Consider the following 57,671-nt stretch of genomic DNA (forward strand, 5'->3'; position numbering starts at 1 on the left):
TTAAAAGGAATTTTAGGATACACCGAAGATGCAGTAGTTTCTCAGGATTTCGTGGGCGAAAAAAGAACTTCAGTATTCGACAAAGACGCTGGAATCATGTTATCTCCACAATTCGTGAAGATCGTTTCCTGGTATGACAACGAAATGGGATACTCTAACAAATTAGCTGATTTGTTGGTACATTCTGCTTCTCTATAGGACATAAGCAATTGATAATAAGCAATTAGCAATAAACCTCTCGAATTTCGGGAGGTTTTTTTGAACGATGATTTGGGCAATCCCCTCGCCTGTCTTTTCCAGCCGCTCGGGTCGGGCTATCCGTTATAATCTTTTTCCTCACCCCAACCCTCTCCAGAGGAGAGGGCGCCAACGCAAAAAAAGGATTTCCACTACTATCCCTATTGCAAGGCAGTTATAACAACAAAATTGGTTTAAAAATTGATAAAAGAAATGCGTATCTTAATAAAGTCAAAAATTCATTTAATTGATAAAAAAAATTTCTACTTTGCTAAGCGAAGCGCCTTTGCCTCAACCTTAAAAAAATCTTTGCGACTTTGCGTGAAAATAACCCACCGTTAAACATGAAACCAACATTCCAGAACTCACCGCACTTCATCAACTATTGGGAAAAAGGAAACGGCAAAGAACTTCTGGATTGGTCAGGTGTAAAACCAAACCCCGAAACCTTTCAAAAATTTGCGCCACTTTACAATAAGGTCGACGATACTGGAGATGAAGTGGTAAAAGAAACTTATCTTAAACTCCCTTATAAGGACGCCAGTTCTTTAATTCAAAAATATTCTACCCAAAAAATATCGGTTGACGAAAACGCACCGGAAAGCATAAAAAGGTTATTTTTCCAGATGCAGGCAATCCCCGATTGGTTCGATGAAAATTTAGCGAATGCTGGCGCACGATTCTGCATGCGAACCGGTGCGAACGGTTTAATTATTCTTCGGGATTTCACTTTAATGGGCGGTTACGATTTCGCGTACATCAGCAAGCCCTTAATTTTTACCGGCGTTCTAAAAAAAGGAGCGGTGAAAAGACTTAAAGATACTTTAGAGTTCTGGGTGAATGTCACCAGAGAAAATGCCTTAAAACCGAATTCAGAGGCTTACCAACTCATCGTGCGAACCCGATTAATGCATTCTTACGCGCGTTTAAAGATCAATGAAAAAACAGAAACCTGGGATTATCAGAATTGGGGCAAACCCATTAATCACTGGGATATGATCGCAACGTACACCGGATTTTCCCTTGTCTTTATGCAGGGTTTAAAGAAATTAGGAATTGAGATCTCCCCTGAAGAGGAAAAAGGCGTTTTTCACCTTTGGAAATATATTGGATATTTATTAGGAATCCCAGCAGAATATTTACCCGAAAATCCACAGGAAGCGGTAGAACAATTTTACTGGTGGACGACTATTCAGGATGAAGGCGACACGGATTCTGCACAGTTATCGAAGGCTTTGTTGCAGGAAAATTTAGACAACACCATTTATAAACGTCCCTTTCAGCGAAAAATGCTTTTGCGGCTCCATCAAAGTATGAACTGGTATTTGCTGGATGAAGAAATTAATATTCGACTGCAGATTCCTAAACCTAAAAAGGCTTTTTCCATCTTTCCGAAAATAGTAAAAAAAGCAAACTTGATCTCCCAAAAAATTTATCTTCGTAATAATAAGCAATATCAAAAACTTGTAGAAATGGGAAGCGAGGTTCAAAAAGAAGTGCTCAGCGATTACATTAAACACACGCCGAAAGACTTTCATTACTAAACAAAAAACGGTTCGCAAGATTTGCGAACCGTTTCAATATAATAATTTAAAAGAATTATTTTACAATCATCTTTGTTACGGCAACTCCTTTTTCAGATTTCAACTGTATGAGATACATTCCGGTTTTTAAACCATTGATTGAAATGGTTTCGTCACCATTATCTTTCGCAACATTTACTGTTTTAATAAGCGTTCCCGCTAAATCGTAAATCGCAACTGTTCCATTTTTCCCATTCGTGTAGCGGATTGTCGCTGTTTCGTTTGAAACTGGATTTTTCGTCAGCATTAGAGAAACTGCATTCTTATTTTGGCCAACCTCATCGGTTCCTAAAGCGGAAGCATTTCCGAAAATTCTAAATCCGCCTGGTTCAATCGCAATTGGCGAAGTTGTACTGGAAACCGTAAAAGAAGCGTTGTCCATTAAATTGTACCAACTTCCAACGTAAGGAAAATCTGGAACGATATTTTGAGTTGTTAAAGTAAAGTTCGCTAAAACTACTACGTTTTTCAAGGCACTTGCGGTAGTTGCATTGCTGATATAAATTCTAGGCATCAAATTTCCAGATTCTACGGTGAAGGTTTTGGTGTTGAAAACATCACTTGATAATCTCAATTCTAAAATTTTTGCCCAAGTATCTTTCACTGATTTTCTGGCAGCATTTGTATCATAATTAAGCCCAAAAGCTGATTGTTTAGGATCTAATTTACAGTCTCCCGGAATTGAATCGTCACCGGTATTAACGGTACCATTCTCACACGTGAAGATACTTTTGTCATATCCTAATTCTGCGAACTGCCAGATCATTTTCGGTCCTGGAACAGTAAGAAAAACTGCAGCATACGCTTTTTGTCTTTCCAAAGAAGTTGCCAGATCTTTCACATTATAACTACCATTCGAAGCTCCCGAAGTCAAATTTTTATACATCAATCTTTCTTCATCATGACTTTCGCCATAGCTCAAAGCTCTTCTGTCAGAAAAACCGTGTGCAGAATATTTTACTCTGTTGAAACTGCTGTTTGGCGCAAATCCCATCGTATTTTGGTTGTAAGGCGAGGTTTCTTTGTCCCACATCATTACTCCTTTTCCTTCACTTATTCTGTAATTCGCCCATTGCCCTTCTTCAGAATCAGTTCCTAAATGTTCGAAAATAATATAAGAAGTTGGGTCGTAACTCCACTGATTATCGGCATAAGCTTTCAAAATATTTACGCGGTCTTGTTGATAAGCATTGGTACAGGCATCATCTCCTGCGGTACAATTTTGCGTAAAACCTTTGGTAAGATCCCAGCGGAAACCATCTACTTTATATTCTTTGATCCACTGTTCTAAAACACGGTTAACGTAATATTTCGTTTCCGGTTTTGAATGGTTGAAGTCATTAAACACACTATATGAATGTTTTGCTACCTGATTAAAATAAGGATTATCTGCAGCCGGATCGCCGAAGCCATCGCCATCCGGATCAATCATCCACATTCTTTCGATCGGGCTTCTTCCGGTTGCGTGATTTAAAGCAATATCTAAAATTACTGCAATCCCATTTTGATGACACAGGTCGATAAATTCTTTAAATTTTTCCGGAGTTCCGTAGGCTTTATCTAAAGCGTAATGGAAGGCCGTGTTGTAACCCCAGGAATTATTTCCGTCAAATTCCATTACGGGCATTAATTCAATAGCGTTGATCTTTAATGATTTTAAATACTCAATTTTATCAATTAAAGACTGCCATGTTTTTTGGGTCGTAAAGTCTCTTACCAATAATTCATAAACGATCAAATTTTCTTTAGCGGGTTTTGTAAAGTTCGTAACCGTCCAGTTGTAGGCAGGTTTTGCAGTTTGAACTACAGAAACCTCGAAGTCCTGACCTGCAGGATAAACCGGAAGGTTGGGATAAACCATTGCATCCTGATTGATATACTGATCATCGTATGGCGAAAGAACCAGAGACGAATAAGGATCAGCGACTTTAATTCCGTCGGCTGTTCTGTATTGGAAAGTGTAGATCTGTTGCGGAGTTAATCCGGTGATTTCTGTCCAGAATAAATTGGGATTTGTCGTGTCTTTCTTCATCAGATAAGTCGCACTTACCGTCCAGTTGTTGAAACTTCCGATCACGTGTGCGTAAGCTTTTCCAGGCGCATATAACGCCAAACCAACTTTCGTCGGATCTGCCGGATCATAACTGATCCCCTGTTTCATATAAGCCGGAATTGCAGCTGTTTGAACCGGAATCGCCAGCGAAACGGTAAATGTTTTAGTTACCGAAGTTCCATCTCCCGGATTTGTAGCAACAACATCAATCGTGGCATCTTGCGTTACTGTGTAGGGGAAATTTAAGGTTGTAGAAGAAGTTGAACTTGTATAAACAGGAGTTCCATTTTGTTTAACCACGTAATTTGCAGCAATCGAAGAAGTTCCTGTAATATTGATAACCGATCCAGAACTTAAGACATTTGTACTGCCGGGAACTGGATTCGTTAAATTAAATTGAAATTTACCAACATTGATCAAAATGTCCTGAGACTGAACAGATCCGCTTACCGTTTTAACAAGCATTCCAATTTTTGAAAGTGGATTTGCCCGGTTCCCGTAAAAAGATTTTACGGTATTCATGGTATACGTGTAAGTTCCTGTAGCACCAGCACTCGACACATACGTTAATTTGTTAACGGGATTTGAAGCTGTCCACGCTCCATTGGTCGGACAATCTACCTGAGAATTGTTTGAATCTACAGACCAGGCCCAAAGATAAAGCGCATGCGAAGATGCAACACCAAAAGCGGTTTCGTTCACTGTAAAAGTTAACATGATCGCCTCGGTTTCATTAAAAGTGGGTGGATTTACAGAATACGAAATAGTCTGCTGGGCAATTGCCAGATAAGGCAAAAAAATCGCCAAAAATAAGGTGTAAAAATATTTCATTTTAAAAAATTTTAAGGTGGTAAAAATAACAAAAGTTATCTAAGAACCAACTAATTACTAAAATTTTTTATCAAAATGATCACATTTTTCTACTATCTATTATCGTCTCAAAATGAGACTTAATTACTTCGGATTCTCGGTGTCTAAATTCATCGGATTGTAGGTGATCTGATTTTTGCTTTCCATTATTTTGGAAGTATTTTCTAAGAGAAAATTTTTGCCGTTCAAAAGCTCGGTCAGTAACATTTGCATCTGTTCCGCTGCAACTTCCGGAAGATGTGATTTCTTCGCCGCTTCAATAACCTGTTTTTTACCGTTTTGCTGAATTTTGGCCAGATCATCTTTGCTGAAAAGGTTGAAGAATTGTTCTTCAATATTGTAATATTTGTAATCGGTTTCAGTTGAAAGGATCTCTGGTGCTGGAAAATGAAGCAGTTTTACTTTTCTGTTCTGCTCATCAACTTCCCATTTAAACTTTTCAAAATCATAACCGATCAAAACTTTCGCCTGTATAATGACCAATGCTTTTTTTGTGGAAGGTATAAATTTTAAGAGTTTTTTCGTTTCCTCATAATTATAGATCTCATTAAAATGACCTTCAGCTGCAACAACTTTAAAAACTTTCCGCATGCTTTCGGCAATCGTGTGAGAGCTTTCTGTAATTACCGGCGCTTGCGATCCCATTTTTTTTGAGGCTAAAAAAGCAATTACTCCGCCTAAAATAAGTCCCAGAATAAGCATCAAAATCGTCATCATCGAATTAACATTTTGACTTTGTGTCATTTGATAAAAGAAAAATCCTAAAAAAACAAGCATTAGGATTCCTACAGCCCAAAGAAATATTTTAATTTTATTAAGGTTCATTTGTTATAATTTAAAGTAAAGATAAGGATTTTGAAAAAGTATTTATTTCTTCGCCAAAAATTTTGGCGGGAGAATTAACTCTTCGAATTTTCCTTTGACTTCCAGTTTTTTGAAGTAAAGGTTTCTTGCCATGATCTTCAGCATTAGATCTTTATCGAAAAATTTCCAGAAAGGATCATCATGAACTTTCTTCGGTTTCCGTATCTCGAAAAAGTTGGTTTCCCAGGAATCAGGATTATGATCGAACTCGATGATTCCGCAGTTTTCCGGGATCAGGTCAACCTCCAGCATTCCTTGTGGAACTAAGAAACTGAAATAATTACAGGGATAATCGCCACAGGAAATTTTATCATGTTTCAGAAATTTTTCTTTCGTCTGCTGATTCTGATATTTCTTTTTGAAATCATTCTTAAAATCTGCTTTCGAAAATTTGATCTCAATTTCGTGACTGAGTCCTGATTCATTAATAATTAAAATATCAGCTTCCCAGTCGGAATGAAAATGATTCGTTAAAACCAGATCCTTCTCAAAATCGCAGAATTTAGAAATATAATTATAGGTAAGTTCTTCTACTTTTAGCATGTTGAATTAAATTAAGACACGAGCAAACTGCAGCCGCGAATATCGGAATGATCGATTCTCCCCAAAACCTGAAATTGTTTCATAATCATTTCTTTGTCATTTTGAGCAGAAAGAAGAAACTCAGAATTCTCTATAATTTTGCCTAAATCCTGTGTCGCAATAAAACTACAGGAATGTCGGTTTGCCAGATCAATAATGTTGATCGCGCCGTTTCGTCCATCTTCCACATAAGAAAAAGGATCTTCTGTATTTCTAATGAGAATACGCATCCAGTTTGGACTTGTATAAATGTTTTGACCTAAAGAATACGCCTGAGAAAGCAATTCCGTCATTGAATATTCGGAGTAAATTTTATCTGTTCCGAAACCTTTATGAAAAATATTTAAGAGTTCATCCTTCGTCATTTCTTCTTTTCTTCCTTTCATGCCACCAGTTTCAATGATGATAAGTTGATTGGATGATGTGATGATGTGATGATTTGTTTCTGCAAAATCCAGAAAATCTAAAAGCGCAAAAGAAACTCCGAATAGGATTACTTTTTTATTTTCTGTCGAAAGTTTTTGTAGCAATTCAAAAAGATCCTGATGATTATAAAGGAAATAACCGTTCTCTGGTTTCCCGGATTTTTTCATCAGAAAATCCACCATATAAATTAAAGAGGAATTTTGCTTCTCCAGATAACTCGGCAATAAACCGAGAAAAATATAATCTTCCGGCTTTCCAATAAACTGTTCGAAACTTTTTGCAATGCTATCTTCATAAAGATTTTCATCTGCGATCCAGTGTTTAGAAAGATTCATTTGAGTCGTTCCCGAACTTTGAAAGAATAAATCGGTCGTTTTATTTCTATCTAAAAGCGTGTGATTTTTAAACATTTCAATAGGCAAAAAGGGAATTTTTTCTACTTGCTGAATTTGATTCGGATCTATGTTTAGATAATCGACAAACTTTCTGTAAACCTCAACATTTTGATATTGATATTGAAAAGTTTCCAAACATTTTTGCTGGAAATCGGCTTCGGTTTTTATGTTGAAAATCTCGTTCATTTTTAGTTTTGCAAAAGTCCCAAAAGAAAAGCGGAATTCAAAATTTATTTTTGAATTCCGCTGAAAAAATTTTATTTGAAGAAAAAACTGTTCCTAGTTTCCTCTGTAAGTTGAATATCCGTATGCTGAAAGCGTGATCGGCACGTGATAATGTTCACTGTCTTTTAATTCAAAAACCACTTCAACCCAAGGATAAAAACTTTCCTCCTTCATTTTTTTGAAATAATCGCTGGTCATGTACGTCAGTTTATAAATTCCTAAGTTCGATTTATCATTCGGTAAAAAATCAGGAACACGACCACTTTTATCGGTTACTTTTTCTTGAACGAAAGACCAAACTTTGGTTTTCTCATTGTATTTTTCAAGTTTAATGGTAACTCCTGGAGCAGGCATTCCTTTCGACACATCTAAAATGTGACTTGAAAGTTGGTAGGTCATTTCTTTTTTCTGTCCGAACGCTACGGAAGAGATCATTGCAAAAAAGAAAGCAAAAATTAAATTTTTCATAAAAATGATTATAAATAATAAGATAAAAGCGATAAACCTTTTATCGCTAAACCGCATTTAAACGGGTCGAAACCACTTTGGCAAAATCAATGCCGCAAAAATTTATTTAGCGAAGGTTTTTAATTCAAAATTACCATCAAATTCACCATAAGTAAAATAAGAAATCCAGTCGCCTAGGTTGATGTAAGTGGCTTTACCGTTTTCTAAAGGCAGGACCATCGGCAAATGTCTATGACCGTAAATGAAATAATCTATCTTTTCGGTCTTCAATTTTTCGTTGGAATAAATGATGAGAAATTCTTTGTCTTCGCCTAGAAAAGCTTTGTCCTCTTCGCCTGAGATCATCTTATTTTTAGTAGATGCGTAAATGGCAATTTTCATCGCAATATCGGGATGCAACCATTTGAAAGCCCATTGTGCAAACGGATTAGTAAAAAGTTTTTTCATTCTTTTATATCCTTTATCGCCAGGTCCTAAACCGTCGCCATGCGCGAGAAGAAAATTTTTGCCGTTGATCTCGAAATACTGTTTTTCAAAGTAAACTTTGCAACCAATTTCTTCTTCAAAATAAGTTTTCATCCAGAGATCGTGGTTTCCAACAAACATGTAAAGATCAATTCCCGAATCTTTCAACTCTGCCAGTTTACCTAAAACGCGGACATATCCTTTCGGGATTACGTGATTCCATTCATGCCAGAAATCAAATAGATCGCCCATTAAAAATAAAACCTGAGCGTCGCTTTTTATTTCATCTAACCACCGGATAAATTTCTCTTCGCGAATCTTACTTTCTTTCGGAGTTGGCGCACCAAAATGCTGATCGGAAGCGAAATAAATTTTTTTGTTAGTTTCAAGAGTGATTTTCATAGCAATTCATCAATATCTCCGCAAATATAAGCGTATTGAGAAAGAAACCAAAATTGATCTCAGACCGGAAAGTCAATCATATAGGTAGAGCCATTTCTTTCGTAAGTTCCCCGGAGCTGTTCAACCATTCCGGAGATAATATACATTCCTAAAGCTTCCTCATCCTTATTATTATTGAAAAAAGTGCCATTATCCTTGTAAATCATTTTAATCCGATCTCCGTTCTTTTTCAGAGCAAGGTCAATTTTTAGATTTTCTGTTTTAGGAAACTGCGCATGTTTTTCGGAATTGCTGATGAGTTCATTCAACATTAAACCAATTGATAAAATAGTATCGACCTTCAAAAGAATTTCTTCGGTTTCATTAATAAATTCGAGAGGAAGCGCGGTGGAAGCTTTTTTATTTTCTAAGATCTGATTGGTGTAGATCTTTATATCGATCAAGGCAGAATCTGTGTGACTTACACTGTAAGAATATAAATGATGACCTATGGAAATGGTCCGGATCCGCTCATGAAGTTTTTTAAAATCATCTTTATGCTTTTCTACATCGGTTTCATCAGTTTGAAGCTGGATCAAAGTCATGATCGCGAGCAGATTATTTTTTACGCGGTGATTTAATTCCTGCACCAAAAATTCTTTCTGTTTAACGAGCTGATTAAGACGGTCATTTTTCGTTTTGATCCGCTCTTTTTGATGCAGGATTTCTTTTCGCCGTTTGTTTAAAAGATAGGTGCCGAAAATTAACGCAGCTAAGAAAATGCCTAAAACCAAAGTCAATAAAATGAGTTGATTATTAAACTTTTCTGTCGTTGTAAGGATTTTTTCGATTCCTTCCTTTTCTTCCACTTCTTTTTCCAGCATACTTCGTCGGTCGAGTTCTGTAATTTTTATTTTTTGACCGGTCTCATTAAGCTTATAGCGCGCGCTGTCGAATTTTTTAAAATAGAAGAGCGATGAATCGAACTTTTTTTTCTTCTCGAAAATGTCGCTTTTATTTTTATAAACGATCGACTGGCTGAAATAATCGCCATTTTTATTAATAAGAGCATCTGCAGAATCGGTGTATCGAATTGCATTATCAAACTCACTATTTTTTAATAAGTGCGAGCTTATATTTAAATAAATGGCGATCAACAATCCATTGGTATGAATTCGCTTCGCAGAACTGAGCGACTGATTGTAGTAATCCAGCAATACTGGGGAGTTGGGATCTTTTTCGCGGTAGTAAAAAGCCAACAACATTTTCGCTTCTGCCCGACGCTGATAATCGCCGACACTATCTGCGAAAATCTTTGCTTTTTCTGCAAAATTTAAAAACTGAACGTCATTTCCTTTCATTCGATTAAGAGAGGAACTTCTAATTAAAAATTCAGCAAAATATTTAGATCGGTAAGAAGGATATTTTTCCAGAAGAAGTTCTGCCTGTCGAAGTTCGAAAGTTGATCTGTCGAGCAACGATAAGATTTCGTAGACCAAAGAACGTTGTATGCGTAATTTTAAAACCATTTCGGGCGGTCTGTTCGGAAGGTTCAGTAATTTTTCTGAAAGATAGATGGCTTCTTCATATTCCTGTGCCTGAACAAGAGCGGCTACTTTATAACTTTCAAGAAAATAGATCTCTCTGTCTGCCGAATATTTTTTATGATCTAAAATTTGATTAATAAAATTGATATTCCATTCAAAATTATTTTCCAGATGCTGTTTTTCAATTCTAGATAAATCCACACCAAAGGCATTCCCCGACTGTGCAAAAAAGAATGTAGAAAAGAAAATAAAAAAATATTTCACTCTTAACGAATTTTAAGATTGCTAAAATTGCAGTAAAATTATTTCCCTGAAGAACAGATGTAAAGATAGTGAAATGCGAAATATAAATCAAAGATATTCTACTGATCTTCAGCCAACCATTCTCCGTAAGAGTTTTCGGTTTCGTGGAGTTTAAGGTAAGCCAAAGTCACGGTGTTCGGAAGCTGGCTTTTAATTTTCTCTGCAATATCGTACAACATATTTTCGCAGGTCGGCTGATAATTGCAGTAAATAACTTTATGACCTTTCTCTTCCAGATCTTCACCCAGTTGTTTGTGTGGCGAAATCCCGTTTAACATTACAGCATGATCCCAAACATCGATGATCTCTGAATTTACAATTTTTTTAATGTCCCCAAAATCTACAACCATTCCGTTTTTTGGATGATCCAGATCATTGATCGGACTGCCTTTTACGGTAACAAAAAGTTTGTAGGAATGCCCGTGCATGTTTTTGCATTTTCCATCGTAATTATAAAGAACGTGGGCAGTTTCGAAAGTGAAAATTTTGGTGATGCGTATCATGGGACAAAGATAACGAAATTGGATATTTAACCCTGTAGAAAAATATAATTTCTACCTTCCCAAATAGAATTTTATTAGAAGCTATAAAAAATTAAGGCGATCAAAACTACAGGTCCAATAATAATTAAAAGGGGCAATAGAAGATTCAGGATAGCTTTCCAAATGGAGAGTTTCTGAACTTCGGAAACTCCCACGATCGTAAAAACAATGGTGAAGATCCACAAAATTAATTTTATCGAGAATGAACTCCAAAATATAATATTACCGGAAATCCCCGCCACCACCAGATCGCCATCATTCGTAAAAAGATCGATGCCGTAAACTGCAATTTGAGGAACTAAAAAAATTAAGGATATCGCTGAAGGGATCATGGCGTATGCCAAAATTTTGATAATTGAGTCGGTAGAACCTTTTCCGTTCAGCCATTTCCCCGTCCAACTAAGAAGCGCGGCGTAAATATAATAACTGAGCCATCCGAATAATCCACCAAATATAACGCAGGTAAATACAAGTCCCACCAAAGACGAATTATCGCCCAAACCTTTATTCGAAGCCCGATCGAATGCTGCGGAGATTCCGGCCAAAATTAATAAGACGTAAAAATACTTCTCGTACTTCGTTTCATTAATATACTTAAAGATCCTTCTTGGTTCCGTCCAGATTTTTGTAAAAATTTCCAGATCTGTTAACGAGTCGTATTTTTCAAATTCTTCAAAGTCACTCTGAACGTTTTGGATCTCCATAATTGTTAGTCTTTAGTTTTCGAAAATACCAGATTTCTACCAGTTTTAAATATTTTTAAAGTTTAAAGTTTCCGGTTAAAAAAAATCCTCTCCAAAACGGAAAGGACTTCTCAACAATTAAAAAAATAGATGCTTTTGCTGATCAATGAAACTGCTCTGCTTCCGTAGAACCAGCCAATGCTGTCGTAGAAGACTTTCCAGCAGTTACGACAGTTTGAACTTCATCGAAATAAGAAGTTCCTACAAAATTCTGGTGTTTCACCGCGCGGAAACCCTCTTTTTGTAAAGCAAATTCTCTTTCCTGAAGTTCGCTGTAACCTGCCATTCCGCGTTTTTTGTAAGCTAAAGCCAATTCGAACATGGAAGTATTTAAGGCATGGAATCCAGCCAAAGTGATGAACTGAAATTTGTAACCCATCGCGGCTAATTCTTCACGGAAGGTTTCCATTTCGGCAACGGATAATTTTGCAGCCCAGTTGAAAGAAGGTGAACAATTGTAAGCCAGCATTTTCCCCGGAAATTTTGCGTGGATTCCTTCTGCAAATTTTCTCGCATAATCCAAATCAGGATTTGACGTTTCCATCCAAATTAAATCGGCATAAGGTGCATAAGCTAAACCTCTGTCGATACCTTGCTCTACTCCATTATTTACTTGGTAAAATCCTTCAGACGTTCTTTTTCCCGTCACAAATTTATGATCTCTTTCGTCAATATCTGAAGTTAATAAATCAGCCGCATCTGCATCGGTTCTCGCCACCAAAATAGTTGGAACGCCGCAAACATCTGCTGCTAAACGTGCAGCTACTAATTTATTGATCGCTTCTTGCGTTGGAACTAAAACTTTTCCACCTAAATGTCCACATTTTTTTGCCGAAGAGAGTTGATCTTCGAAATGAACTCCGGCTGCACCGGCTTCAATCATTTGTTTCATCAATTCGAAAGCGTTTAAGTTTCCACCAAAACCTGCTTCTGCATCTGCCACGATCGGAACCAAATAATCTTTACAGTTCGCTTCATCCACATTATTTACAGTCTGAATTTGATCTGCTCTCAACAATGCATTGTTAATTCTTTTCACCACTGAAGGAACTGAATTCGCAGGATACAAACTTTGATCAGGATACATTTCGCCGCTCAAATTCGCATCGGCAGCAACTTGCCATCCGGAAAGATAGATGGCTTCTAAGCCGGCGTCAACTTCCTGCACGGCTTGATTCCCGGTTAAAGCTCCTAATCCTGCGACGAAATCCTGGGTGTTTAATTGCTCCCATAATTTCTCTGACATTAATTTGGCAATCGTGTAATCGAGTTTATAAGTTCCCCGAAGTTTTAATACTTTTTCGGCGGAATACGGTCTTTTGATTCCGTTCCATCTTGGACTTTCTAACCATTCTTTTTCCAGTTGCTGGATCTGTTCTTGCTTTTTCATATCGATTTTGTTTTTAGATTTTATTTTGTGAACTAATTATTTTAACGCAAAGACGCGAAGGTCAAATCACTATTACTTTTTAAATTACGGTCGCAAAGGCGTTTCACTCAGCAATGGCTTTGATATTATTTCTTTTTCATTTAAAGAAAGTGGAAATTCACCATTCACTATTGACCATTCACCGTACTTGGCTCTTTTTACTTTTTACTTGTCTCTTTTCCCTTGGTTCTTAAATAAACTGATACGCTTTCAAAGTCAGAAATTCTTCGAAATTATCGTTGAGGATTAAGTCATCGAAAAGTTCGGTTGCCAATTGGAATTTTCCATTGTTGTAGCGTTCTTCACCGACGTAATCTTTAATTTTCTCCAGTTCTTCTTCCTGCCAGTGCAAAATCATTTCGGGCATTAAGGTTCGGCCGTCATCGAGTTTTGCTTCGTTTTTCAGCCATTGCCAAATTTGAGTTCTGGAGATTTCTGCGGTTGCGGCGTCTTCCATCAAATTGTATAAAGCTGCTGCACCAACTCCCATTAACCACGATTCCAGATAAAGAATTCCGACGTTGATATTTTTACGAACGCCCTTTTCGGTGATCGTTCCTTCTGGAATTTCGAGCAAATCTTCTTCTGAGATATGATATTCTTCAAATTTTTTATCGATTTGATTTGGAGTCGGCATCAATTCATCAAAGATTTTTTTAGCTACAGAAACCAATCCCGGATGAGCGACCCAAGTTCCGTCGTGTCCGTTTTTCACTTCCCGTTCTTTATCGGCGCGAACCTTTGCATAAGCGATCTCGTTTTCTGCTTCGTTATTTTTTACAGGTATTTGTGCAGCCATTCCGCCCATCGCGTGGACATTTCTTTTGTGACAAACCTGAATTACTCTTTTGGAGTAAGCACTCATAAACGGAGAAGTCATGGTGACCTGATCTCTGTCGGGAACTAAAAACTCAGGTAGATTTCTAAACTTTTTGATGTAAGAAAAAATATAATCCCAACGACCGCAATTTAATCCGGCGCTGTGTTCTTTCAGTTCAAATAAAATTTCGTCGAGTTGAAAAGCAGCGGTGATCGTTTCAATAAGAACGGTGGCTTTAATTGTTCCCTGTGGAATACCAACATAATCCTGGGAAAATTTAAATACTTCATTCCACCATTTCGCTTCTTTATAATGTTCCAGTTTTGGCAAATAAAAATAAGGTCCGGTTCCGTTCTCAATTAATTTTTTAGCATTTCTAAAAAAGTAAATACCGAAATCGATCAAGGAAGCTGAAGCTGCTTCTCCATTAATTTCTATATTTTTCTCCGGTAAATGCAAACCTCGTGGACGAACTAAAAGGGTTGCAAGATTTTCACCCAACTCATATTTCTTGCCTTTTTCATTTTCAAAACTGATGGTTTTATTGATGGCGTCAGAAAGATTTTTTTGCCCTTCCATGCAGTTTTCCCACGTGGGCGAATTGCTGTCTTCAAAATCTGCCATAAATGTGGAAGCTCCAGAATTTAAAGCATTGATCACCATTTTTCTTTCCACCGGTCCCGTAATTTCTACACGGCGATCCAGCAGATCTTTAGGCAGTGGATTACAAACCCAGTTATCTTTTCTTACGTTTTCGGTTTCAAGCAAAAACTTTGGGAGTTGGCGGTGATCAAACTCGATCTGTTTCATGGTTCGCGAATGGAGCAGCTGCTTTCTATCTGAATTAAATTTTTCATGAAGTTCGGTTAAGAACTCCATTAATTCTGAAGTAAAAATATCGCTGTATTGCTCTTTTGGAAGAATCTGAAATTGAGTTGCCGTTTCCATTTTTTATAATATTTAATGATTTGGTGAAACAAATATATGTAAAATACTTTCACTTACAGCGAACGTTCGCTAAATATATTTAAAATTAATTATGCGAACACCCGCTTTATTTTATTTAACTTTGTAACCATCGGAATTCCCGACCTATTTAGAAAGATTATAAATTTTGAAAGAGCAATGAGAGGCGACAGTGATTTTATTAAAACCGTTTTAGGCTTGAAGATGAAGCAGTTGAGACAAAAAAGCAATTTATCTCTTCAGGATTTAGCAAACATTTCAGGACTTTCAAAATCTTATCTGAACGAAATCGAAAACGGAAAAAAATATCCGAAACATGACAAGATCGCACAACTTGCAGTGGCTTTAAATTCTACTTATGACGAATTAGTTTCGACAAAGCTGGATAAAAGTTTACTACCGATCGCGGAAATTCTACAGTCCGAATTTTTTAAGGAAATTCCGCTGGATCTTTTCGGCATCAATAAAAATACACTGATCAGCATTATTGGTGACGCGCCAAAAAAAGTTACCGCTTTTATTAATACCTTAATCGAAATTTCGAAGAATTACAATCTGGGGAAAGAACGCTTCTATTTTGCGGTGATCAGAAGTTTTCAGGAACTGCACGACAATTACTTTCTTTTTATCGAACAAAAAGCCGAAGCTTATCTCCAGGAAAATTCACTTTCAACCAAACCAAATTCAGTTGATTTACAGAAAATTTTGGTGGAAGAGTTCGATTATGAAGTAAAGTTGCTCAATCTGGAACAATACGGCGCTTCGGGAAAACTGCGGTCCTTATTTATTCCTGAAAAGAAACTTCTGTTGATGAATGAACTTTTAGATGAAGATCAAAAAACATTTATTCTTGCGAAGGAAATTGGATTCACGATCCTCAATCTAAATCCACGTCCGAACACTTATTCCTGGCTGGATTTCACGAGTTTTGATGAGTTATTGAATAACTATTACGCATCTTATTTTGCAGGTTCTCTATTGATCCGAAAAGTAACTTTGACCCAAAAATTAACCGAATTTTTTCAGAATCCCGAATGGAACGCCCATCTTTTTGAAAATTTAATTGAAGAGTTTACAAATTCTCCTGAAACTTTTTATTACCGGTTAACCAATATTTTACCACAGGAATTAGGTATAAAAGATTTATTTTATCTCTGCTTTACGAAGAAAAAGAATTCAGATAAAATTCAGATCTTAAAAGAACTGCACTTGAATCAACAACAGGCGCCCCACGCAAATTCTACAAATGAACATTACTGCAGAAGATGGATCGCGGTAAAAACGCTCGTCGAAATCAAGGAAAATGAAAAGGTTACTGCCGCACAGATTTCTCATTACAAAGACAGTGGATTGTCTTATCTCGTCCTTTCGACTTCACAGAAAAATCCTTTTTCCGATGGTACGAACCGCAGTTACTGTCTCGGTATTTTACTGAATACAAATTCCCTGAAGAAAATAAAATTCGCGAAAAGCGAAAGCGTAAAGACGATCAATGTAGGCGTGACATGCGAAACGTGCAGCATTTTGGATTGCGAAGTTCGGCAAGCTCCACCGGTTCGGTTGGAAAAAGAAAATTTCAATGAAAATATGAAGAAGTCGATTCAGAATATTCGGAGGGAAATGCTGTAAAACTCTCAAATATTGCACAATTTTTTTAATAACAAAGTCATCACAGATTTCCTGGAAAAATTAGGTTAATGCAAGTTCTGAAATTTGCAATTTTCTTTTGCAAACTTCCCGACTATTCGCAGGTACCATTTAGTTTTGAATACAGGTCTGAATTTTTAGGGAATTAATATATCTTTCGTTCAAAACGAAATTGTAACTTTCACTAAATAAATGAAGTATGTTTTTAGTCGACTTACTTTTTCCAAACCGTTGTCTGGATTGCAATCGAATCATTCATTCTGATGAAGTGGCTTGTGAATTGTGTTTTGATCAAATTCATTTTACGCACCATGATTTCACGGAAAGTAATTTACTTAAGGAACGATGTAAACTCTTGTTTCCTGTAGAAAATGCAGTGGCTTTGATGCAATTTGAAGAAGAAAGTCTAAGCCGGAAAATTATTCATCAGTTAAAATACGGCAGTCGGGAGAAAGTTGGAAAAATTTTAGCACGATGGACGCTGGAAAAAACAAATTTAAAAGATTTGAAACCTGATCTGCTGATAACTGTTCCGCTTCATCCGAAAAAACTAAAAGAGCGCGGTTACAATCAGCTTCATTTATATGCAAATTCTCTTTCAGATCAATTACAGATCCCGTGCGATCATACTTTAATAAAAAGAAATTTTTACAAGAAAGCGCAGGCAAAAAAGAACAAAGCACAAAGAACAACAACCGAAAATTTATTTAGCATAACAAAAGAAATTTCGGAAAAGCAGGTGTTGATCATCGATGATGTTTTTACGACGGGAAATACGATGAGCGCTGTTGCGTGGGAGGTTTTGAAAAATCCGGGAAACAAAGTTTCTGTTTTGGTGATGGCGCTGGATTGATCCTCACCCTAAATCCCTCTCGAAAGAAGAGGGACTTTTAGATATTTTATAAAAATTTTTTTAGCGCTGTAATTTTTCGCCGTAAGATAAATCGCCGGCGTCGCCTAAACCAGGCGTAATATAACCTTTGGATGTTAAATTCTCGTCGATTACGCCGACCCAGATCTTTGCTTCTGGATAAGCTTTTTGAATAGTGTCGACGCCTTGTTGAGAGGCGATCGCGGCAACGATGTGGAGTTGCGTCGGCCTTCCGTGGTTTAAGAGATCTTTGATGGCTTCGATCAAACTTGCGCCAGTTGCCAACATGGGATCTGCAACGATCAAAGGTCTACCATCAATACTTGGACAGGTTAAATAATCCTGCTTAATGGAGAAATAATCGTTGGCATCATGTTTACGATACGCGGCTACAAATCCACAATCTGCTTTATCCAGATAATTTAAAATCCCTTGAAACAAAGGAACTCCAGCTCTTAAAATCGTGGTAATAACGGGCTGAACGGCTACTTCCTGCGCTTTAATTTTATCTAAAGGCGTGGTGATCTCAATTTCCTTTTGGTCTAAATGTTTGCTAATCTCGAAGGCTGCGATCTCGCCGATCCTTTCCATATTTCTGCGGAATCTTAAACGGTCGGTTTGAATTTCAACATTTCGAAGTTCGTTGATCCAGGTATTAACAAGGGAAAAGTTATCTGAGAGTACGGTAATCATAATATTGATTTGATGATTTTTGATGTGGTGATGTGATAATTAAAATACAATGCTTATTAATTAATTATCCTTTTTTTGAAGTTGAAATTATTTTTGACAATAATTTTTGAATACTAAGTAATTTCAATTTAAGTTCTTCATTAAAAGGATAACTTGGTGATTTCTCACAAAGCAAAAGCCAATACTCAGATTCCTTCGCTTCTTTATCTGCAATTTTCAGTTTATGAATATAATCCGCTCTACTTTCGGCACTTTGAGATTCGAAAATATTTGCACCGACAGACGTACCGGATTTTAAGAGTTGATTAGCAATTACAAATTTTCTTTTACTTTCAAGAATCTCAGTAAATTCGATGATGTCCAATGCAAACTGGATACTTAGTTCCAAAATTTCATTTCTCTTTTCCATGTGTATATGTTTAATAATTAAATCAACGAATTCACAAATCGACACATCATCGAATCAACTTATTTTTGACGGAAATAAACTTCGATAGGAACTCCGGTGAAGCCGAAGTGTTTACGAAGCTGATTTTCTGTAAATCTTTTGTAGGCTTCTTTCACATACTGTGGCAAGTTGCAGAAAAATACAAACTGTGGACTTGGTGTTGGAAGTTGTACGCAATATTTAATTTTTACATATTTTCCTTTCAATGCTGGTGGCGGCGTTTTCTCAAACACAGGAAGCATAATTTCATTCAGTTTTGAAGTTTTAATTTTCTTACCTCTGTTTTCGTAAACTTCCATCGCTAATTCTACCGATTTTAGAATCCTCTGTTTCGTTAATGCTGAAATAAAGAGAATTGGAATGTCGGTGAACTGACCAATTTTAGCTTTGATTTGCGCTTCGAAATCCCGTGTGGTATTGGTTTCTTTTTCAACCAGATCCCATTTGTTCACAACGATCACGATTCCTTTTCTATTTTTTTGAGCCAGTCCGAAAATATTCATATCCTGAGATTCCCAACCTAAAGTGGCATCGACCATGATAATAACAACATCTGAATATTCGATAGATCGGATCGACCGCATGACGGAATAAAACTCCAGATCTTCTTTTACTTTGGCTTTACGACGCATTCCAGCGGTATCAACCAGCACAAATTCATGTCCGAACTTGTTATATAAAGTTTGAATGGAATCCCGCGTAGTTCCTGCAATATCGGTAACAATGTTTCTTTCAACATCGAGTAAAGCGTTTGTAAGCGTTGATTTACCAACGTTTGGACGGCCGGCAATTGTAATTTTAGGCAAACCTTCGAAAGGATCTTTGTAATCGGTTGTAGGGAAATCTTTTACGATAGCATCCAGCAATTCTCCGGTTCCGGAACCTGTTGCAGAAGACATGGTGTAATATTTTTCGATCCCAAACTGATAGAATTCGGTAGCTGCCAGTTCTTCTTTAGAGGAATCCGCTTTGTTAACCGTTACATAAACAGGTTTCCCAGATTTACGCAGCAATTCAAAAATATCCTGATCGGTGTCTGTTAAACCTTCTTCTACATTTACCATAAAGATAATAGAAGTGGCTTCGTCAACCGCTAACTGAACCTGTTTTGCAATTTCTTCCTGAAAAACATCCTCGGTATTTATTTCGTAACCTCCGGTATCAATTACGGTGAATTCTACTCCATTCCAGTCAGATTTTCCGTGGTGACGGTCTCTGGTAACTCCGGCGGTGGAATCTACGATAGCTTCTCTTCTCTCGAGCAAGCGGTTAAAAAGGGTGGATTTCCCAACGTTGGGACGTCCTACTATGGCGACGATATTCGACATAAAATTTTGTTTAATAATTTTATTATTAATGGGTTACTCGAACTATTCGAGCCCAAAAATTTTTGCAAAGATAGTTTTTTTGAGGGAGAATTTTATATGCAGGAATATTTTGTAACTTCTCGACCCAAATCCTTACTCATATAGGATGATTTGAAATCACAAAAACTATAAAATAAAAAAAATAAAATTATGATTGCTATTTTGATAATTGTTGCACTTGTTGTAATATTCTTAATGTACGGAGTTTCCATCTACAACCGACTGGTAAAGTTAAGAACCATGGTTCAGGAAGCCTGGAGCAGTATTGATGTGATGCTGAAAAAACGTCACGATCTAATTCCAAACCTGGTAGAAACAGTAAAAGGTTACGCGACTCACGAAAAGGAAACTTTCGAAAGCGTTACGCGAGCCAGAAATGCTGCTATGTCTGCAAATACGGTAGGAGAAAAGGAATTCGCGGAGAAAAATTTGAATCAGGCGATGATGAATTTGAATGCTGTTGCTGAGCAATATCCGGATTTAAAAGCCAATACCAATTTCCTTCAACTTCAGGGAGAAATTTCTGCTTTGGAAGGCGACATCGAAAAATCCAGAAGATATTATAATGGTACGGTTCGCGAAAACAATATTTTGGTGGATACGTTCCCAAGTAATATTATTGCGAATATGTACAAATTCACGAAATCTACTTTCTTCGAATTAGACAATATTGCAGAAAGAGCGGTTCCGGCTGTTAAATTCTAAAAACATGAAACGTTTCATTTTTCTTTTTCTCCTGCTGATTTTCGGTTTCGGATCTGCACAGGATCCCGTTGTCGATTCCGCTACAGATAATAACTACGAACACATTCTTTCGTTTCACTCGGATATTGCCATTTCTAAAGATGCGCAGGTTACAATCACCGAAAAGATCAAGGTTTACGCGGCGGGAGTTAACATTCGGCGCGGCATCTTTCGGTCCCTGCCTTTATGGAGAAATATTAATGGAAAGAAGGTCCGAATTAAGTACGACATTATCTCTGTTCAAAAAGATGGAGCAAAAGAAGAATATCACACCGAAAGTTCGGGCTCAGATTATGCCATTTATTTCGGAAGTAAGGATATTATTTTAAGTCCGGGAGTTTACGATTATGAATTGAAATACGTTACCTCGGACCAGATCGGATTCTTCAAAACTTACGACGAATTTTACTGGAATGTGAACGGTGCTTTGTGGGATTATAAAGCAGATCAAGTTTCTGCCAAGGTAACTTTACCGGAAGGTGCTGAAATTACGCAGAACTCCTGCTACACAGGAGAATACGGTTCTAACACTTCTAATTGTGTGGGAGAAAAACTTTCGTCCAACACGATAGAATGGTCTGCAAAAGATCTTCAGCAAAATGAAGGATTAACCATTGCTGTTGGTTTCAAAAAGGGAATTTTTACGCCTCCGCCTCCACCGGGATTTTTAGAAAAGTATGGGATTTTGGCGCTGTTGCTTATCGCGACATTAGGTCTACTCGCCTATTTTTATACGAGTTGGCAAAAGTATGGCATCGACCCGCAGAAACCTGTGGTTTACCCACAGTTTAATTCCCCTCAAAATTTATCGCCCGCTTCTCTGGGTTATCTGGAAAATGAATATTATTCGGGGCACATGATCACGGCAGCGATCGTAAGTCTTGGTGTTAAAGGTTTTATTAAAATTATTGAGGACGACAAACGGGTTTTAGGAATTTTTGGTGGCAAAGAATATACTTTAGAAAAAATAAAGGAACCGGATCAAACTTTACCTAAAGAGGAGATTAACCTCATGAATAAATTTTTCTCCGGCGAATCTACAACACTTTCTTTTGACGGACAATACAGTTCTAAAATTGAAAATGCGGTGGATGATTTTAAGGCAAGTCTGCAATATCAACACGATCCCTTTTTGAAAAAAGGAAATAATTCTACAAAATTGATCCTTCCCATCTTGCTGATCATTTTTCTGTACGCAGTTGGATTATACTTTAGTTACAAGTTTACGTACAACGATTCTTATCTGGGAGCCGGAATATTCCTGGGAGTTGTTTGCTTTGTCCTGTCAATCGGATTTTCTGTATTCTTTGAACGGTATAAAGTGACCAGATGGTTGTTCGGATTAGTTTCGATTGGATTCATCTTAATTTTCGCAACTGAAGTTTTCGCCGGCGGAAATGAAGCAGGAGATTTAAGTTTCTACGCTTGTTTTGGATTTTTGATCTTCGGCTTTATATCAATTGTATTGTTCCAGTATCTTATCAAACAGCCGAGTCCGGAAAAATTAGAAACCCAGTCGCTTATCGAAGGTTTTAAAATGTATTTGGGAACAGCCGAAGAAAAGACAATGCAATTTCACAATCCACCCGAAATGACGCCTGCGGTTTTCGAAACCATGCTGCCTTTTGCAATGGTTTTGGGTGTAGATAAAATTTGGGGTGATAAATTCCAGAGTATGCTGAAGAAATCTGCAATTGGCGGAAATCAACAATATCATTCTAACTGGTTTATTGGAGCATCTTTAATGAATATGAATTTCGCCAGTTCTTTAAACTCCTCTCTTTCACAATCGATCGCGAGTTCATCTACACAACCTTCAAGTTCGGGAAGCGGTTCCGGTGGTGGCGGATTCTCCGGCGGCGGCGGCGGCGGCGGCGGTGGCGGCGGCTGGTAAAAATCCATAAGGTTTTGAATAAAAACTTTTTTTTAAAAATACTAATTCCGATTCAAGCTAATGAATCGGAATTTTTTTATCTGATGAATGGCGATGGTCGGCACTCATTGTCAACAAAGACTTTTTACAAATCGTTTTTTAAGCTAATAAAGTGAAATATGATTAAAATCTTGATGACAGGAATTTCCGACCCGCTAATAAAAATTTCTTCTTGTGCCCGGTTTTCTTATTTTTTCTTAAAAATTTTTTTAATTTCGTTAGCAAAAATGTCGCAATTTCGTTTTGTGTTTTGTCATTTTATCTTCAAGAGACCGCAATGATTTTTCAAATGCAAACTTGAACTCAAACCAGCCATCGGTCAAACCGTTAACGTTTTGTCTTGCATCCGTAAAGTCAGAAATTATTTGTTTTTCACCTTTACTCTCCAGCAGTTTCAACATTTCGTCAAATATTTGCCAATAATCATCCCAGTTTTTCACTCTATAATCTTTCATCCTTATCGTCCGTAAAAGTATTATTTACATTTAATCTTTAAAAATTTTAATTTATGCGCTTAACTTTCTGGAATTGGAAAATTGAGCATAATGGTTGAATAATTTTAGCGGCGGAAACTTTTTATAGCACGTGTTTGTAAATATAACAAATCGAACAATTAGCGAAAATCTTTATGATAGGAATTTCGACACGCTAATAGAAATACTTCGTCAGCTTATTTTTTTTTATTTAAATTCAGTTTTATAATATTTAAACTTTTTTATCCATTTTTCATTTTCATAGATTTCTTGATAACCTTTTACATAAAAACAATTGTCAGTTTTCCATACAATTTTTTCAATCGCAAAGTCATCTGAAGTGTAGCTTGCATATTCGCTTAAATATTTTTTGGGGTTTGATTTGTCATTAATTTTTAAAATTCCTATATCACAATTTTTATGCTCATATACCGAATTGTCGTAATAAACAAAATATTTATTGTTAATTGATGGTATTGGTAATTCAACACTTGCATCTCCAAACGAAATGATGTTGTATTTATAATCGTTCTCGCTATCCAACAAAAATAAATCTCCAAATCCTAAACTTTCAGAAGTAGAATTTTCTGTAACTGCAAATAACTTAAGATTGGGATAATATCCCAAATACTCAAAACCACTCCAACTTTCTATTCCTCCATAATCTTTATATTTCTTAAACTTAAGCCTTCCTATAGATGTTTGAATAAAAAAGAAGTTTTCATTTTGTTCAGGTTCTAAAGTTTCAATGTATTTTTGAGGTTGAACAGATAAAAATTCTTTTTCACTGATTGTTTCAAAATTCAATTTTGGTAATTTTTCATAGGTTTCATAATAACCAATATCAACCTTTTTATTGCTGTCAATTTTCACATCTTTTTTTTCTAATTTCAAATCTATTTTAGAAAGTATGTCCACTTTTTTAGTCGACTTGCTGTCATTACAAGATAAAATCAAGGTTGACAATGTTAAAAATAATATTTTTCTCATTATTAAGATCTGTCTTTTTAAATTACATTTAACTGTCGTCGGCGTGGCGGTGTGACGGATAAATTAGCTGAAACTTTCTATTATTATTGAACTTCTAAAAAAAAGAAAATATTCGATTTGGCACGAAGCACGCCATATTGCCAAACAAATGTTGTGAGCAGGAATATCTATTTACTCATATTCGTTTCCACAAACGTCATTTTCTTTTTTATATTTTTTTTGATTTAATAATTTACCGGTTTCAGCATTATATATCAATAAAATTCTACTCCTACTATCTTTGGGATTATCGTAGGTAACTTCCCAACTTGGAATAGTAAAATATTGATCTTCATTCATTTGATTTTGTCTTGAAACATTTATTGTATAAGTCCGCCAAAAATAAGCATCAATCAATTTACTTTTATTCAGGTCAATATTCTTTTCCTTCAATAATTTTTGTTTTAGCATTTCAAATGTAAATGAATACTGTATGTCAATATTCAAAGAATCAACTTTCCCATTCTCTTTAAAAGAATAGGTGTTTCCAATAGAAAATCCTAAATCATTATGTAGGGATTTCTCTTTTATTTTTCCATTTTTATAATAAGTTTTATAAATTGATAATTTGCGCAATGTATCAATACTTACATATTGCTTAATTTCAAAATCATCACTAAAAATCGCCATTTTTAATGTGCCATTTGGATAAAATTCTTTGTATGAACGAACTTTAAAAGTTTTATTTAAAGTATCTAAATGAGATTTCTTTTCAAAATTATTGACATTTAAATATTCAGCATTATCTGAAAATATTTCTTTTTCTGAAATTTTGTTATCCTTGTTTGGATTATTTTCACAACTAACTAGAAAAGCAATTTGTGCAAAAATTAAAGCAAATTTATTCGTTATGCAAATCATCTTAAAGTTTCTATTATATAAGTCCTATACTTTAATTTCATAAAATCATTTTTTAAATGATTGTCCACAACGGTTGGGTATTTCTGTTATGTGTTGTTTTTTTTTCTAATTTTATTTTGATGTTTTCAGAGAATTTTTTCTATAAATAATAACACTTAAAAGTCCACCAACAAATAATCCTGATATTATATAAACTTCCAGATGCATATCTTCAAAACGAATTCTAGGAATGTCAACTTCTGTTGCAAACTCTGCTCTTCGCAAAAGGTCATTAATTTGAGCAGATTTATATTTCAAAAACATAACTCTCGATATATAAAATAGTAATCCCGTTGTGATTATAATAATTGTCGATATTATCTTTTTTTTTAATGAAGTGAATTGACAGATTCTTTTGACAAGTAAATATATAAAAGGAATTATTCCGAAAGAAAAAATAAATATGATTGTAGGTAATATTTGGTAAGGTAATTTCCAACTATCTTCAAAAAATATATTCTCATCTGTGGTTACAGTTATGGAAAAATTCAAGAACCAATCTCTGATTAGAAAAGCAATAAAAGATAGCAACAACGAAAGTACAACTACAGTTCCTTTTTCTCTCATTTTTGGCGTATCATTAAAAAATTACAGATAACGTTTGGGTATTTATGCAGACGGAATAAAAACACGGAAACTTCATACTTGCTGAAAACTTAATTAATCGCTAAAATCTTCAATAAAAACTTCAGACCCGCTCGTATAAATACTCTGTTAGCAGAAGTTTTTATAACTTTTTTATTTCAGTTTTTAGAGCCCGGAAGATTCGCTCATTTAATAAACGATTCATACTTTCTTCAATATTTGGATAAATAGGCGGATTTAAAATCCCTTTTTTTGTAATATTTTTAATGTTTTGAACTCTGAAATTTTTGATTATAGAATTGTCTTCTGTGTTTACCAATGAATTATTTATATAAACATTTGTCCTTTTGTCACCAGCAATAATTCCTGCACTTTCGAATTCAAAACCATAATCGCATTCAACTACTAATATTTTTTTCAAGTCATAATCGTTTTTAATGTTATGCAAGTTGAATATGAAAAACTTTCTATTTCCATCAAATTTTGGAAAATTATCTTCATTAAGAGTTTTGTCAATAATAATGTAGTCAATCTGCTTTTCTTCCAGCGCATTTAAATAAAAGTCAATAATTCTTTTTTTAGGATTTATATTTTCATTTTCCATTGCGTTTACGGCATCATAATATTTGCTTTTTTCATCGCTATTATTATAATTTCGAGGAACGTTTTCAATCGCATCACGTCGAATAATTAGAGGTCCATTAAATTTAAAAATTACACCAATCTTTTCATTTACAGTCTGACATTTAAAGACTGAAAAAAATATGATAAGGAAAAAACTTAAAATTTTTGTGAATCTCATTTGTTTACATATTTGATATAAAATTACCGCTAACGGTTGGGTATTTCTGTTGGCGGGTACTTATATAACAAGTCTTTGTAAATATAACAAATTGATCAATTAGCGAAAATCTTCATGGTAGGAACTTCCACCCCGCTAATAGAAATACCTTGTTGTGCGACGTATTTTTAAAAACCTCGCCTTAAAAACATCAAATCTTCCACATTTAATTCAGTCAATATTTTATACATTTTAGAAAGTTGAAAAAACTGTTTTGACTTTTCAAATTTGGTAATATTCAAAGATGATGGAAGTTCATTTGAAAAATAAATTTGATTATCAATTAAAAGTCGAAATCTTATTTTAGTCTTAAAATTTCCAGAATATTTATCTGTAGTCAAATGCAAAATAGTATTTGGTTCAAAGTTAATTTTGTTATCATAACTATTGCCACAAGTTGAATAACTCCAAAATTCAACCGGCTTCCATTGATTTTTTTTGTCAAGTGCTTCTTGAATTAGATAAAGACTATTATCTTGAGGAACCAATTTGACGATGCTTTCTTGATTGTTTTTAATGAAAATTGAAAATATTGAATCGTTTGCGACTTCGGCAACTATCTGTATTTTATCTTTTGATTTTGGTCCAAATAAATGCCCAGTTTTATTGTCTGGTTTAAAATTGTTATCAATTGTGTTTCTGTTAAAAAACATTTCGTTTTTTAAATTTTGAGAATACAAGATTGATTGAAAGCAAATCAATAAAAAAATAAAAATATGTAAACTTCTTTTCAATTTATAAATAACTTTGGTTAATATGACGCACAACTCTCAAATATACGCAAGTTTTTGAAAAGAAGAAATTCGTCATTGCATGTATCCATTTAGTTTTGAGAGGCTTAAAACTTTTTGCTAATCTCCTGTTTGTTATTTGAGATATTTAAATACGCAACTAAATCCAGCTGAAAATCCTTCCGAAAACAAAATCGCAAGAACTTCTAGTCCCGATTGCAACGGCATCCTTTTGCGAAATCTTTCGACAGGCTTAAGACAGGCCAAGATGAAGCAAAAGATAAAGTGGAAAGCGGGTACAATTTTCAACCAAAGCGAAACCCTTATTGCTCCTTAAAGAAAAACCACCTCAAATAATGAAATGGCTTTTTATAAGTTTAGCGTTTGGAGCAAATTATATCTTCGCAATATCTGCAATAAACGTCAATGAGCTTTGTTCAAAGAATTACTACAACGACTTTCTAACCTCAATAATCACCGATTTACTTGTGGGCGTATTGCTTTCGTCGGCAACGGAATTGATAGGCACCAAAACATTGGTTTCAGGAAAATAGGTGGCGCAACATTCTTCCGGAATTGAGTAGGGAATTACCAAAAATTTTCTAGCAACACGTTCTACGTTACCGTAAAAATTAAAGAGATCGACAACGTCCAGTTTTTTTAGACCGCGTTTTGCCATGTCGTTTTCATTCATAAAAATAACGCGTCTTTCGTCTTTAATTCCTCTATAACGGTCGTTCATGCCGTAAATCGTGGTGTTAAATTGATCGTGACTTCGAATGGTGATCATGATCAACTCGTTTTCTTTTATTTCTATGGATTGCGCCACAGAAACGCTAAAATTGGCTTTTGAATTATCCGTATTAAATTTGCCGTCACGTGCTGCGTTCGGTAAGTAAAATCCAGCTTTTAGCCGCACTCTTTCGTTATAATCATCGAAGCCGGGAATAACCTTTTCAATATCGTCGCGAATTAAGTCGTAATTTTCATAATAGGACTTCCAATCTACCTTTGTTCTGTCGCCTAAAACTGCAAGTGCCATGTGACAAACTATTGAAACTTCACTCAGCAACTGTTTACTGACCGGCTCAAGATTTCCTTTGCTGTTTTGCACCACACCAGTAGAATTTTCGGTGGATACAAATTGAGCAACGCCATTTTGAATATCAATATCACTTCGGCCGTAAGTTGGTAAAATAAGCGCTTCTTTACCGGTTACTAAGTGGCTTCGATTTAGTTTTGTGGAAACATGTACGGTTAGTTCACATTTCTGCAGCGCTTCCGCAGTGTATTTGGTATCTGAGGTGGCGCTCAAAAAATTGCCACCCAATCCAAAAAATACTTTTCCATCGCCTTTGTGCATGGCTGTAATACAATCAACAGCGTCGTAACCATTTTTTTTAGGTGGCACAAAACCGTACACTTTTTCTATATTTTCTAAGAGCCAATCTTCAGTTTTTTCATTGATACCCATCGTTGTATTCCCTTGTACATTGCTGTGACCGCGAACAGGAAAAGTTCCCGCACCGGGTTTCCCGATGCTGCCTTTCATTAAAAGTAAGTTAACCGCTTCTTTGATGGTGTTCACCGAATTTTTATGCTGTGTTAAACCCATCGCCCAGCAGATAACAATTTTATTTTTAAATTTTAATTGATCTGCTATTTCTTTTATTCTTTCTAAAGGAATATCACACTTTTTAGATAGAACTGCAAAATCCTGCTCTAAAATATGTTTTTTAAAGGCTTCGTATCCGGCTGTTTCTTCGGTAATGAATTTTTGATCTAAGACTTTTCCGAGATTTTGATCTTCAAACTGAAACCAAAATTTTGCAATAGCCTGCATCAAAGCCATATCACCATTAACTCTGATCTGGAGATAGTAATTAGAGATCGTAATTTCCCGACCTAAAATTCCCGCTATTGATTGGGGATCGGTGAAGTTTTGCAAACCCGCTTCTTTTAAAGGATTTACCGCAATAATTAAAGCATCATTTTCCCGCGCTTTTTTAAGGGCAGAAAGCATTCTGGGATGATTGGTACCAGGATTTTGTCCCACAATAATAATGGCTTCGGCTTCGTAAAGATCTTGTAGGGTTGTAGAGCCTTTACCAATCCCGACTGTATCTTCAAGTGCAATAGCACTACTTCTGTGGCACAAGTTATTACAGTCTGCCATATTATTAGTCCCGAATTCTCTTATAAAAAGTTGATAAAGAAAGGCTGCTTCATTACTCGTACGTCCGCTGTTGTAAAAGATGGCTTCGTCTGGCGATTGTAAACCGTTCAATTTTTCCGCAATTTTCTTGAAAGCATTTTCCCAGGAAATGGGTTCATAATGGGTTGCATTTTCTGCAAGATACATGGGCCGACCTACTCTGCCGCTTTTACCGATATGATAATCATCCAATTTAGACAATTGTTCTACAGAATGCAGCGCAAAAAAATCTTCCCAAATTACTTTGGTAGTCGCTTCTTCTGAAATTGCTTTCGCGCCGTTTTCGCAATATTCTGCAATAGCACTTCTATCGTCGTCTGGATCTGGCCACGCACAACTCGGACAGTCGAAACCATCGTACTGGTTCAACTGGTTCAGCGCCTTAAAACCACGGACTGGATTCATGGCTTTTAAAACGTGCTCAAGTGAAACTAAAACGGCTTCTTTTCCGGCAGCGTAAGTTTCAGGATTTGACAGTTTTATATCCACTAATTCTTCGGGATTTTCTGCGCTTGGGTTGTTATGGCTATTTTCTGACATGATGTTAAATTTTATTGAAGGTACTCATTTATTAGCAGTGCGTTTTTGTATTTTCGTACATATCGGTCTGATCTTCATGCGTAATGTCCAGACATTGCAGATCTTTTTCTACCAATAGAAACAATCCTTTTTCCCCGCCATTATTTTGAGTTCCCTCGACAGTAATTTCATCAGATTCCGTCAGGATGTCTGCATCTTTTTTAGATATAAAAACGGTGATTTTACTGGCTTGAAATTCTGCGAAAATTGCGGAGACCTTTTCATCAACAACCAGAGAATATTTGAAAATTTCTTCGGTTCCTATGATGGTTTTTTCTTCTACAATTCCTTTCTCTTTGAGATTTTGAACATCAGTTTTAGTCAGTCGTAATCTAATGCTGTTTCCTTTTATTCTAATTTTCATTGCTTGTATTTTTAAAGTCAATTTTTTCTGCGCCACAATAAATATTGGCATTTCCATTTTTTAAAAAGCCTATTAACGTGATGCCGAAATTTTCTGCAGTTTCGACGGCCAAAGAACTCGGTGCACCAATTGCACAAATGATGGGAACTCCGGCCATTGCACATTTCTGTATGAGTTCAAAACTTGCTCTTCCACTTAAAAGAACGATTCTGTTTTGTAGGGAAAAGTCGCTTTCTGTGCTTTTCAAAAGTTCTGCGCCAATTAATTTATCGAGGGCGTTATGTCGGCCGACGTCTTCGCGAAGATCGAGTAAATTTCCATCCAGATCAAATAAAGCGGAAGCGTGAATTCCACCCGTTGATTCGAAAGTTTTTTGTTGATCCCGCAATTTTTCCGGCAGGGAGAATATCGTGTTTATTTTTACCGGTTCTGCTAAATTTTCGATTGGAATTCGGCAAACCTGTTTGATGGCTTCTATACTTTCTTTTCCGCAGACGCCACAACTGCTTGTGGTGTAAAAATTTCTCTTCAGCTTTTGAAGATCCGGATTAAAATCGGGAGCGAAGTTGATGGTGATTTTATTGTCTTCCATTTGGGAAGAAACCGGATTGTTTAAATTTTTCTTTGAATGAATAATTCCTTCTGTAAACAGAAAACCAACGGCCAGTTCTTCATCATTTTCCGGAGTTCGCATGGTTACTGAGACGGAATTTTTTTCTCCGGAATTACCCAGTTTGACGGCAATTTCCAAAGGCTCCTCAATCGCTAAACTGTCGGGTTTTTGAAATTCCTTTGCGCCAAAATCACCTATTTTATGGATTTGAAATTCTTTAATCATTGCGTAATTTTAAATAATTTTCTTCCGTGTTAATGTTGTTCAAAAAGTTTTCTTTTACTACCGTAATTTCCTTCGTATTGATTTCTCCCAAAAATTTCCGCAAAGAATCATTTCCTTCTTCGAAAAATTTCCGGAGTTTTACGACTGCTTCTTTTTCTATGATCGAAACCAAAGGTTGTAGAAAACCGTCTTTTTCAAAACAAACCGCTTCATAAGATTGACTTCTTTCATTATTCAACTGAATGAGGTGCTCCATTTTTAAGAAGGGAAAATCGGTTCCTACAATCATTAATCCTTGATCAGGATATTTTTCAATAACGCTTAAAATCCCGGAAAGTGGACCATGATCCTGAAATTTTTGATCGTCGATAATGAATTGACCGCTTTCTTTTTCTGCCCAACTTTGCCATTGACTTTCATTAATTGAAATTACAACTTCTTCGCAGAAAGGCTTTAACAATTCTGATACGTTTTTCCACTGAGCGTTATTGCCGTAATTTAAAAGGGCTTTATCAGTTTTCATTCTTTTGCTTTCGCCGCCGCAAAGCGTAATTCCCAATAAATTTGGTTTCGTATCGAAGCTGATAAAAAAGTTTTTAGCTAAAATTTTCGGATTTTGGAAATTGTATTTTTCAATAAATTCTGCCACCATGAAATCACGAACGACAAATACGATTTTACAAGAATTAGAAAATGTATTATTTAAAATTTTTAAAATAATATCATGGAAACCTTTTTCTTTCCTGATTTCTAAAGGTCCGGTTTCGTCGATGATCAACCATTCTTTCTTCGACTTGAGTTGCTTTAATAATTCTGATTCGGCCCAGGAAAAAACTTCAGGATCAAAGGAATATTTGCCGATTTGCAGAGAAGAATTTTCAACTTCCAAAAGACGTTGTTCGCAGGTTTCGAGATTTTCGAAAACTCTTTTACCATTAACTTTTGGAGAAAGAAATCCGGAGATGCTTTCGTTGTTTTCGCACCAGTGTTTGAGCAAGGTCGTTTTACCGGAACCAATATTATCTGAAAATATATAAATCTTATTGTTCAATTCCTTCTTCATAATATAAAGATAAGGACATCCAGACAATAATGAACTGCCGAAGTTTTCTAAAATTCGAAGTTTCGGTTTCTGCCAGTTTGAAAGCTATTTTCGCGTGATTTCGATATTGAGGCAGAAATTCTAAAACTTCATTCAATGGTTTGTTGCTTGATGAATTATTTTTAGATTTCCATTTATTTAGAAAATATTGAAAAAGTGGTGCTACCACGAAATACAGAATTCCAAGCGCGGCGAATGTTCGTAAAATACTATAAAGTGCTTTGTTCAAGGAGCCGGAAAATATAAATACGGAGACGATGAACAGCAGAATTACACAGAAAGTGATCCATCTCGTTTTATTTTTCTGCTTTTTAGAAAGGGTGAATTCTTCGGGATTTGGAAGATTTTTAAGATCTATTTTATGAAATTCAGATTGTAATATTCCGGGGAGTTTCAGGGCAATTAATCCTGCAAATATTCCGACGATGAAATAAATAAAAACATACAATCCAACTAGTAAAATCGGGATTTCTTCTAAAGATTTTAGATGAAACTGCTTTGCGATTCCGACGAAAAATTCCTGAAAAGCTTCCCAAATATTATTTCCAAAAACGAGGACCATCATCAGTAATTTCTGAAGGGCAGATTCCAGCAAAGCGATTACCCCAAAAATGACGGCTGAAAATTTATTGACATTAAATATTTGATAAATGAGCGCGCCAACAAATCCTTGAAACAAAACTGCGACATAAGCCGTTACCGGAGAATGCGGACTTGCAATTGCTTTTATTAAAATCACCAGAAGCGTTGCCTGAAGTATCGTTTCAAATCTTTTGGTAGAATTTAAGGCAATAAAAGTGACGATAATTACGGCGAAACTTCCTAAGAGTAAACCGCTGAAAGGAATTTTTAGTGCATGTAAAAATCCACCCAATCCACTTTCACTTACGCCCCAAAGTGCGGTGAGTTTTGCGATATTAATTGCGGAATCTTTTCGAAGGTTGAGTTGGTTCAAAGGAGATAAGTTTTGGAGGAGAATGGTGGAAATGAGAAATAAAAATTTTTAACGATTGGGGATTTTTTTTGTGTGACTTTTTATAACAAGTCTTTGTATACATAATAAATTGAACAATTAATGGAAATCTTTATGAGAGGAATTTTCGACCCGCTAATAGATGTACTTTTTTAGACGACGTAATTATTTGAAATCCTTTTCTGATATTTTCTTATTATAATATAATTCAACGATTTTTGATTCTTGATTTCCATCTTCCGAAATGAAAATTTGTTTTGTCTCGTATGTTAAATCTCCAAATTTTTTGTAATCTTCGTATAAAACAGTTGAATAAGAGTTTTTTTCTGGATTTTTGACAACTTCAGATTTGACCAGTAAATTGGAAGATTTCTCAAAGTAAAGAAACTTGACCTTTCCATTGATTAAAGTAGCCTTTATTTTGTCACAATCTTTGTCATTTGTTCTTTCCTCTCCAATAAACTCCAATGTGTAAAGAGAAGAATCGATGTAATCCAATGAATTTATAATGTTTTTACGATAATTTTTATCTTTAAATTCCTCTTGGTCAGCTATACTTTTTTGTCCATTATTAACATCGTATCCAATTTTTCCATCATAAAAAGATTTATAAACAACTCTTCCTTGATAAATAATTTCGAAGCTGCCTTTGTTTGGCGCCATTTCTTTAGTTACCCAATTAACATTTCTACCATCCATAATTGTTTCAGAGTTGGTATACAATGTTTTAATATTCTTTAAAAAATCTTTTCCACCTTGAGCTTTAATGGATTTTTCAATAATTTGAATTGATCTGTTAGTTTCCATATTTTGAGAAAATAGGAAGCTTGTAGAAAATAATAAAGTGCAAATAGTAGTAGTAATCTTCATATAATATCGAATTTTATTTTTATTTTTGGTAACGGTTGGGTATTTCTGTTGGCGGGGACTTTTATAACAAGTCTTTGTAAATATAACAAATTCGTCAATTAGCGAAAATCTTGATGATAAGAACTTTCGCCCCGCTAATAGAAATACCTTGTTACCTACAGTTATTTTTTCTTTGAAATATTTTGTATTTTTAAATCATTACTTTTTTTATGATTTTTCACAACCACAGCTTGCGGTTGTTTAATCTCCTTGGGAACAGGAACAGGTTTTGTTTCGGTTCTAGGTGTCATTTTTTTAGTCATATTATTGAAAATAGGTATAATATTGAAGTAAGCATCGTTAAGATAATACAAACAAATAAAAAATTTTTCGCATCAGCTAATTGTTCAGTTCTTTCTTTGTTAATGATAAAATTGTATTCTGCTATCTCACACAGTAATTTTTTCATATAAGGCTCAAATTCGTCAATTCTATTTTCAGAAGATAAATCCTTTTCATAAAGATAGATTTCAGTGGTGACAGGAAGTTCTTTGTATTTATGGTTTTTGAATAAATTATTATAAGATTTTAGTAAGTAGTAAAGACAAACAAATAAAAAAATTAAACTTAAGGCAAATAATATTATAAGAATTTTTAGTAAATATTCATCATAAATTTGTTTTGCACAAAAAATATTTACACTTATTAAAGTTGTCAAAATCAGAATAGGGAATTGGAAAGAATTATTCAATGTATGCTTGCGCTCAATTTCCTTAAAGTGAATTTCCTTATAAAAATTTACTGTGTCCATATAATTGTAGGTAACTCTCAAATATACACAACTTTAATAAAAACTCAACTTGCGATTTTTAAAATCCTCTTTTTAATTATTCAAAATACGCAACTTGTTTTTGAAAACCCCTCCAAAATAAAAACCCCCTAAACTTTTAGTCCCGATTGCAACGGCATCCTTTTGCGAAACGAAGTGTAGCAAAAGATATAGTGGAAAGCGGGACCGGTTTTCAAAAGAAGCGACAATCTTCTGGCTCCTAAAAAATAAAGCCATTTCAAATAATGAAATGGCTCTTTATAGGTTTACAATATCCTAACTTTGAATCCGCTCGATATCCGCTCCGATCGCTTTTAATCTGCCATCAATATTTTCGTAACCACGATCAATTTGTTCTATGTTGTGAATTGTAGAAGTTCCTTCCGCCGAAAGTGCCGCGATCAACATGGCGTTTCCTGCACGAATATCAGGAGAAATCATGGTCGTTCCGCGCAACGGATATTCGTGATTTAAACCAACGATCGTCGCCCTGTGTGGATCACATAAAATAATTTGCGCGCCCATATCGATGAGTTTATCTACGAAGAATAATCGGGATTCAAACATTTTCTGGTGAACCAGGACCGTACCTTTGGCCTGCGTCGCCACCACCAGAATAATGGAAAGCAGATCAGGCGTAAATCCCGGCCAGGGCGCATCGGAAACCGTTAAAATAGAACCGTCGATAAATTTCTGAATTTTATAATTTTCCTGAGCCGGAATATAAATATCGTCACCTCTTCTTTCCAGTTGAATTCCGAGTTTTTTAAAAGTATTTGGAATGACGCCGAGTTCGTCCCACTTTACATTTTTAATGGTGATCTCCGATTTCGTCATTGCAGCAAGACCAATCCAGGAGCCGATCTCTACCATATCCGGAAGCATCGTATGCTCCGTTCCACCGAGATGAACAACGCCCTCGATCGTTAATAAATTAGAACCGATGCCGGAAATATTGGCGCCCATTCTGTTCAGCATTTTACACAACTGTTGCAGATAAGGTTCGCACGCCGCATTGTAAATACTGGTTTTTCCTTTGGCTAAAACTGCAGCCATCACAATGTTTGCAGTTCCGGTGACGGATGCTTCTTCCAACAAAATAAATTTGCCGTTCAGTTCCTTTGCCTTCAGTGTATAAAAGAATTCTTTTTCATCGTAATGAAATTCTGCGCCTAATTCTACTAATCCCTGAAAATGGGTATCCAAACGTCGTCGCCCAATTTTATCACCGCCCGGAGTTGGCATATAAGCTTCTCCGAATCTCGCTAACATTGGTCCCAGAAGCATAATAGAACCGCGCAGCTTAGCGCCGTCCTTTTTAAATTCGGTGGATTTTATATAGTCGAAATTAATCGCATCTGCCTTGAAAGTAAAATCGCCGTGACCATTCTTCTTAATTTTCACGCCGAAATCTCCTAAAATTTCGATCAGTCGGTTTACATCATGAATATCTGGAATATTTTTAACACGAACTTCCTCGTCTGTCAATAATACCGCGCATAAAATTTGTAGAGCTTCATTTTTCGCACCTTGCGGAGTAATTTCTCCGTGCAGTTGCTTTCCGCCTCTAATTTTAAAAGATCCGCTCATTCTTAATTTCGGTTTTTGTTATTTTGGAAATTTCTTCGCTTGTTTTGGTTGTTTGGGTTATTTTGGTGCTGCTGATTTCTACCCGTATTTTTATTGTTGCGGTTGGTCGCATAATAAATCTTGCTTTTTTCCAGCGAATCAAGAATGGTAAGATCCAGACGGTTTTCCGAAAGATCTTTTAAATGACGAAAAATAACTTCATCCTGCACATGTTCTTTGTTATAAACGTTGTAGGATTTTTTCATGTTGTTCGCAATCACCTGTATCAGCGCATCTTTTTCGTCGCCGGCTTCCAGTTCAATTGCTTTATCGATGAGTTGTAGAATACTTTTTCCATAAAATTTAAAATCACCCTGTAATTTAGGATAATCCATTCTTTTTGGTTTTTCCTGCAACTCTTCCTCCGTCGGGAAAGGATAGGGCGAATCAACGTCTAAATCGTAACTCGCTAAAATATATAAATGATCCCAAAGTTTATGCTTATAATTATCTTCGTCCCGAAGCTGCGGATTTCTCTGACCCATAAAATCAACGATCGCTACGGCCATTTCATTACGTTCTTCCTTTGTAGCCAACTCTTTGCAGCGTTCAACCAGCTGCTGTATAATTCTGCCGTATTCCGGCATATGTAAATGTGTTCTTTCGGTGTTGTATTCCATAATTGCAAATATAAGGATTTGTTTCAGGTTTAAAGTTCAAGATTTTTCTATTTTTTTGGGCGTGACCCTTCCCTTTCTTTCCCATTTCCCGGGTCGGTCTCCGGCTCCCAATCTCGTGTGCCGAACTCTCGGCAAACGAGGATTTCCGCCTGCAACCTCACGCAGATTCCGCTTCTCATGATCGCTTGTTTTAATTGAGAAAGAAAGTTTTATAAAAAAGCGGTCTCTATTAACCTTGTCAAGGTTTCGAACCTTGACAAGATTCATCTTTTAAGCAGTTTTTGTTAAACGCTTATTTAGAATAATTTAATATTAAGAAGTAAATTAGCTAAGAAACTTGGCTTTCTCCTTTTCATTCGGTAGAAAACATTTCTGAGACGCCAGTTTCAGTCTGTTTTTGGCAATTTGATCATAAACAAAATCCGAAATGAAATTAGGGAAGAAATTTAGATTTCCCACGATCGCATACTTTCCGCCCAAAATTCGCGCGATCGCTAAAGCTGCCTGGGATTTTGTGAGGTAAAAAGATGTAGGTTTCCAAAGATAGATCGTGCTTAATTCTTTATTCTCCAAACCACGTTCCTTCAAAAATTCCTGTCCAAAATCCGACTGTAAAGAAGAAAATAAAAACTGGTCTTTGCGATCATTTTTCAGAATCCACTGAATCCAGAAATTACAGAAACCGCAATCGCCATCGTAAAAAACGTAATATTTTGTAGAATCGATCATTTTATTTTGCACTGAAATTTATAATTGTGAAATGAAATTCAGAGAACTAGAATTAAAAATATTAATAACACTCTATTTTTTGACTTCCGGTGGCAAATTATGTTCCCGACGAATATCACCTTCAACCAGTTTAAAATATTTAATCACTTCCTGTTTTTGAGCTTCAGAAAATCTCGAGTCATTATGAATCAACACATAAGAATCTAACGGCATTCCATCGCTTTCAACCTCGCCGATCGCCTCCGCTAATTTATGAGCCTGTCTTTTGGGTTCGTAAGTAGCAAAAGTTGAAAAATTAAGTTCTTTTCTTGCATCCGTAATATGACTTTCTAAAAACCAGGCAATAGGCTGAACATTTGAATACCATGGATATCTTGCTTCGTTACTGTGGCAGTCGTAGCATCCATTTCTGATCAAAGTAGCCGTACTTTCGGGCGTATTTTTAATTTTTAAAAAATCCATTTGTGGTGTTGGTGCAGGATTATTTTTATCGATAGGGAAAAACTGAATCAATACAAAAGCAACAAGAAGTATAACAAGGATCTTTTTCATAGCGAACTAATTTAAGCACGTGAATTTAGTGATAAAATTTGTAAAATGAGGCTTAATTGTGATGCAATGATCCATCGTGACTTATGTCATTTTGGTGGAATTGCGGTGTATTTTCTTTAATTTTACTAAAGCAAAAGTAAGATTACTTCTATTAAATCGCTCCATGTTATAGATTTTATAAATCGAAAACGGTTTTTTAATTGATGAAAACATTGTACTTTTGCACTATCAAATTTTAAAAACAACATATTATGTCATTAGTAGGTAAAAAATTTCCAAATATTGCAATCGACGCTATGAGCGAAATGGGCGACGATTTAAAAATCAACATCTTTGAAGAAACAACTCAAAACGAACAAAAAGTGATCTTATTCTGGTATCCAAAAGATTTCACATTCGTTTGTCCGACAGAACTTCATGCTTTTCAGGATGCTTTAGGGGAATTTGAAAAAAGAAATACGAAAGTAATTGGAGCATCGTGCGATACGAACGAAGTACATTTTGCCTGGTTACATACAGCAAAAGATAACGGCGGAATCGAAGGCGTAACTTACCCGATCCTTGCAGATACGCACAGACAGCTAGCCAATTTATTAGGAATTGTAGATCAGGATTTCGATTACGATGAAGAAGGTAACGAATCTTTCACAGGATCAAACGTTACTTACAGAGCGACTTATTTAATAGATGAAACGGGGAAGATCTTCCACGAATCAGTTAACGATATGCCTTTGGGAAGAAACGTAAAAGAATTTTTAAGATTGATCGATGCTTATACGCACGTTCAAAAACATGGCGAAGTTTGCCCGGCAAACTGGGAAGAAGGAAAAGAGGCAATGAAAGCAGATAGAAAATCGACAGCAGAATACTTAGCAAGTCAAAATAACTAAGAAATTATGTACACTGAATTAGCGGAAGATACGTTGCAGCAAATTGTTGCAGACAATGATAAAGTAGTCGTACAATACGGCGCAACATGGTGTGGAAACTGCAGAATTATGAAGCCGAAGTTTAAGAAATTAGCTGCGGAAAATGATGCAATTCCATTCTTATACGTTGATGCTGAAAAATTGCCGGAAAGTAGAAAGTTAGCGAAAGTTGATAATTTGCCAACATTTGCGATTTTCAAAAATGGAGAATTGGTAAACCAGGTTCAATCCAATCAGGCAGAAAGTCTTATTAATCTTTTTAATGAACTGAACTAATGAAGTTACCAGTAATCAGACAGTTTTATCAAACACAAACTGTTGAGAATTTAGAAAAAACTTTGGAGGTTTTAGAGTCATTTACAGAGTTCCGCGGCACTACAGATGAAGATCTGAATGTTGCCGGAGAACTGATCACAAACATTTGTGGTGCCTTAGAAGTTCATTCGAACGTTGCGACAGGAATGGCAGAGAAAGATGCTTTGAATAGTTTTGCACAAAAGGTTTTAGGTTCAATTGACCGATAACTTTAAATTTATAGTACGAAAAAAGCGGGAAATTAATTTCCCGCTTTTTTGTTTGATTAGTCGTTATCTTTTTGCTTTCTGAAACCGTCTTGCTTTCCTTTTCCTTTTCTGTTCTCGAATTTTCGATCATCGTTCTTTTTATAGTTTCTCTGGTCGTCGTTTCGATTGTTATCATTTCTAAAGCCACCGTTGTACGCATTATCGTTTGCTTTTGATCTTTTCTTAGCATGTCCAGGCGCGTAATCTCTCGCATTTCCGCCGTATATTTTTTTAGCTTGTCCGGGTGGAAGTCGTCTTTGGTTGTTATTCGGATAATAAACATTGTTTGTATTCCCGTTTTTTACAATAACTCCAGGTCTGCCGTAAACATCACCTGATCTGATTATTCTTCCGTTCTGATAAATGTTTCCGCTTCGGTCTCTGTAAACATCGCCTTGTCTGTAAACATTTCCATCAGATGTTCTGTAAACACCGCCGTTGTTATTCGGATAATTCGGATAGTTGTTTGAATTATTTGTTCCGTACGCATCGTTCATCGAACCGCAAGAAGCCAGAATAAATGCTAAAGAAGATAATGCTGCTATTTTAAGTAAATTTTTCATTGTAGTAAATTTAAAAGTTATTTGCTACATTTCCATTTTAGTGCCAAACTGCAAATTTCAAATTTTTAACAATTTTTTATTATTCTGATGCAGCAAGATAATTTAACTTCTGATCTTCTATATTCCTTTAAACTTTATTGAATTTGATTTCTTCAAAAATATAAACTTTACTTTTCCTAAATATTTCGAATTTAAGAAAGTTAGCAGGATTTCTACTAAATAACTAAGAATTTATTTTAAACTTTCGGCAACTTTCACCGCACATTTTTCTCCGTCGATAGCCGCAGAAATAATTCCACCCGCGTAACCTGCTCCTTCACCACACGGATATAAACCTTTGATCTGAAGATGTTCCAATGAAAAATCGTCTCTTGGAATTCGAACTGGAGAAGAAGTACGGCTTTCCGGCGCGTGTAAAACCGCGTCATTCGTGAGGTAACCTTTCATCGAATTTTCGAACTGTAAAAAACCTTCGCGCATGATCTGTGTCAAAAATCCGGGGAAAACCTGTCCCATCTCAACCGAAGTCGTTCCAGGAACATAAGATGTTTTTGGAATATCCCGCGAAACTTTGTTTTGTGTGAAATCCACCATTCTTTGCGCCGGAGCTTTTTGAGTTTCGCCCGCTAAATGCCAGGCTTTCTGCTCAATCGCTTTCTGAAATTCCATTCCTGCCAAAGGTCCAAATTTTTGATAAGGTTTAAAATCTTCTAATTTCAATTCGACCACAATTCCAGAATTTGCGGTAGACTGATCTCTTTTAGAAGGCGACCAACCGTTCGTTACAACTTCGCCCGGACTGGTTGCACAAGGCGCGATGACTCCACCAGGACACATACAAAAGGAATACATCCCGCGACCGTTGACTTGTTTCACAACCGCATAAGGAGCCGGCGGTAAAAATTCCCCACGATAATCGCAGGAATACTGAATTTTATCGATTAATGATTGTGGATGTTCAGCGCGAACGCCTAAAGCAAAAGGTTTCGCTTCGATCAAAATATTTTTTTTATGAAGTAATTCAAAAATATCCCGCGCGGAATGACCCGTTGCTAAAATTACTTTCTGAGCTGAAATCGTATTTCCATTTTGAAGAACGACCCCTTCGATCTGATTACTTTTAATAACAAGATCGGTAACGCGGGTTTCAAATAAAACCTGTCCGCCACATTCGATGATTTTCTCTCGAATATCCTGAATAATTTGAGGTAATTTGTTGGTTCCAATGTGTGGATGCGCTTCTACCATAATATCCGGAGTTGCGCCAAATCCAACCAGAAGTTCTAAGATCCGATCGATATCGCCACGCTTTTTCGACCGCGTATATAATTTCCCATCAGAATATGTTCCGGCGCCACCTTCACCATAGCAGTAATTGGAATCTTCGTTAACGATGCCATCAACATTTATCGCTTTTAAATCCCGGCGGCGACCGCGAACTTCTTTTCCACGTTCCAAAACGATAGGTTTCAAACCTAGCTCAATTAATTGCAATGCAGCAAATAAACCGGCTGGACCAGCTCCGATAACGATGACTTCCTGTTTATTTTCAACATTGGGATATTCGGGTAATTCGATCGTGGAAGGCGTATAATTTTCGCCCACTAAAAAAGCCTTCCCTTTCAGATTGACTTTAATTGATTTTTGCCGTGCATCAATGGAACGTTTTAAAACCACGACTTTTTGAATTTCTGCCGTATTGATCTTACAGAATTTCGCAACCTGTTTTACTAACAGCTCTTCATTTGCAGCTGCTTCCGGCGATACTTGAAATTGAAATTCTTTTGGCATGGCGCAAAAATAAGGGAAAAATAGAATATATTTTTTTTCAATCAATTTAATTGGCAAAAAAATGTCATTTGAGGCTTAATGTCGTAAATAAGATTAAATAACCAATTCAAAGTTTTTTTTCAAATCATTACAATCATTACTAAAAAAAGGATTCTTCATTACTTATCTAAATACACCATTTGTAACATTGCCATCGTCTCTATTTGTTCTAAGCCGTGATTATTTATATTTTGATCAAAATTTACTGGTGCCACAAATCCTTCGTTCAGGTAAAATATTTTGTGCCCATTCTGCGATATAATAACGCACCGATCAAGTACGGAATCCGTTCCTATCACTTTTCCAGTTTTGTAAAAAACTCCAGGTCCATCTCTATACACAGCTCCTGACCAATAAAACGGACCGTCTGCTGCTTTATTTTAATAATTATCCATCGAACCGCCATTCCCTGTTATTGCGGGAACATTGTAACTTTTATTTTCTTCTTCTGATGTCGAGATAGAAAAGCAAGCGTTTAATGTTAACTAAAATTCTGAGATCAAGAATATTCTAAATAGATATTTCGACATACGGGTATCGTTATTTTGTGCTTTTTTTCAAAGTTACTTCTAAATCAATATTATTAATTAAATCCCAACAATTTTACTTCGTCTTTCCAGCAAAACAATGTCCCGCCAAACGCCGTTCATCTGACCAATTTTTTCCCGTTTTCCCACCAGTCGGAAACCCCATCTTTCGTGCACAATAATGCTGGCTTCATTCTCGGGAAAAATACCGGCCTGCAACGTCCAGAAGTCATGCTCTTCGCTATCGAGAATTAATTTTTTCAATAACATAGAACCCAGCCCTTTTCCCTGCGCTGCCTTTGATAAATAAATACTCACTTCTGCAACACCTTTAAAACAATCCCGGCTGCTAATGGGTTGCAAGGCGGCCCAACCTACGATTTCTTCGCTTTCGTTCTCTAAAACAAAACGGCAAATATTAAAATGTTTCTGATCCCAACTTTCCCAAGTCGGCGCTGTTGGGTCAAAAGTGGCGTTTCCACCCTCAATTCCTTCTTGAAAAATTTCTAAAACTTTCTCCCCGTCTGCGGGTAACATTTCTCTTATTTCGTAGTTCATAATAGATCCTGGTGGTGTTTTATTTATTATTTTAGCAATACTATTGGGCTTCTTTCCTAAACTCATCCCGCTTTCCATTGCAATCTTTTTTTTCAAAAAAGGATTTTCATTTCAATCGGGGCTAGAATTACATAAGTTTTTCTTTTCAAAATTTTTTCGTTTTGTTACAAACAAGGCAGACCTAAAAGATCGAGTTCGTTTGCACAGACAACTTCAAATTTATCTTTATCAATTTTAGCAATCAATCTTTCCGGAAACTGTTTTCCGCCCTCATATTTTTTGCTGAACCATTTAAAATCATCGTCATAACTGAAATAATAATCGTCAATCCTGGCAAATGTTTTTGGTTCATACTTCTCCGCTCCGTACAGATTTTCTGTCGCTTCTTTTCCGCCGATATCCTTGATCATTTTATCTGCAGCAGCATCTTTCCCAAATTGAATATTAAAACCTTTCTCCGAAGCAATTACCGGATTTTTCAGTTGGTCTTTATTCAAATTTAAAATCAAAGCAATATAATCATTTCCACATTCACTGGATTGAAAAACGATCTTTTTGATACCACAATTCATTTTTCCTTCAATGCCGAAAATAGTGAACGATTTTTTAAAACGCTTTCGAATCTGGCTCTCAAAATCTTCATTGTAAATTAATTGATTCACGTGCACAGTATCGTAGTAGGAATATTTTCCCATATCCCGCCTGTAGATCCAGGGAATCGAATCTTTTAAAATAAAATTTTCATAAACGATGGATAAGGAATCGACCTCACTTTGATCGCCGCCTCCCATCTGTACAGGAATACAAATTGCAAAATCATTTTCATTCAGCTGATAAACGCCGTAAAATTTCTGCTCCTTAAATTTGAAAGATTCAGTCACTGGTTTTACGACAGTTTCTTTTTCGCTTTTAATCTCTTCTTTACATTGAAAAATTAAAAATAACGCTAAAAATAAAAGATAATAATGATTCTTCATTCTTTTAGAATTTATGGCTTTTACGCGGGAATCTTCTGCGGTGCCGCGTGTAATTTGTAGAATTATTTTCCTTATCAAGTGAGACTACACTTATGTTCCCATCAACTTCTAAAACTGCCAGTTTTACTTCTCCAATATTTTCTATCCCATGCTCTCTTACGACTTCTTCCAGTTCATCAAAACTCACCTGTTGTTTTTTCATCATGATATTATCCACAACGCCGTCTTTGATCAAAATCTCCGGATCAGATTCCAGGAGACTTCTTATTTTATCATTTTTAAAGATCACTTTTTTTACAATAAAATTAGCACCAAAGAGGACCAAAGCTGCGACTAAACCACCTTCTAAACTAACATTAGACCCGACCATTGCATTTTGCACAGCATTCGAAATTAAGAGAAGCAACACAATATCGCCCGCGTTGAGCTGTGACAGTTGGTTCTTCCCAAAAATCCGGATCGCCGCAAACATAAAAAGATAAACAGCGAGACTTCGCAAAGCAACATCAACAAAGGGATTCATAAATTTTCTGGATTATGATACAAAGTAAAATAAAAAAACCGAACATTAAGTCCGGTTTAAATCTTTTTGAAGTGAATATTTTAGTTCTCAACTCTCACCTGCACAGGCATTACATAGGTGGCTGCGATCATATTTTTATTCAACTTATTCACATCAACTTTGTATAAAAGCTGATTCATCACATTTTCGAGTTCCGCAGAAACATATTTGCAATCTCCGTTTGCATGAACATTCGTGATCTTCCCGTTTTCGGATACGTTGAAGGCGATCTGTGAACTCACCAATCCTTCGGACAAATTAGGCATCGTAAAATCAAAGTTATTGATCACAAGATTTCTAAGCTCACTGAAACCATCGTTAGCATTCAGTTTTACTTCTTCGATTTTGTTGTTCTGTGCTTTCGTGGTACTAAGAAAAGACATTCCGAAGACCAGAAATAAAGTCGCTGCAGTTTTTAATACTATTTTTTTCATGTTGATTGATCTTTAGTGCGTTATATGCTGTAATTAATAATATCAAATGTATATTAATTTTTTAACATTAAATTCACATGCTGTTAACATTGCGTTCACATTGGGCGTTTTATATGGTATAACGAACTGATTTACAATACAAAAACTCCAATGTTAAATTTTCAAAAAATGTAACATTAGAGCAGTTATGATAAAAAAAAGAATTGATTTATTGAAGTTCCCGCTTCAAATATTTCGCCGTCAAACTTTTTCTGGATTTTATAATTTCTTCCGGAGTTCCTTTTGCGATGATCTCACCACCATTTTTTCCACCTTCAGGTCCAATATCAATAATGTAGTCTGCGAGCTTAATGACATCTAAATTATGCTCGATGATGATGAACGAGTTTCCTAGATCCACGAGTTTATTTATGGCATCCATCAGGATTTTTACGTCTTCAAAATGCAAACCTGTTGTTGGTTCATCCAGAATGTATAAAGTATTTCCCGTTTGTCTTTTCGATAATTCTGTAGCCAGTTTAATGCGTTGTGCCTCGCCACCACTCAAAGTTGTGGATTGCTGACCCATCGTAATGTAACCTAAACCTACATCCTGCATGGTTTTTACTCTGGCAAAAATTTTCGGAATGGGCTGGAAAAATTCTGTCGCTTCATCAATGGTCATTTCTAAAACATCAGAAATTGATTTCCCTTTGTAGCGAACTTCCAGTGTTTCCCGGTTGAATCGTTTTCCGTTGCAGGTTTCACAATGCACATAAACATCGGGAAGGAAATTCATTTCAATCACCTTTAAACCTCCACCCTGACAAGTTTCGCATCTTCCGCCTTTTACATTGAAGGAGAATCGTCCCGCTTTATAACCCCGAATTTTAGATTCCGGAAGTTCCGCGAAAAGATTTCTAATATCGGTAAACATTCCAGTGTATGTTGCGGGATTTGAGCGCGGTGTTCTACCGATCGGAGTTTGATCAACATCTACAATTTTGTCGATATTATCAATTCCCTCAATTTTTTTGTAGGGTAAAGGTTCCTGAACACTTCGGTAAAAGTGTCGGTTCAGAATCGGATATAAAGTTCCGTTGATCAAAGATGATTTTCCACTTCCTGATATTCCGGTTAAAACGACCAACTTGCCTAAGGGAACTTCGAGGTTGACATTTTTAAGGTTATTTCCTGTGGCACCTTTTAGTATGATTGATTTCCCGTTGCCTTCTCTTCTGGTTTCAGGAATTTCGATTTTGCGTTTTCCGGTGATATAATCTGCGGTGATGGTGTCGGCTTTTAACAGATCTTTCGGTTTTCCCTGCCAAAGAATTTCCCCACCAAATTTTCCGGCTCTCGGTCCAATATCTAAAACCTCATCGGCTTCCATGATCATGTCTTTATCGTGCTCTACAACGATCACCGAGTTCCCGATGTCGCGCAGGTTTTTTAAAGAAGCGATCAATCTTTCATTATCTCTTTGATGCAGACCGATAGATGGTTCATCTAAAATATAAAGCACATTCACCAATTGCGACCCGATTTGAGTTGCCAATCGAATTCGCTGAGATTCTCCACCTGAAAGGGTTCTGGAGGTTCTGCTCAAACTTAAATATTCTAAACCGACGTCTAAAAGAAACTGCAATCTTGTTTTAATTTCTTTCAGGATTTCATGAGCGATGATCTTATTTTTAGGACTGAAGGTTTCTTCAACATCATTTAACCAGACTTTTAGATCAGAAAGAGAAAGTGCATTAATCTCTGCGATATTGCTGCCATCGATCTTAAAACTTAAACTTGAAGGTTGAAGTCTTGTTCCTTTACATTCCGGACAGGTTTCCTCTGTAGTGAAATGACGTTCGAGCAGAATTGCATCGTAACTCTCTTTGTCCTCGATCATTTCATTAATGATGGGAACTAGACCGTCGAAACTAACTTTAATTTTTTTCTGAATTCCGGCGTATTTTAAATCCTTATTAAATTCTTTATGACAACCGTGAAACATATAATCCAGTGCTTCTTCCGGTATATCTTTGAACGGCGTTCCCAGACCAAGACCAAATATTTCTAAAATATTTTTGATCTGACCCAAAATCCATTTGTTAGATTTCATATCTTCCAATGGCAGCAAACCACCTTGGTTGATAGACAGTTTAGGATTTTCGACAAAATAATCGGTGTTTACTTTTTTCACGGTTCCTAAACCTTTGCAATACGGACAACTTCCTTTCGGAGAGTTGAAAGAAAAAGTGTTGGGTTCCGGCAAAGCTAAGGAATGACCAGAGTCATCGTCCATTAGATTTTTAGAGAAATAATCGATTTCTGTGCTGCCCAGTCTTTGGATCCCGATCACGCCTTCGCCCATTTGCAAAGCGGTTTTTAGAGATTGCTCCATGCGGTTTTCAGAAGCGTTTTCACCCATGATCCAGCGGTCGATCACAATATCAATGTCGTGGGTTTTGTATCGGTCGAGTTTTAGATCATATTCAATATCCAGCAAATCACCATCGATCCGGGCTTGTCCGTAGCCTTTCTTTGCCATTTGAACAAAGAGTTCGTGGTAATGTCCTTTTCGGGAACGAACGACAGGCGCCATTAACATTACTTTTTCGCCTTTGTAATTTTTGTTGATTGCATCCAGAATCTGATCTTCCGTATAACTTACCAGTCTTTTCCCGGAGTTCAGGGAATAAGCATCGGAAACACGGGCGAAAAGCAAACGCAGATAATCGTATAATTCGGTTACGGTCCCAACGGTGGAACGCGGATTTTTATTCGTAGTTTTTTGTTCAATGGCGATCACGGGAGAAAGTCCGTCGATCTTGTCAACATCTGGTCGTTCTAATCCACCTAAAAACTGTCTTGCGTAGGCAGAAAATGTTTCGATATATCTTCTTTGACCTTCTGCAAAAATCGTATCGAAAGCCAGAGATGATTTTCCACTGCCGGAAAGTCCGGTTATTACAACGAGTTCGTTGCGGGGAATTTTAACGTTAATATTTTTTAAATTGTGTTCACGGGCGCCGTAAACCTCTATATATTCTTTGGAATCCTTCATTTTTAAAAACACCGAAATTTGAACTTTCGGAATTGTGCAAAAATACGGAATTTTTACGGCATACTAAATTGAGTCTGATAATTTTAATTAATCGGAATCATGTTTTTGTTGACAGGTTACCTTTTTTATTTTGAAGTTGAAAGTCCGCGAATAAAAGCAAAGATAATCCCCGATTATAGATCAAGATTTGTAGACTAGCGGAGTTGCGCCCCGGATTGCAACGGAAATCCCGTAGCAAGCGTTGGGAAAGAAAAGGCGTGAGGAATTGCAGTGGAAAGCCGGAAATGTGCGCCCAAAAAACGATGAAAACTCTGTCTAAAAAACATTTTTCTGTATTAAAAATATGCATCAATACACTTATTTTTTTCAATTCTGTGAAATGAACATTGGATGCCAACAATTAAACATTTTCCAGCGCCTTTCTTTAGAGTACATTTGTAATTGGTAATTGACAGATCACTAGTTCATTACGCTAAAATATGTTTAGATTAAATTACGATCAATAAAAATACTTCTGAAAAGATATTGTATCAATTCAGAAAGAATGCTGAATTTTTCAGCAAAAAAAAACAGATATGGAAGATAAGAAAGTAGTCATCATCGGTGGCGGTTTTGCGGGAATTAATTTGGCCAGAAAAATGGGCGGCAAAAAATGCGTTCAGGTAACTTTGGTCGACCGAAATAATTATAATTTTTTTCCACCATTACTCTATCAGGTTGCAACAGGAATGCTGGATGTTTCAAGTATTTCAATTCCGTTCCGAACTTTGTTACGAGGTGGGAAGAATTTGAATTTTCGCTTGGGAGAACTGGAAGAGATTTTTCCTGCTGAAAATAAAGTCAAGCTTTCTACGGGCGAACTGCATTATGATTATTTAGTATTGGCAACCGGAACGAAGTCAAACTATTTTGGAATGGAAAACATAGAAAAGAATTCTCTTCCCATGAAAACCATTGATGATGCGGTGAAGTTGCGCAACTATCTAATTCTGCAAGCCGAAAAATATACCTATTCTACAGATGAGGAGGAAAAACGCAAGATTAGAAATATTGTAATTTCTGGTGCAGGTCCATCTGGCGTTGAAGTCTCAGGAATGATCGCGGAAATGCGCTCCAAAGTTTTAGATGATATTTATCCGGAACTTGTAAAAGAGCCACTGCATATTTATTTGGTAGATGGTGCGCCAACGGTTCTCCCGCCAATGAGTGAGAAATCCCAGAAATACACCAAGAAAAGTTTGGAAGAAATGGGTGTGACGGTGCAACTGAATAAACTAGTTTCTGATTATAAAGATGATAAAGTTTATTTTAAAGACGGTGAATTTATCGAAACGAAAACACTGATCTGGACCGCAGGTGTAACAGCCTCAAAATTTAAAGGTCTGTCGGATGATCTCTTCGGAAGAGGCGGTCGCCTGAATGTTGACGCTTACAATAAGGTTGAAAATACGCAGAACATATTTGCAATTGGAGACACTTGCATTCAATTAACGGATCCTGATTTTCCGAAAGGTCATCCACAATTAGGAAGTGTGGCACAACAGCAGGGAAAAAATCTGGCAAAAAATTTAGTTGCAATTGCCAATAATGAAATCAACGATTTAAAAGCCTTTAAATATTTAGATAAAGGAAGTATGGCGATCATAGGAAAAAGTAAAGCAGTTGCTGATCTTACTTTTCCGAAAGCGACGCTTACCGGTTTTTTCGCCTGGTTTGCGTGGTTGTTTGTGCATTTATTTCTTTTAATCGATTATCGAAATCGTTTAAGAACGATGATGAACTGGACAGGCGCTTATTTTGGAAGCGGACAATCACAGGGTTTAATGGTTGGTGAGAACGCGGACAGCACAGAGAAAGAAATTATTGAGGAATAAACTAATTGCGACTATAATATACTTTCATTTTAGTAAAATATCATTTCAATTTTCCAGTTAGAACTTTCATGAAAAGTAGGTTCTAACTTTTTTAAATTTTAGAAATTGAACGTAATCTTTACAATAATAAATTAAGCGATTGATGAAAAAGCAGATTATAAAAACTGTTCTGAATTGACCACTGCAATTCCACCAATTTTGAAGCGGAAGGTCTAATTTCAAAAACTAAATTTGATCTTTAATCCTACTCCGTTTAACCTAATGCTTCAAAAATATCGAATGCACGGAAACTAAATGATCTCATTCAATTTTCACTTATGTGGTTTTAAATAGCAATTTAATTTAAACTTAACGTTAAGGTCAAAAAATTTGATTTAACGAACAAAAGCAGGGATTCTCCTGCTTTCGTTTTTTAATAAGTTTAAATTAAAATATTACATTGCCGGTTTAAACCTCATTATAACGACATCTCCCATTAACAGAGCCAGTTTTCCGTCAGCTTCAATTTTATAATTGTCAACTTTCTGCATTGCAGTTCGGAAGACCCCTTCGCCATCGCCACAAAATGCCATGGTTGAAGTTTCAGGTTGCTTAAAGGAAACCCTTTTCCCTTCCATCGTGAATGTTGGATTATAAACGTTGCAACCACTGTTTCCGGTGATCATCATACTTCCCTGCGTAAAACGGATCGTTGGTTTTGTATCCGGATATAAACCGTCAAAAGTAATTCGGGGTCCGGTGATATATTCCAACTCCCAACCAGTATTATACAGTTTATTTTGGTCTGCAGACATTGCTGTGGAGCATGATACGATAAGCATGGATAAAATTGCGATTAAAAATAGTGTTTGTTTTTTCATAATGATTTTTTTATTTGTTTTGTGATTAATTTTAATTTTTACTGTCTCCGGCATATTGCAAAGATTGTGCAGAAAAAAAAATTTAAGAAAACTTACGGCTTTGTTAGTTTGCCGATCTTTTTTCTTCTCGTTACTATTTTGTTCTAAATTTCTTTCTCTTTTAAGCGAATTTTCCTGCTAATTCTTTGTGCCGCCATTCCGATTGCTTCAGTAAATGTTGGGAATGCCAGTTCTAATTCCGCGATTGCATGAATATCCATGTTTGCAACAATGCAAGTCGCCGCAACTTGAATGACCTCTGCTGAATAGGAACCTAAAACGTGTGCGCCCAGAAGCAGTTTAGTTTTTCGATCAACGATCAATTTACAAAACCCGTCTGTTTTACCGTCCATAATCGCTCTTGGCAAGCCAGTGTAATCTACCGTTTCGATCAAACAATCATGATTTTTTAGCGCCTGATCTTCTGTCATTCCTACAGAGCCATATTCCGGTTCGGTAAAACTTCCTGTTGCAATGGCTTGTGGATTGTATACTTTTTCAGCACCTAAAACGGCATTTTCTGCAGCGACTCTAGCCTGATGCGCCGCACTTTGTACGAACATACTTACTCCATTTGCATCTCCGGCGACCAAGATTTCGGGGACGTTTGTTTGCAAATAATCATCCACTTTAATATAAGGTCCATTCATTTCTACTCCAGCGGCTTCCAGTTTTAATCCTGAAACATTTGCCGGCCAACCAACCATTAAGAATACTGCATCAGTTTCTATAAAATCTTTTTTCTCATCTGTAGTAAATGAAACTTTCAATCTTCCATTTACTTTTTCGATGGAATCACATCCGGTTCCGGTCAAGATATTCATTCCTCGGTTTTTGAATGCGGTTTCTAATCTTCGGGAAATATCTTTATCACTTGGCGGAGTTAATCGGTCCGCAAATTCGATCACATCGACTTCGGCTCCAAAATCAATGAGTATAGATGCCAACTGGCAACCTGTGGCTGAACCGCCAACAACGGTAACTCTTTCAGGCAAATCGGTCATCTGCCATAAATCGTGAAATGACAGCGCAAATTCATTACCTGGAATTGATAATTTACGTGGTTTGCCGCCGACTGCTAAAATAATTTTATCGGCTGTAAATTGTCGTCCATCCGAAATTTCAAGCGTGTTTTTATTTATAAAATGGGCAGGTCCAACCTGATCGATAACTGTAATACCGAGTTGCTTCACAATCGTGGTAAGATTCCAGACTTCATTCGCATAGGAAGCTACCCGATTCGCATTTTCTATGGCTCTACCAAAATTGACCGTTGGAACTTCACCTTGAAGACCAAACTGCGAAAATAATAATGTATCTGATCGCAGTCGTGCGGCTCTTGCAAGGGTACGAACCGGAGCGGGACCTTCGTTAAAAGCCGTTCCGCCCAACTTATTACTTTCCAAAATTGTGACTTCCGCTCCAAGTTCATAGGCACGTATCGCAGCCTGAACTCCCGCAGGTCCGCCACCAACGACGATCACATTTTGTTTCTTTTGAATATTATCAGTACTCATAATTTATTTTTTTCGGTTTAAATTTTTATGACAAAGAAGTTCAATCCATTGATCTCCATCAAATTTTTTTCATCCATTAAAAAAAGAAGCCTCCATCATTAAAGTGGAGGCTTATCTTTAATTAGGTTTAAGGTAATTTTAGTCCTGTTATTTTAAAACAGTCTTAAACTCATTAAACGTATTTCACTTTAAAAATTTACATATCCAAAGTTTGCTCTCCACCGCCATTTACGAAAATAACCTGTCCGCTCGTCCAACTGGAAATTGGGGCTGCAAAATATAATACTGCTCCGGCAATATCTTCAGCCTCGCCTAACCTGTGTATTGGCGTATGTTTCAGCATTGCTTTTTCTAATTCCGGAGTTAAGACAGTACTTAAAGCGTGCGTTCTTGTTGCTCCTGGACCGATGGCGTTGATCCGAATATTATCCGGGCCATAATCGAAAGCCAAATTTCTGGTCATGTGATTGATGGCTGCTTTGGAAGAAGCATACGCACTAATAGCCGGGCTTTTATTAATGGATGCCATTGAAGACATATTTATAATGCTTCCATAACCCGCTTCTTTCATGTGTGGCGCCACCAACTGGCACAATCTCCACATGCTGAAAACGTTCATATCAAACACTTTTTTAAATTGTGCTACTTCGATATCATACGGACTTTCTTTTCCGGCACCACCGCCACCAACGTTATTCACCAATATTTCAATACTGCCGAATTGCTTCACCGTTTCATCCACTAAATTGACGAGAGCGCTGTCTTCTAATACGTTACAATCAATTGCGATTGAGGTTCCGCCATTGTCATTAATTGATTTTGAAGTTTCCTGCGCCGCTTCCAGATTATAATCTGAAACCACCACTTTTGCTCCGAAAGCCGCCAACATTTCGCAGCATGCTTTTCCAATTCCACCTGCACCACCTGTAACGATAGCAGTTTTTCCTGATAAGTCGAATAATTTTTTAGTATCCATTTTTCTATAATTTTTAAATTAATATTTTATTTTATCTTTTTTAAATAGTCTGCCACGGCTTGATAAGCGGGCAAAGAAGTTGGGTCATTCGCAGCGTTTCCAGCGATTGGATGAGAAGCCATTCTTACAATCACCATTTCCGCAGCCGGATCGATATAAATCGTTTGTCCGTGAACACCTCTCGCAGCAAATGCGCCATCTTTATTTTCGGTCATCCACCACATGTTTCGATACGACCAACCTTTCAGATCCGGATGATCAGATTTTGCAAACGCAGATTTATCACCTCCTTTTTCAATATCTAAAACCGCTTGCGCCGGAAAAATTTGTTTGCCGTTGTACATTCCTTTGTTTCGAATGAGTTCTCCAAAACGGGCTAAATCCCGTAAACCTGCATTGAATCCGCCACCTGCAAAAGCAATTCCTTTCCCATCAACCTGGTAATAAGCATCTTGCTCCATTCCAATTTTACTCCAGATTTTTTCTGAAAGTAATTGGGTGATCGATTTATTGGTCGCTTTAGAAATGATCCAGCCGAGTGCATCTGCGTTTACGGTTTTATATCCAAATATTTCTCCGTGTTTTCCTTCCTTCTTCACAGTTTCCAGGTATTCGTAATATCCGATCGGACCTTTATAATCCGCAGGTTTTTGGGAAGGATTTCCTGCATTTGAAAATTTCCAAACATCTGCATTTGGATCTGCGTAATCTTCACTGTATTGTAAAGCCGTCGTCATATCCATCACCTGCCGAACCGTTGCATCAGCGTAGGCTGAATTTTTTAATTCAGGAACATAAAATGTAACCAGTTTATTTTCATCTAAAGTTCCTTCTGCCACTAAAATTGAGGCAAGTGTTCCGGTAAAAGATTTTGTTAAAGACATTACTGCGTGAACGTCATGCTTCGTTAATTCTGAAAAATATTTTTCGTAAACTACTTTTCCTTTATGCATGATGATCATTCCATCGGTATAATTTGCCCAAAGCGATTGTTCCCAGGTCATTTTTTCTTTAGAATTCCAGGGGAGAAAAGTAAGCGCATCGATGTTTTTATCCAAATTGTAATTCAATTTAGATGGAGCTTCTAAACCTCTGGAAACATTTTGCGTCGGCAACATTTCCCGCATGTGAACCACGCTCCAGCGAATGGCCGGAAAATTGAAAAAGGAACCGTCCCAAGTGTGCAACACTTTATCTGCAGATGGCGGAAAACCTTTCATCCAGCCGAAATTGCTGGGTTCGCTGTCTTTTGCGCTGAGAAATTCTTTTTTATTTTGTGCCATACTATTGATTGTCAGAGAAACTAAAATTACCGCAGAAAATATTTTTCTGGAAGGTGAAAAACTGGTTTTCATTGTTTTTTTTAAAGTATTTATCATCATTTATTATTTTAAAAGATTTATATATTTTAAGATTATTTTTTGATCATTAAGGGAGAACTTTCTCTTCTGAGACAATGCTTTCTTTTAAAGTAAAATAATTGACGAAACCAGATACAATTCCCGCAATTGCGCCGATTATTATTAATCCGATCATTAATGAAACCTCTACAGTTCCCATATATTTTTGCCACAAAACTGAAAGCGAAGTTAAAATTCCAAAAGTCACAAAGCCATGTTTTAAAGTTAGCAAAAATGTGGTTGGGAAGAAGGCTGCTTTTTTACCTTTAATACCGAAATAAGCTACCAGTGTTAAAATCATCGACAACGTTATTGCCAACATCACCGCAGCTCCTAAAATCGTTTCGACCTCATTGGTAATCGAATCTACAGAAATTGGAATTGTTTGATGTCCTTTCAACAGGAAATATTGAATTCCGCCATTGATAAAAGCATTGATAATACCCGTTATCACCGCACCTTTTAATAATTGAGATTTTTTTTCTGAATTCATATCTAGTTTAATAAGTAATAAAAAGAGGTTCTTGATCTAAGTCGCCAGATAAATTTTTCGGCAGAGATTTAAAACTTTTTTAAATTGTTCTTTTGAATAATATTGTTTAGATAATCTAAAATTAACCTTTTCGTTCATGGTCAATTTCCTTCATCAAATCATTATAACGATCTCTTAATTCTGAGGAAATATCCTTTGAAGACAAATGGATCTTTCGTAATTGAAGGGCTAAAAATATACTAAACAGACCCGCAAACAAAAGACTTATCGCTATTAAAACGGTAATCGTTAAACCTGCAAACAGTGGATTCCAGATCAAGAAAAAGGAAGCCAGTGCGCCCAAAATTCCAAAGAGAAGAAGGCTGCCCCAATTTTTACTTCCGTATTTTTTAAGGTCTAAAGCAAAACTTACCGATGATACTGAACGGAAAAGCAAAAGGAAGCCCACATAAAAAGAAAGAACACTTATTGATAAAGCGGGATGAACAATGAGAGAAAACCCAACGATGGAAGTTAAAATCCCAAAAACCAAAGACCAACCCCAATTAGGAAGCGTATGTCTGTTAGAAATGGAGAAAAAAACTTCGGAAAGTCCTCCCATTAAAAAGGAGACTGCAAAAAATATCGATAGGGCGAGTAAGGATGTTAACGGTGAAGTGAAAACCACAAAACTTAAGATTATAAATAATGCGCCTACAATAAGCGGAATGTACCAGTGTTTAACCGTGTTTTTGATGGAATTGAGAAATGAGTTGCTCATAATAATTTATTTTAAGGTCCTAAGTCTGCAACTTTTACAGATTCAAATACTTTTAACTAAAAACAAATAAAATAAATAATCCATTATTTTAGAAATACAAATAGAAATTATTAATAATAAAATTACAATTTGTTTGTTAATTATCGTGCAAATCTACTAACATTAACACACCGGTAAAATGACCAAAGGGATGATAAGGATGTCTCAAAGTAATATTCACAAATTTGTCCCATTTTAAACAAGGTGATTCTTTGGCCGAAACTATTTATCCCGGAATATTATTATTTATTCTTGTTAATTTTAGCACCGATATAAATCCTAAAATTTTTAATAGAAATAAATAAATTCTGTAATTATTTGACATTATAGTTCTACTTTTTACTTCAACTGATTTTGAGGAAAAATATTAAATGAATTCAAAGGTTAAAGGCTGGTACTTCGTCTGAACTGTAACTACGCCATTGTACTTATGGATTAATAAATATCAAAAAAGCATGAAGCCATTTTGAATAAATGTTAAGAAACGTTAAGGAAAAACAATCCGATAAATTAAGTAATCATCCGAAGAAATAAATTATTTTAGATGTAGAGCTGACATTTAAGAAATTCGACAGAAACCAATGTTAAACTGAAAGGTGCGATTTAGTACTAACTTTTATCGAGTAAAAGGAGAAATAAAATTGTCTATTGGGAATATTATATCAATAGCAAGACAAAAAAGTGATCCAAAACAAAAAAACCTCTGATTAACAGAGGTTTAAAAATATGAAAAGTGGAGGATATCGGGATCGAACCGACCACCTCTTGACTGCCAGTCAAACGCTCTAGCCAGATGAGCTAATCCCCCATTTTATCTTGAATTTTAAATCCGCGATTCAAAATTTTAGATTTGCAATGATACAAATTTTTGTGATTTAAAAGCAAAATTATAGTCTACTATTTTTTCTGGGCGACGAGAGAAAATACGAGCGGTATTTTATTGGTAAGATGCGCAATTCTGTATTTGCCATTTTCGAATTCTTCCATACTACTGAAACACGGATAGGGCGACCAATTGTATTCCTGAAATGATCGCAGTTCCAGATTTTGCTGGAGTAAACTGGTCAAAACTTCGGAGGTTGGATGATTCCAACTGACTTCCTGCTGAGAAATTTCTGCCGACTGATCTGCGTAAGTTCCGCTGTTTATTTCTGAAATCAACTCATCATTAAAATAACTGTATTTCAAAAAACTAAAATCCTCATCGAACATCCAAACCACGGGATGAAACTCAACGAATATCAGCTTGCCGTCTGGTTTTAAAAAATGAGAAATGACATGGGTCCATTT

57 protein-coding genes and 1 tRNA gene (2 of these 58 only partly in view) are annotated in these 57,671 nt (G+C 36.2%); 10 read left to right on the top strand and 48 right to left on the bottom strand.

Annotated features, from left to right (window positions below):
- Positions 1–198, top strand: partial view of a type I glyceraldehyde-3-phosphate dehydrogenase gene (gene gap, locus ACZ9HT_RS06665; RefSeq protein WP_476039683.1) — the end only. 807 nt of this gene lie to the left of the window's left edge; 198 of the gene's 1,005 nt are visible here — the last part of the coding sequence; its start codon lies beyond the left edge, outside the window; the stop codon is at positions 196–198.
- Between the two features lie 773 nt (positions 199–971).
- On the top strand, positions 972–1,781 hold the full coding sequence (locus tag ACZ9HT_RS06670) for an oxygenase MpaB family protein (protein ID WP_476039871.1): 810 nt from the start codon (positions 972–974) through the stop codon (positions 1,779–1,781).
- 55 nt (positions 1,782–1,836) lie between these two features.
- On the opposite strand, the gene ACZ9HT_RS06675 is transcribed toward ACZ9HT_RS06670, so the two are convergent.
- From ACZ9HT_RS06675 to aceB, 11 genes are all read right to left on the bottom strand, one after another.
- Positions 1,837–4,704: an alpha-amylase family glycosyl hydrolase gene (locus ACZ9HT_RS06675; RefSeq protein WP_476039684.1), complete on the bottom strand. Its 2,868-nt coding sequence runs from the start codon at positions 4,702–4,704 to the stop codon at positions 1,837–1,839.
- 123 nt (positions 4,705–4,827) lie between these two features.
- The gene (locus ACZ9HT_RS06680) at positions 4,828–5,568 is read right to left on the bottom strand and encodes a DUF4230 domain-containing protein (protein WP_476039685.1); all 741 of its coding nucleotides are present in this window, start codon (positions 5,566–5,568) and stop codon (positions 4,828–4,830) included.
- Between the two features lie 42 nt (positions 5,569–5,610).
- The gene (locus tag ACZ9HT_RS06685; RefSeq protein ID WP_476039686.1) at positions 5,611–6,150 is read right to left on the bottom strand and encodes a hypothetical protein; all 540 of its coding nucleotides are present in this window, start codon (positions 6,148–6,150) and stop codon (positions 5,611–5,613) included.
- Between the two features lie 11 nt (positions 6,151–6,161).
- Positions 6,162–7,196 (bottom strand): LuxE/PaaK family acyltransferase, encoded by a 1,035-nt coding sequence (locus ACZ9HT_RS06690; RefSeq protein ID WP_476039687.1) that lies wholly within the window; start codon positions 7,194–7,196, stop codon positions 6,162–6,164.
- Between the two features lie 93 nt (positions 7,197–7,289).
- On the bottom strand, positions 7,290–7,703 hold the full coding sequence (gene uraH, locus ACZ9HT_RS06695; RefSeq protein WP_476039688.1) for a hydroxyisourate hydrolase: 414 nt from the start codon (positions 7,701–7,703) through the stop codon (positions 7,290–7,292).
- Positions 7,704–7,805: 102 nt separating this feature from the next.
- A complete protein-coding gene (locus ACZ9HT_RS06700; RefSeq protein ID WP_476039689.1) occupies positions 7,806–8,570 on the bottom strand; it encodes a UDP-2,3-diacylglucosamine diphosphatase in 765 nt (254 codons plus the stop codon).
- Between the two features lie 59 nt (positions 8,571–8,629).
- Positions 8,630–10,360: a sensor histidine kinase gene (locus tag ACZ9HT_RS06705; RefSeq protein WP_476039690.1), complete on the bottom strand. Its 1,731-nt coding sequence runs from the start codon at positions 10,358–10,360 to the stop codon at positions 8,630–8,632.
- Positions 10,361–10,458: 98 nt separating this feature from the next.
- Positions 10,459–10,902, bottom strand: coding sequence for a 6-pyruvoyl trahydropterin synthase family protein (locus tag ACZ9HT_RS06710; protein ID WP_476039691.1), 444 nt, complete (start codon positions 10,900–10,902; stop codon positions 10,459–10,461).
- Positions 10,903–10,976: 74 nt separating this feature from the next.
- Positions 10,977–11,645, bottom strand: a complete 669-nt coding sequence (locus tag ACZ9HT_RS06715) for a Yip1 family protein (RefSeq protein WP_476039692.1) — start codon at positions 11,643–11,645, stop codon at positions 10,977–10,979.
- Positions 11,646–11,787: 142 nt separating this feature from the next.
- Positions 11,788–13,074, bottom strand: a complete 1,287-nt coding sequence (gene aceA / locus ACZ9HT_RS06720) for an isocitrate lyase (protein WP_476039693.1) — start codon at positions 13,072–13,074, stop codon at positions 11,788–11,790.
- Between the two features lie 229 nt (positions 13,075–13,303).
- Positions 13,304–14,881, bottom strand: coding sequence for a malate synthase A (gene aceB, locus ACZ9HT_RS06725; protein ID WP_476039694.1), 1,578 nt, complete (start codon positions 14,879–14,881; stop codon positions 13,304–13,306).
- Positions 14,882–15,058: 177 nt separating this feature from the next.
- Between aceB and ACZ9HT_RS06730 the strand changes: the two genes are divergently transcribed.
- Together ACZ9HT_RS06730 and ACZ9HT_RS06735 are read left to right on the top strand one after the other, a co-directional pair.
- Positions 15,059–16,528 (top strand): helix-turn-helix domain-containing protein, encoded by a 1,470-nt coding sequence (locus ACZ9HT_RS06730; RefSeq protein WP_476039695.1) that lies wholly within the window; start codon positions 15,059–15,061, stop codon positions 16,526–16,528.
- Positions 16,529–16,745: 217 nt separating this feature from the next.
- A complete protein-coding gene (locus tag ACZ9HT_RS06735) occupies positions 16,746–17,399 on the top strand; it encodes a ComF family protein (RefSeq protein WP_476039696.1) in 654 nt (217 codons plus the stop codon).
- Positions 17,400–17,459: 60 nt separating this feature from the next.
- On the opposite strand, the gene upp is transcribed toward ACZ9HT_RS06735, so the two are convergent.
- The 3 genes from upp to der all read right to left on the bottom strand — a co-directional run bounded on the left by upp (position 17,460) and on the right by der (position 19,886).
- A complete protein-coding gene (gene upp / locus ACZ9HT_RS06740) occupies positions 17,460–18,110 on the bottom strand; it encodes a uracil phosphoribosyltransferase (protein WP_476039697.1) in 651 nt (216 codons plus the stop codon).
- Positions 18,111–18,174: 64 nt separating this feature from the next.
- On the bottom strand, positions 18,175–18,519 hold the full coding sequence (locus ACZ9HT_RS06745; RefSeq protein WP_476039698.1) for a four helix bundle protein: 345 nt from the start codon (positions 18,517–18,519) through the stop codon (positions 18,175–18,177).
- A 59-nt stretch (positions 18,520–18,578) separates the two neighbouring features.
- Positions 18,579–19,886 carry a ribosome biogenesis GTPase Der gene (gene der / locus ACZ9HT_RS06750; protein WP_476039699.1) on the bottom strand — a complete coding sequence of 436 codons (1,308 nt, stop codon included), beginning with the start codon at positions 19,884–19,886 and terminating at the stop codon, positions 18,579–18,581.
- Positions 19,887–20,075: 189 nt separating this feature from the next.
- Here der and ACZ9HT_RS06755 point away from each other — a divergent pair, with 189 nt between their 5' ends.
- Positions 20,076–20,630 carry a LemA family protein gene (locus ACZ9HT_RS06755; protein ID WP_476039700.1) on the top strand — a complete coding sequence of 185 codons (555 nt, stop codon included), beginning with the start codon at positions 20,076–20,078 and terminating at the stop codon, positions 20,628–20,630.
- A gap of 4 nt (positions 20,631–20,634) precedes the next feature.
- Entirely contained in the window at positions 20,635–22,563 is a 1,929-nt protein-coding gene (locus ACZ9HT_RS06760; RefSeq protein WP_476039701.1) for a DUF2207 domain-containing protein, read from the top strand.
- Positions 22,564–22,820: 257 nt separating this feature from the next.
- Here ACZ9HT_RS06760 and ACZ9HT_RS06765 read toward each other — a convergent pair whose 3' ends face one another.
- From ACZ9HT_RS06765 to ACZ9HT_RS06855, 19 genes are all read right to left on the bottom strand, one after another.
- Positions 22,821–23,057 (bottom strand): hypothetical protein, encoded by a 237-nt coding sequence (locus ACZ9HT_RS06765; RefSeq protein WP_476039702.1) that lies wholly within the window; start codon positions 23,055–23,057, stop codon positions 22,821–22,823.
- 225 nt (positions 23,058–23,282) lie between these two features.
- Positions 23,283–24,065 carry a hypothetical protein gene (locus ACZ9HT_RS06770; protein ID WP_476039703.1) on the bottom strand — a complete coding sequence of 261 codons (783 nt, stop codon included), beginning with the start codon at positions 24,063–24,065 and terminating at the stop codon, positions 23,283–23,285.
- Between the two features lie 171 nt (positions 24,066–24,236).
- A complete protein-coding gene (locus ACZ9HT_RS06775; RefSeq protein ID WP_476039704.1) occupies positions 24,237–24,965 on the bottom strand; it encodes a hypothetical protein in 729 nt (242 codons plus the stop codon).
- Positions 24,966–25,076: 111 nt separating this feature from the next.
- Positions 25,077–25,571, bottom strand: a complete 495-nt coding sequence (locus tag ACZ9HT_RS06780) for a hypothetical protein (RefSeq protein ID WP_476039705.1) — start codon at positions 25,569–25,571, stop codon at positions 25,077–25,079.
- Positions 25,572–25,731: 160 nt separating this feature from the next.
- Entirely contained in the window at positions 25,732–26,391 is a 660-nt protein-coding gene (locus ACZ9HT_RS06785; RefSeq protein ID WP_476039706.1) for a hypothetical protein, read from the bottom strand.
- Positions 26,392–26,558: 167 nt separating this feature from the next.
- Positions 26,559–27,083 (bottom strand): hypothetical protein, encoded by a 525-nt coding sequence (locus ACZ9HT_RS06790; RefSeq protein ID WP_476039707.1) that lies wholly within the window; start codon positions 27,081–27,083, stop codon positions 26,559–26,561.
- A gap of 526 nt (positions 27,084–27,609) precedes the next feature.
- Positions 27,610–29,916 carry an FdhF/YdeP family oxidoreductase gene (locus ACZ9HT_RS06795; RefSeq protein WP_476039708.1) on the bottom strand — a complete coding sequence of 769 codons (2,307 nt, stop codon included), beginning with the start codon at positions 29,914–29,916 and terminating at the stop codon, positions 27,610–27,612.
- A gap of 31 nt (positions 29,917–29,947) precedes the next feature.
- Positions 29,948–30,319, bottom strand: a complete 372-nt coding sequence (locus ACZ9HT_RS06800; protein WP_476039709.1) for a DUF7009 family protein — start codon at positions 30,317–30,319, stop codon at positions 29,948–29,950.
- Positions 30,309–31,157 carry a formate dehydrogenase accessory sulfurtransferase FdhD gene (fdhD, locus tag ACZ9HT_RS06805; RefSeq protein ID WP_476039710.1) on the bottom strand — a complete coding sequence of 283 codons (849 nt, stop codon included), beginning with the start codon at positions 31,155–31,157 and terminating at the stop codon, positions 30,309–30,311. Before fdhD ends, ACZ9HT_RS06800 begins: the two co-directional genes overlap by 11 nt.
- The gene (locus ACZ9HT_RS06810) at positions 31,150–32,220 is read right to left on the bottom strand and encodes an NTP transferase domain-containing protein (protein WP_476039711.1); all 1,071 of its coding nucleotides are present in this window, start codon (positions 32,218–32,220) and stop codon (positions 31,150–31,152) included. The genes fdhD and ACZ9HT_RS06810 overlap by 8 nt, the downstream gene beginning before the upstream one ends.
- Positions 32,198–33,214, bottom strand: coding sequence for a hypothetical protein (locus ACZ9HT_RS06815; RefSeq protein ID WP_476039712.1), 1,017 nt, complete (start codon positions 33,212–33,214; stop codon positions 32,198–32,200). The genes ACZ9HT_RS06810 and ACZ9HT_RS06815 overlap by 23 nt, the downstream gene beginning before the upstream one ends.
- A gap of 183 nt (positions 33,215–33,397) precedes the next feature.
- Positions 33,398–34,102 (bottom strand): hypothetical protein, encoded by a 705-nt coding sequence (locus ACZ9HT_RS06820; protein WP_476039713.1) that lies wholly within the window; start codon positions 34,100–34,102, stop codon positions 33,398–33,400.
- Positions 34,103–34,263: 161 nt separating this feature from the next.
- Positions 34,264–34,404, bottom strand: a complete 141-nt coding sequence (locus tag ACZ9HT_RS06825) for a hypothetical protein (protein ID WP_476039714.1) — start codon at positions 34,402–34,404, stop codon at positions 34,264–34,266.
- Entirely contained in the window at positions 34,401–34,892 is a 492-nt protein-coding gene (locus ACZ9HT_RS06830) for a hypothetical protein (RefSeq protein ID WP_476039715.1), read from the bottom strand. Before ACZ9HT_RS06830 ends, ACZ9HT_RS06825 begins: the two co-directional genes overlap by 4 nt.
- Positions 34,893–35,186: 294 nt before the next feature.
- Complete coding sequence (gene murA / locus ACZ9HT_RS06835) at positions 35,187–36,500, bottom strand: UDP-N-acetylglucosamine 1-carboxyvinyltransferase (protein WP_476039716.1); 1,314 nt, start codon at positions 36,498–36,500, stop codon at positions 35,187–35,189.
- A 2-nt stretch (positions 36,501–36,502) separates the two neighbouring features.
- Positions 36,503–37,159: a DUF4290 domain-containing protein gene (locus tag ACZ9HT_RS06840; RefSeq protein WP_476039717.1), complete on the bottom strand. Its 657-nt coding sequence runs from the start codon at positions 37,157–37,159 to the stop codon at positions 36,503–36,505.
- Between the two features lie 36 nt (positions 37,160–37,195).
- Positions 37,196–37,426, bottom strand: a complete 231-nt coding sequence (locus ACZ9HT_RS06845) for a hypothetical protein (RefSeq protein ID WP_476039718.1) — start codon at positions 37,424–37,426, stop codon at positions 37,196–37,198.
- A 57-nt stretch (positions 37,427–37,483) separates the two neighbouring features.
- The gene (locus tag ACZ9HT_RS06850) at positions 37,484–37,888 is read right to left on the bottom strand and encodes a thiol-disulfide oxidoreductase DCC family protein (protein WP_476039719.1); all 405 of its coding nucleotides are present in this window, start codon (positions 37,886–37,888) and stop codon (positions 37,484–37,486) included.
- Between the two features lie 72 nt (positions 37,889–37,960).
- Positions 37,961–38,440: a heme-binding domain-containing protein gene (locus ACZ9HT_RS06855; protein WP_476039720.1), complete on the bottom strand. Its 480-nt coding sequence runs from the start codon at positions 38,438–38,440 to the stop codon at positions 37,961–37,963.
- A 251-nt stretch (positions 38,441–38,691) separates the two neighbouring features.
- On the opposite strand from ACZ9HT_RS06855, the gene ACZ9HT_RS06860 reads away from it, so the two are divergent.
- The 3 genes from ACZ9HT_RS06860 to ACZ9HT_RS06870 are packed head-to-tail and all read left to right on the top strand — an operon-like array spanning position 38,692 to position 39,893.
- On the top strand, positions 38,692–39,330 hold the full coding sequence (locus ACZ9HT_RS06860) for a peroxiredoxin (protein ID WP_476039721.1): 639 nt from the start codon (positions 38,692–38,694) through the stop codon (positions 39,328–39,330).
- A gap of 6 nt (positions 39,331–39,336) precedes the next feature.
- Positions 39,337–39,645 (top strand): thioredoxin family protein, encoded by a 309-nt coding sequence (locus tag ACZ9HT_RS06865; protein ID WP_476039722.1) that lies wholly within the window; start codon positions 39,337–39,339, stop codon positions 39,643–39,645.
- The gene (locus ACZ9HT_RS06870; RefSeq protein WP_476039723.1) at positions 39,645–39,893 is read left to right on the top strand and encodes a DUF6952 family protein; all 249 of its coding nucleotides are present in this window, start codon (positions 39,645–39,647) and stop codon (positions 39,891–39,893) included. The genes ACZ9HT_RS06865 and ACZ9HT_RS06870 overlap by 1 nt, the downstream gene beginning before the upstream one ends.
- A gap of 56 nt (positions 39,894–39,949) precedes the next feature.
- On the opposite strand, the gene ACZ9HT_RS06875 is transcribed toward ACZ9HT_RS06870, so the two are convergent.
- The 7 genes from ACZ9HT_RS06875 to uvrA all read right to left on the bottom strand — a co-directional run bounded on the left by ACZ9HT_RS06875 (position 39,950) and on the right by uvrA (position 48,423).
- Positions 39,950–40,495 carry a hypothetical protein gene (locus ACZ9HT_RS06875; RefSeq protein ID WP_476039724.1) on the bottom strand — a complete coding sequence of 182 codons (546 nt, stop codon included), beginning with the start codon at positions 40,493–40,495 and terminating at the stop codon, positions 39,950–39,952.
- Between the two features lie 231 nt (positions 40,496–40,726).
- Positions 40,727–42,286, bottom strand: coding sequence for an NAD(P)/FAD-dependent oxidoreductase (locus ACZ9HT_RS06880; protein WP_476039725.1), 1,560 nt, complete (start codon positions 42,284–42,286; stop codon positions 40,727–40,729).
- 626 nt (positions 42,287–42,912) lie between these two features.
- Positions 42,913–43,410, bottom strand: coding sequence for an N-acetyltransferase family protein (locus ACZ9HT_RS06885; protein WP_476039872.1), 498 nt, complete (start codon positions 43,408–43,410; stop codon positions 42,913–42,915).
- Positions 43,411–43,574: 164 nt separating this feature from the next.
- A complete protein-coding gene (locus ACZ9HT_RS06890; protein ID WP_476039726.1) occupies positions 43,575–44,387 on the bottom strand; it encodes a hypothetical protein in 813 nt (270 codons plus the stop codon).
- A 4-nt stretch (positions 44,388–44,391) separates the two neighbouring features.
- Positions 44,392–44,910, bottom strand: a complete 519-nt coding sequence (locus ACZ9HT_RS06895; protein WP_476039727.1) for a DUF421 domain-containing protein — start codon at positions 44,908–44,910, stop codon at positions 44,392–44,394.
- A gap of 80 nt (positions 44,911–44,990) precedes the next feature.
- Positions 44,991–45,383 (bottom strand): hypothetical protein, encoded by a 393-nt coding sequence (locus ACZ9HT_RS06900; RefSeq protein WP_476039728.1) that lies wholly within the window; start codon positions 45,381–45,383, stop codon positions 44,991–44,993.
- A gap of 208 nt (positions 45,384–45,591) precedes the next feature.
- Positions 45,592–48,423 (bottom strand): excinuclease ABC subunit UvrA, encoded by a 2,832-nt coding sequence (gene uvrA / locus ACZ9HT_RS06905; protein WP_476039729.1) that lies wholly within the window; start codon positions 48,421–48,423, stop codon positions 45,592–45,594.
- 575 nt (positions 48,424–48,998) lie between these two features.
- Between uvrA and ACZ9HT_RS06910 the strand changes: the two genes are divergently transcribed.
- Complete coding sequence (locus tag ACZ9HT_RS06910; protein WP_476039730.1) at positions 48,999–50,297, top strand: NAD(P)/FAD-dependent oxidoreductase; 1,299 nt, start codon at positions 48,999–49,001, stop codon at positions 50,295–50,297.
- 434 nt (positions 50,298–50,731) lie between these two features.
- Here the strand turns inward: ACZ9HT_RS06910 and ACZ9HT_RS06915 are convergent, their stop codons facing one another.
- The 8 genes from ACZ9HT_RS06915 to ACZ9HT_RS06950 all read right to left on the bottom strand — a co-directional run.
- Positions 50,732–51,157, bottom strand: a complete 426-nt coding sequence (locus ACZ9HT_RS06915) for an META domain-containing protein (protein ID WP_476039731.1) — start codon at positions 51,155–51,157, stop codon at positions 50,732–50,734.
- A 143-nt stretch (positions 51,158–51,300) separates the two neighbouring features.
- Positions 51,301–52,713, bottom strand: coding sequence for a dihydrolipoyl dehydrogenase family protein (locus ACZ9HT_RS06920; protein WP_476039732.1), 1,413 nt, complete (start codon positions 52,711–52,713; stop codon positions 51,301–51,303).
- A gap of 196 nt (positions 52,714–52,909) precedes the next feature.
- On the bottom strand, positions 52,910–53,689 hold the full coding sequence (locus ACZ9HT_RS06925; protein WP_476039733.1) for a glucose 1-dehydrogenase: 780 nt from the start codon (positions 53,687–53,689) through the stop codon (positions 52,910–52,912).
- A gap of 26 nt (positions 53,690–53,715) precedes the next feature.
- On the bottom strand, positions 53,716–55,044 hold the full coding sequence (locus tag ACZ9HT_RS06930) for a serine hydrolase domain-containing protein (protein WP_476039734.1): 1,329 nt from the start codon (positions 55,042–55,044) through the stop codon (positions 53,716–53,718).
- A 73-nt stretch (positions 55,045–55,117) separates the two neighbouring features.
- Positions 55,118–55,582 (bottom strand): hypothetical protein, encoded by a 465-nt coding sequence (locus ACZ9HT_RS06935; protein WP_476039735.1) that lies wholly within the window; start codon positions 55,580–55,582, stop codon positions 55,118–55,120.
- Between the two features lie 121 nt (positions 55,583–55,703).
- The gene (locus tag ACZ9HT_RS06940; protein WP_476039736.1) at positions 55,704–56,342 is read right to left on the bottom strand and encodes an HdeD family acid-resistance protein; all 639 of its coding nucleotides are present in this window, start codon (positions 56,340–56,342) and stop codon (positions 55,704–55,706) included.
- A 773-nt stretch (positions 56,343–57,115) separates the two neighbouring features.
- Positions 57,116–57,189: transfer RNA gene (locus ACZ9HT_RS06945), tRNA-Ala, on the bottom strand.
- 89 nt (positions 57,190–57,278) lie between these two features.
- A protein-coding gene (locus ACZ9HT_RS06950; RefSeq protein WP_476039873.1) for a class I SAM-dependent methyltransferase crosses the window boundary here: on the bottom strand, positions 57,279–57,671 show its 3' end. It continues 399 nt past the right edge of the window; 393 of the gene's 792 nt are visible here — the last part of the coding sequence; the start codon falls outside the window, past its right edge — the gene reads right to left on this strand; its stop codon occupies positions 57,279–57,281.

Source organism: Chryseobacterium sp. UYP7, from assembly GCF_056279225.1.

Coding starts and splice junctions, on each gene's coding strand:
- ACZ9HT_RS06670 (WP_476039871.1), top strand. CDS start 972: ATGGGCGGTTACGATTTCGCGTACATCAGCAAGCCCTTAATTTTTACC.
- ACZ9HT_RS06675 (WP_476039684.1), bottom strand. CDS start 4,704: ATGAAATATTTTTACACCTTATTTTTGGCGATTTTTTTGCCTTATCTG.
- ACZ9HT_RS06680 (WP_476039685.1), bottom strand. CDS start 5,568: ATGAACCTTAATAAAATTAAAATATTTCTTTGGGCTGTAGGAATCCTA.
- ACZ9HT_RS06685 (WP_476039686.1), bottom strand. CDS start 6,150: ATGCTAAAAGTAGAAGAACTTACCTATAATTATATTTCTAAATTCTGC.
- ACZ9HT_RS06690 (WP_476039687.1), bottom strand. CDS start 7,196: ATGAACGAGATTTTCAACATAAAAACCGAAGCCGATTTCCAGCAAAAA.
- uraH (WP_476039688.1), bottom strand. CDS start 7,703: ATGAAAAATTTAATTTTTGCTTTCTTTTTTGCAATGATCTCTTCCGTA.
- ACZ9HT_RS06700 (WP_476039689.1), bottom strand. CDS start 8,570: ATGAAAATCACTCTTGAAACTAACAAAAAAATTTATTTCGCTTCCGAT.
- ACZ9HT_RS06710 (WP_476039691.1), bottom strand. CDS start 10,902: ATGATACGCATCACCAAAATTTTCACTTTCGAAACTGCCCACGTTCTT.
- ACZ9HT_RS06715 (WP_476039692.1), bottom strand. CDS start 11,645: ATGGAGATCCAAAACGTTCAGAGTGACTTTGAAGAATTTGAAAAATAC.
- aceA (WP_476039693.1), bottom strand. CDS start 13,074: ATGAAAAAGCAAGAACAGATCCAGCAACTGGAAAAAGAATGGTTAGAA.
- aceB (WP_476039694.1), bottom strand. CDS start 14,881: ATGGAAACGGCAACTCAATTTCAGATTCTTCCAAAAGAGCAATACAGC.
- ACZ9HT_RS06730 (WP_476039695.1), top strand. CDS start 15,059: ATGAGAGGCGACAGTGATTTTATTAAAACCGTTTTAGGCTTGAAGATG.
- ACZ9HT_RS06735 (WP_476039696.1), top strand. CDS start 16,746: ATGTTTTTAGTCGACTTACTTTTTCCAAACCGTTGTCTGGATTGCAAT.
- upp (WP_476039697.1), bottom strand. CDS start 18,110: ATGATTACCGTACTCTCAGATAACTTTTCCCTTGTTAATACCTGGATC.
- ACZ9HT_RS06745 (WP_476039698.1), bottom strand. CDS start 18,519: ATGGAAAAGAGAAATGAAATTTTGGAACTAAGTATCCAGTTTGCATTG.
- der (WP_476039699.1), bottom strand. CDS start 19,886: ATGTCGAATATCGTCGCCATAGTAGGACGTCCCAACGTTGGGAAATCC.
- ACZ9HT_RS06755 (WP_476039700.1), top strand. CDS start 20,076: ATGATTGCTATTTTGATAATTGTTGCACTTGTTGTAATATTCTTAATG.
- ACZ9HT_RS06760 (WP_476039701.1), top strand. CDS start 20,635: ATGAAACGTTTCATTTTTCTTTTTCTCCTGCTGATTTTCGGTTTCGGA.
- ACZ9HT_RS06765 (WP_476039702.1), bottom strand. CDS start 23,057: ATGAAAGATTATAGAGTGAAAAACTGGGATGATTATTGGCAAATATTT.
- ACZ9HT_RS06770 (WP_476039703.1), bottom strand. CDS start 24,065: ATGAGAAAAATATTATTTTTAACATTGTCAACCTTGATTTTATCTTGT.
- ACZ9HT_RS06775 (WP_476039704.1), bottom strand. CDS start 24,965: ATGATTTGCATAACGAATAAATTTGCTTTAATTTTTGCACAAATTGCT.
- ACZ9HT_RS06780 (WP_476039705.1), bottom strand. CDS start 25,571: ATGAGAGAAAAAGGAACTGTAGTTGTACTTTCGTTGTTGCTATCTTTT.
- ACZ9HT_RS06785 (WP_476039706.1), bottom strand. CDS start 26,391: ATGAGATTCACAAAAATTTTAAGTTTTTTCCTTATCATATTTTTTTCA.
- ACZ9HT_RS06790 (WP_476039707.1), bottom strand. CDS start 27,083: ATGTTTTTTAACAGAAACACAATTGATAACAATTTTAAACCAGACAAT.
- ACZ9HT_RS06795 (WP_476039708.1), bottom strand. CDS start 29,916: ATGTCAGAAAATAGCCATAACAACCCAAGCGCAGAAAATCCCGAAGAA.
- ACZ9HT_RS06800 (WP_476039709.1), bottom strand. CDS start 30,319: ATGAAAATTAGAATAAAAGGAAACAGCATTAGATTACGACTGACTAAA.
- fdhD (WP_476039710.1), bottom strand. CDS start 31,157: ATGATTAAAGAATTTCAAATCCATAAAATAGGTGATTTTGGCGCAAAG.
- ACZ9HT_RS06810 (WP_476039711.1), bottom strand. CDS start 32,220: ATGAAGAAGGAATTGAACAATAAGATTTATATATTTTCAGATAATATT.
- ACZ9HT_RS06820 (WP_476039713.1), bottom strand. CDS start 34,102: ATGAAGATTACTACTACTATTTGCACTTTATTATTTTCTACAAGCTTC.
- ACZ9HT_RS06825 (WP_476039714.1), bottom strand. CDS start 34,404: ATGACTAAAAAAATGACACCTAGAACCGAAACAAAACCTGTTCCTGTT.
- ACZ9HT_RS06830 (WP_476039715.1), bottom strand. CDS start 34,892: ATGGACACAGTAAATTTTTATAAGGAAATTCACTTTAAGGAAATTGAG.
- murA (WP_476039716.1), bottom strand. CDS start 36,500: ATGAGCGGATCTTTTAAAATTAGAGGCGGAAAGCAACTGCACGGAGAA.
- ACZ9HT_RS06840 (WP_476039717.1), bottom strand. CDS start 37,159: ATGGAATACAACACCGAAAGAACACATTTACATATGCCGGAATACGGC.
- ACZ9HT_RS06845 (WP_476039718.1), bottom strand. CDS start 37,426: ATGAATCTTGTCAAGGTTCGAAACCTTGACAAGGTTAATAGAGACCGC.
- ACZ9HT_RS06850 (WP_476039719.1), bottom strand. CDS start 37,888: ATGATCGATTCTACAAAATATTACGTTTTTTACGATGGCGATTGCGGT.
- ACZ9HT_RS06855 (WP_476039720.1), bottom strand. CDS start 38,440: ATGAAAAAGATCCTTGTTATACTTCTTGTTGCTTTTGTATTGATTCAG.
- ACZ9HT_RS06860 (WP_476039721.1), top strand. CDS start 38,692: ATGTCATTAGTAGGTAAAAAATTTCCAAATATTGCAATCGACGCTATG.
- ACZ9HT_RS06865 (WP_476039722.1), top strand. CDS start 39,337: ATGTACACTGAATTAGCGGAAGATACGTTGCAGCAAATTGTTGCAGAC.
- ACZ9HT_RS06870 (WP_476039723.1), top strand. CDS start 39,645: ATGAAGTTACCAGTAATCAGACAGTTTTATCAAACACAAACTGTTGAG.
- ACZ9HT_RS06875 (WP_476039724.1), bottom strand. CDS start 40,495: ATGAAAAATTTACTTAAAATAGCAGCATTATCTTCTTTAGCATTTATT.
- ACZ9HT_RS06880 (WP_476039725.1), bottom strand. CDS start 42,286: ATGCCAAAAGAATTTCAATTTCAAGTATCGCCGGAAGCAGCTGCAAAT.
- ACZ9HT_RS06885 (WP_476039872.1), bottom strand. CDS start 43,410: ATGAACTACGAAATAAGAGAAATGTTACCCGCAGACGGGGAGAAAGTT.
- ACZ9HT_RS06890 (WP_476039726.1), bottom strand. CDS start 44,387: ATGAAGAATCATTATTATCTTTTATTTTTAGCGTTATTTTTAATTTTT.
- ACZ9HT_RS06895 (WP_476039727.1), bottom strand. CDS start 44,910: ATGAATCCCTTTGTTGATGTTGCTTTGCGAAGTCTCGCTGTTTATCTT.
- ACZ9HT_RS06900 (WP_476039728.1), bottom strand. CDS start 45,383: ATGAAAAAAATAGTATTAAAAACTGCAGCGACTTTATTTCTGGTCTTC.
- uvrA (WP_476039729.1), bottom strand. CDS start 48,423: ATGAAGGATTCCAAAGAATATATAGAGGTTTACGGCGCCCGTGAACAC.
- ACZ9HT_RS06910 (WP_476039730.1), top strand. CDS start 48,999: ATGGAAGATAAGAAAGTAGTCATCATCGGTGGCGGTTTTGCGGGAATT.
- ACZ9HT_RS06915 (WP_476039731.1), bottom strand. CDS start 51,157: ATGAAAAAACAAACACTATTTTTAATCGCAATTTTATCCATGCTTATC.
- ACZ9HT_RS06920 (WP_476039732.1), bottom strand. CDS start 52,713: ATGAGTACTGATAATATTCAAAAGAAACAAAATGTGATCGTCGTTGGT.
- ACZ9HT_RS06925 (WP_476039733.1), bottom strand. CDS start 53,689: ATGGATACTAAAAAATTATTCGACTTATCAGGAAAAACTGCTATCGTT.
- ACZ9HT_RS06930 (WP_476039734.1), bottom strand. CDS start 55,044: ATGAAAACCAGTTTTTCACCTTCCAGAAAAATATTTTCTGCGGTAATT.
- ACZ9HT_RS06935 (WP_476039735.1), bottom strand. CDS start 55,582: ATGAATTCAGAAAAAAAATCTCAATTATTAAAAGGTGCGGTGATAACG.
- ACZ9HT_RS06940 (WP_476039736.1), bottom strand. CDS start 56,342: ATGAGCAACTCATTTCTCAATTCCATCAAAAACACGGTTAAACACTGG.